We start from the raw sequence: 57,671 nt of genomic DNA, 5'->3' as shown, positions 1-57,671 counted from the left end.
GGACGGCGACACTTCCGACCGCGCTTGGCGCGGCATCACGCCATTCTCGCTGGTGACCGGCGAAGGCGGAAATTTCGACGGTAAAGGCGAATCCAGAATCGATATCCGCGCTGTGCATGACGGGACCTGGGCGTATTTCCTCTTCACATGGGAAGACCCGACGCGCTCGCTGAAACATCTGCCGCTGGTCAAGGAGGCCGATGGATGGCACCTGCTCCGCGCCGGTTATGACATCGGCGACGAGCATGACTACAACGAGGACAAATTCTCGGTGCTGCTGACCACGTCCGATGGCACGCTGGCGGGAGACCGCACCTTTCACGCCGGACCGCATCCGATCCCGAACGCGCCGGCCACCATGACCGGCCGCGGGCTGCATTTCACAGAATCCGGCTATGTCGACGTCTGGCAGTGGAAGGCGACCAGCGGCGGCCCGACCGGCGGGATGGACGACGCCCATATCGGACCGCCGGTGGATCCGACGCCGATGCAGGCGGCCAACATCATTCCCTACAGAGGCGGCTTCGCCCCGGACCCCGGCACGGTCAACTACCGGGACAATTTCACGGTCGACGCCGACAACAGCAGCGGCATCACCAAGAGCCGCCTGATCGCGCCGCTCCGCCTGCCCAGGGTGGTTGCGGAAACGACAGCAGCGATGGGCCATATCGACCTCGACCCCAACCACGGCGAGAGCGAAGGCGCACGCTGGTTCATGACCGAAGCGGAAACCGTTCCCTATTCCGCAGATGCCGACGCCCGGCTTCCGATCGGCACGGTGATCCCCGGCGTCATCGTGGACGGCGAGTTCTCCGGCGACCGCGCCGACGTCAGATGCGCCGCGCGCTGGGCTTCCGGTCACTGGGCGCTCGAAGTCGCGCGTCGGATCGATACCGGCAGCGAATATGACGTACCGATCCGCAGTGGCGTCTTCATGCGGGTCGCAGCCTTCGATCACAGCCAGATCCGGCACACGCGGCATGTCCGCCCCATTCGTCTCGAGGTGGAATGATGCGAAAGATCTGCAAGGTTACCGTCAACGACGAGCCGTTTCTCGCCAACTGCGGCGACCTGTTGCTCGACTGGGCGTTGATGAACGGCGTCGACCTGCCGCACGACTGTCGCTCCGGCGTCTGTGGCACCTGCCGCGTGCGCCTCGTTGACGGCGAAGTATTCGGCGGCCATCTGCCGGGCGACGACATGATCCACGCCTGCCAGGCGCGGATCATCTCCGATATCGGGATCACCACCGAGGCCGCGCCCGACCAGGTCACCCTGCCGGCGCGCGTGGCAAAAATCGTTCGCCTCGCACCAGACGTCGCCGGCGTCGACGTGGAACTGGCGAAGCCGCTGGATTTCCTTCCCGGCCAATATTGCAAGCTGCAGTTTCGCGGATTTCCGGCAAGGTCTTACAGCCCGACCTATCCGCTGGAAGGCCCCCCGAATGACCGCGTGCTGCACTTTCATGTCCGCAGGCTGACGGGTGGCAAGGTATCCTCGGCACTGGGCCGCGAGATCCAAACCGGACACCGCGTCAGGCTGACGGGCCCGTTCGGCAGTGCCTTTTTCCGGGAAGGCCATGCCGGCCGCGTTGTTCTCGTCGCCAGCGGCACCGGCTTCGCTCCGATGTGGTCTGTCGCCACCGCCGCGATCCTGGAGCGCCCGCAACGCGAATTGGTCTTTGTGGTCGCGGCGCGGAACATCCGGTCGCTCTACATGCACGCTGCACTGTGCCGGCTGGCGCTGTTTCCCAACGTCACCCTCATTCCTGTGGTGTCGGAACCGCAGGACATCTCGCGCGCCGTTCGCAGCGGCAGGCCGACCGATCACTTGCCAAGGCTGACACCGGATGACGTGGTCTATACCGCCGGCGCGCCTGCCATGACCGAAAGCGTGGCTGGCATCGCGAGAGAGGCCGGCGCCCGATGCTACGCCGACCCCTTTGTGCCTGACGGAGAAGCCCCCGAACAGGCCTCCTTGATGACGCGCTTCGGCGGCTGGTTCAGCGAAACCCGAAGCAATCCGATCCCGTTGCAGCCGGCGCAGGAGGAACGCGTCGAACGCAAGCTGGCTGGAACGGCCAGAGTGCACCGCTAGAGCATGATCCGGAAAATTGGCCACCGGCTTTCCCTCGGGACAAACGCGAAGCGTTTGCCCCGAGATCATGCTCGGATCAAATAGACAGATTTTCCTGATCGGAGATCGCCGCAAGATAGCGCCGAACGGACATCTCGAAGGCCGCCTTGCCGTCCGAGCTGATATTGCGGCCCCACCACGCGCCATAGATGCGATCGAACGTAAGCGGCGCGACCGCGCGCGCAATTCTCGTCACTGCCGTTGCGTTCATGGGAATGTAGTTCGGGTAGCTGTACATGAAGCTGAGGTGCCGGCGGTCGGATGCCACCATCGCAACATCGCCCGTCAGCAATGCGCCCCGGCCGCTGGCGCCTGCGCCCCAATGCAGGATGGTGGCACCGGAAAAATGGCCGCCGGTCCGCACCAGAAGGATGTCGTCCGACAGCCTGTGGCTATCGCCGCTCCACGGCACGATGGCGGGATAGGCGCGCGTAACGAAAGCGCGATCGTCGCCATGCAGATAGACCGGCACGCCGCCGAACGCCTCGCTCCAGTCGGCGACCGCGCCATAAAAATGCGGATGCGACACCGCAATCGCCTTCAGCCCGCCGAGCGAGCGGACATATTCGATCGCTTCCGGAGTCACCAGCGGCACGCAATCCCACATCACGCAGCCATCGCCCGTAGGTACCAGCAGCGCGCGTTGCCCGATCGCAAAGCCCGGCTCAAGGCCAATGCCGGCAAGGCCGAGATCGTCGCGCCACATCAGTCTATGTCGCTTCGCCAGTTCCTCGCTTGTGAGCCAGGTCTGGCCCTTCCAGTTCACGTATTGCCGCTCGTCCTCGCAGATCAAACACGCCGCCGGCGGCGTGGCGCTGTCGGGAAACTGGGCACCGCATTGTTCGCAGGTCCAGAGGGGCATTGGCTTCACTCGTCATATCTCGGGAGACTGTTCGTAAACCAACATGGGAAAAGTCGTTAGAGTTTTAATCACCGGTTTCCTGAAATGTTAGAGGGATCGCCGTACAGATAGTTGGAAAATTATACTCACGGGGACGCATTATGGCTGCAACAGACCAGACTTTCCTGCAGGCGATCGATTTTTCGGGTCGTATGGTTCGGGCTGCCAACTTCGCGCTCGACCAGTGGTGGATGTTCCTGCTGGCCGGCGCCGCGCTGTGGCTGGTCCTGAAAATCCGCTCGCAGCATGCGTTGATCGGCCAGCTCGACGAGCGCGCGGATGCCGCCTACGGCGACGTCGACGCGCTGCTGATCGAACGCCATACCTTGATCGGCAATCTGGTCGAAGTCGTCCGCGCCTTTGCGACGAAAGAACATGACGTGATCCGGGATGTGCTCGACGCCCGTATCGACGCGCTGGAAGCGCTCGGCAGCGGCGGTGGCGGCGTGATCCGCAGCGAGACCCAGATCGCCAACGTGCTGCAAAATCTCTTTACCGTTAGCGAAAAGTATCCGGAGCTTGCCAGCGCCGCGCATTACGGCACCTTGCGCAATGACCTGATCCGAATCGAAGATCGCATCACCGCAGCGCGCAAGTTCTACAATCTGGCGGTCGAGGAATTGAATTCGGTCTGCCGCGCCTTCCCGGCCAATTTCATCGCGATGATCACCAAAAACCCTCCGCGCGAAAAATTCACGCTCGGTGAACGCCGCGCCGAATTCGCGGAGCCGGTCAAGGTCTCTCTCTGAGCCAGGGAGCATTGTGCGATGGCGGTTCACGGCTACATCACGCACGCCGCGCATAACCGGCGTTGGACTGCCTGGCTGGTGCTGGGTTATATCCTGGCGTTCGAGCTGATCGGCGCCTTTGCGGCAACGATGGTCCTGCTCAAGTGGGACCATGAGCATACCATCATCTCCAACCCGCTCGGATATGCGGTCCGCTACGCGGTGCCGATCGCGATCGTGGCCGGACTGATATTCTGGCGTATGTACCGCGGTCACGCCAAGGCCGTGACGCGCGAACTCGGTGTGCGGATCGTGACGCGCCAGGACGAGCCTCGCTTCGTCCAGATCGCCGAGGAGCAATGCACCGCGCTCGGCGTCCGTCTCCCCCGCTTCGGAATTATCGAAACCAGCGAGCCCAACGCGGTGACCGTGGGCGAAGGGCCGAACCGGGGCCTGATCGCGGTCACGCGTGGCCTTCTCGAACGGCTCGACGACGACGAGCTTGCGGCGGTGCTGGCCCATGAAGCCTCGCATATCCGCCTCGGCGATACCAAGCTGTTGGCCGCCAACCACGCGCTGATGCGCACCGCCGTGATCATGCAGATGAACAATCCGCTGCGGTTCGAAAGCTGGCGGCAGATGCTCGTTCCGCTGATCTTTCCGCCCTTCATGCTGGTGATGCTGGCGAGCAGCGCGGTGACGGCGATGTCGATGCAGCTCGCTCGCGTGGCGCGGCGCGGCCTGAAACTGGGCCGCGACTACATCGCCGACGGCGAAGCCATCCGCGTCACGCATTTCCCCGAAGCCCTGATCAGCGCGATCGCGAAGATCGGCGGCCGCGGCGCCTTCGAGGGCAGCTATCGCGTCGAGGCCATGCTGTTCGACGGGATTGCCGATCATGCGGAGGGCAGCCATCCGACCGCCAGGGACCGTATCGATGCCATCGCCGAGCTCGGCGGCGAACTGATGAATCCGGCGCGGCAGCGCCGCGACACCCGCACCCTTGCGGCACCGGCGTTCGGCCGGCGCGGGCGTATGGCCGCGATGACCTATCCGGGTATGTTGGCCGCGATCGCCTATCCGCGCGATGCCCAGGGCAAGCCGCTGGAGCAACCGCAGCGGCCGGCGCAAAACCTGTTGCTGATGTATTTCAACGACCGCGAGGCCTTCCGGCGATGGCACGATGCCGCCATCGCCTGGACCGAATGGGAGTTGCGCGAGCGCCGCAACATCCTCGGCCTGACGTCCAAGTTGATGATCCCGCTCGCTTTGACATGGGCGGCCTTGCTGTTCATCTACTGGCCCAAGGACGGAAACCTGTCGAAGCTGATGAACGTGTTCAACCCGGCGCAGGTGGTGGAGCTCGGCCGCGCGATGAATTCCGGTCCAGCTTGCTATGGGCCATCCTACCCGGACGGATGTAAGGGCGCCAACGGTGCAACGATGGTGCAGTTAGATTCACCGAAGCAGGTCGGTGCGCCGGCGGCGAACGTCGTCGCGCCGGCTGAGCGCAAAGCGCCTGCGAGCGGCACCTTCAACAACAGTTCGGCAGCACAAGGCTACGATCCGGATTGGCAATCGCCGAATATCCTCCAGGTCCTGCTGATCGCCTTCGGTATCATGCTCTTCAGGAAGCCCGACCTGCTCCGCAAGATCCTTGGCTCTTTCGAAACGCCCACGACCGATCTCAGCGAATTCCGCAGGTTTGATGCCGATGAGGCCAACAAATCCGCGACACCCTCGCAACCGACGTGGAACGCGGCGGAGCCGGTGCGTCACGCGCCACCGCCGGGACCGGCCAGCTTCGGACGCCGGAAATGAAGAAAGCCTAGCAAGCTCCGTGATCGCACGTCACCGCTTCCCCTCGATGGCAATCTCGACGAGATAAGGGCGATTGCTCGCAACCGCGCTGGCCACCACCGAAGCGATGTCGTCGGCCTTTTCGACCCTGATGCCTTCAACCCCCATGCCGGCCGCCAAGGGCACGAAATCAAGATCGGGTCCTGTCAGATCCATCTGCTGATAGGGATGCTGCGTTCCGGCCTCGAAATTCTTCCGCCAGACGTCGACATTGTGCTTGAGGATGCGATACTCCCGGTTCGACAGAACGACGAATACGATTCCCAACTTGTGGTGAGCCGCACTCCACAGCGCCTGGATACTGTACATCGCCGATCCGTCGCCAGAGACGGCAACGACCGGACGATCGGGCATCGCCACCTTGACACCGATCGCACCGGCAAATCCCTGACCGATGCCGCCGCCGCGCCCGCCGAAATAATCGCCGAAGCCGCGATAGTCGAACGTCCGCGCCAGATCGAGACTGGCCGTAATGCTTTCATCCACGATGACCGCGTCGTCAGGCAAGCCGCGCCGGAGTTCGGCCATCACCCGCGCCATCGAACTCGGTTCACGGTTCCAGCTCTTTTCCAGCCGCGACCGGTGCGCCTCCTTTTCGCGGACACTCAACTCAGCCAACGCCTGATTGCGGCTTTGCGCGGCAAGACGGAATTCGGGGGATTGCCGCGCGCGAATCGCTGCCGCCAACCCGGCAATGCTGGCCGCCATGTCGCCGACCAGCCCTGCGTCGAGCCGATGATTGAACGCCAGCCGTTCGGACGATTCCTCGATCTGCACGACGACAGCCTTGTCGGGGAAATGGCTACCTGACGCATACCAGATGTCTTCGAAGAACGGGCCGCCCAACAACAGCACGAGATCGGCATCCCCGAGGACTTTACGTACCTGGGCGGCATCGCCTGGAAGCGATTGGCGATAATTCGGATGGCTGGTCGGAAACGATGCATGGGCCCGCAAGCCCTCGAACCACACCGACGCGCCAATCGCCTCCGTCAGCGCGACGAGGCCCGCGTGCGCTCCGGCGCGTGCGACATCATCGCCGGCAATGATCGCGGGCCTTGCTGACTTCAAGAGAAGTGCTGCGACCTCCGCGAGCCCCTTGGGATCCAGATGCGCGGAACGCCACAATTTGTCTGATACGACGGGTTCGACTGCGGTTTCCTGCTCCATCACGTCGATCGGGAGCGACACGAAGACTGGCCCGCTGGGGGCATCGGTTGCGACCTTGAACGCGCGGCGCAAAATCGGAGCGAGTTCGTCCGCCCGCTCCGCCTGCACGCTCCATTTGGTAACGGGTGCGGCCATGGCAACGAGATCATGCCCCAGCAGCGGGTTCGCAAGCCGCATCCGCGTATCCTGCTGTCCCGCGGTGACAATGAGGGGCGAATTGGCCTTCAACGCGCCGTACAGCGAACCCATCGCATTGCCCAGTCCAGGCGCGACGTGAACGTTGGCAAAGGCGGTGCGGCCGGTGGCCTGCGCGTAAAAGCTCGCCGCGCCGACCGCGACGCCTTCATGCAAGGCCATGACATAGTCGATCTGCGGATAGGCGGCCAAACTATCCAGCAGCGGTGTCTCTGTCGTTCCGGGATTTCCGAAGATATGGCGTACGCCGTTTGAGGCCAGGGATTCCATCAGCACACGCCGTCCGCGCATTTTCTTCTCCGTTGCAAGCCAACGCTTTTTTGGCACGATAGCGCCCGGGCAACGGCATCTCAAGGGCGCTTTCGTGCAGGCGGCTTGCAGCAATGCGACGGCATGCTTCATCCGCGGAGACGATGACCGACCGGCGCAAACGCCGCGCGCCGACGCGGTCGAAATCAATTCCCGCGGAAAATATCGGCCTTCGATCTTGCAATATGCATCCCGCTCCGAGAGATGATAATTTCACCAGGAGCTTCAGTCCTTAACCAGAGCGGGAAATCGAAAGCTTGATCGCCGCACCGGAATGCAGGTTTTCACGAAAGCCGCGCATGCAGGGAGCCTCTCGGCCGGACAGCAATATTTCGAGGCATGCACACACGTCGGCTTCCGGACCTTGAGGAGGTCGAGGCGATGATCTCTTCCCAGCGCGTGCCAAGTGTGAATAGTGAGACTACCGGCCGCGGCAGTGCCTTGTTGCTTGAATTTTCACGATAATTCCACTAGGTTCAGCCATCATGCTGCATCGCGATCACACCGTTATCCTGAACCTTGTCGACAAGCTTTACGCGGCAGCTCTCAACGATCGGGAGTGGGCCGATTTTCTGTCGTCCGCCGCGGAGGCCGTGGGGGCCGACCACGCCTTTGTCTGCCAGCTCGACCTCCACCAGCGTGCGCTGAGCTATGTCGGACTGCAGCAGGGCAATCGCACCGCGGTCCCGGTGCGGCGCTACGGCACCCTGCTGAACGATGATCCCCGCCGGACGATCTTCGATTCCCGGCCCAACGAGGCATCGCATTGCCGGATGGGGTTGTCTCAGGCCCGGCTCCACGGCTCGCGGACGTATCGCAACTACCTGCGGCCGCTCAACATCGAATACACGATGGTGGCCTGCCTGCCCGTCCGGGACGGCTTCTCGCACGATCTGGGTTTCACGCGAACCCGCGCCCGTACCGCCTTCAGGCGCGACGACTGCGATCTGTTGAATGAGCTGATTCCGCATCTGCGGCGCGCGTTTGAGATCAGCCGTGTCTTGGCGGAGCGTGCGACGCCGATCCCGCCCCGGCAGGTCGATTGCGATCATCTCAAGCTTCAGACCTGTCTCGCGCTCTCACCCAGGCAGGCCCGCCTTGCGGCGCTGTTGTTCGACGGCAAGAGCGTGAAGGACGCGGCGCGTGAGCTTCGCATTACCGAGGGCAGCGCGCGGCAATACCTCAGGAAGGTGTTCGAGAAGACCGGAGTGAAACGGCAACTCGACCTGATCCGCGTGATCGAAGGCGCCTTGGCGCGCAATGGCTGAGTCACTGCAGCCACAGCCGCACGCCCAAGCATCGATCTCCCCGAGCCCGCCCCGAACCGGTGAAAGCATCCAGGCGTATCGCTGGAAGGTCATCGTCTCGACTTCGATCGCCAACGCCCTCGAGTGGTTCGACTTCATCGCCTACGGCTTCTTTGCCGTCGTCATGGCAAAACTGTTCTTCCCGGCCTCGAATGACGTCACCGCGCTGCTCGCTGTCTTTGCGGCGTTCGCCATCCCCTTCGCGGTCAGGCCGATCGGCGCGATCATTCTCGGCGCCTACGCCGACCGGCACGGCCGCAAGAAGACGCTCGTGCTCACGATCAGCCTGATGACTTTGGCCACCGCCATCATGGCCACCGTGCCGACCTACAACCAGATCGGAGCGTGGGCAGCCGTGATCATGATCGCCGCGCGAATGCTTCAGGCCTTCTCGGTCAGCGGCGAATACGGCGCGGCCGTGGCGTTCCTGGTTGAACAGGATGACGGGCGGCAGGGATTTCTGGCAAGCTGGCATTATTCCAGCCAATCGATGACGGCTGTCCTGGCGACGGGCTTTGCAACCGTGCTGAACGCGACGCTGACACCCGAGCAGGTCGTGTCCTGGGGTTGGCGCATCCCGTTCTTTTTCGGCCTGCTGATCGCACCTGTTGGTCTTTACGTGCGAAGCCAGCTCCGCGAAACGGACCGGTTCATGGCTGCGCAGCCCAGCAAGGCGCCGGTGCTCGAAGTCATCGCAGGTTACCGGTCGCACCTCGCGCTCGCCACCGGCGTGATCGCTGTATCCGCCGTCACCGTCTACATGGTGCTGTTCATGCCGACATTTGCGATCAAACAGCTCGGGCTGCCGCCGTCTGTCGCCTTCCTCGGCAGCCTTCTGGCCGGGACAATCCACGTGGTGCTGATCCCGGTCATCGGACTCTTGTCCGACCGTTATGACCGCATCTCGCTCTCACTTGTCGCTTCGCTGGCGGTGCTGATTCTCGCCTACCCGTTGTTTGCTTTTCTGGTGTCAGCGCCGTCCGTTCCGGCGCTGTTGGCCGTCCAGGGCACCCTCGGCGTGCTCAACGCCATCAATCTGGGTTGCCTCGGTGCACTGGTTGCGGGGATGTTTCCCACAAGGCTGCGCACCTCCGGCCTGTCGTTCGCAAACGCGCTTACGCAAATGGCGATTGGCGGCACCACGCCAATCATCAGCCTGTGGCTGATCGAAGCCACCGGCCATCCGACGGCGCCTGCGTTCTATCTCATGTTCGGCGCAACGCTGAGCGTAGCGGCCCTGACTGTGCTTTCGCGAAAGCGCCGGCTGGCGACCGCCGACGCCTGAGGCATCGCGGCAGCACATGAAAAAGCCCGCCAAAGGCGGGCCGTTTCATTTGACGTGACATCAAGGGTTTGGTTGCGGGGATAGGATTTGAACCTATGACCTTCAGGTTATGAGTTTTATAAAAGCGGTTTACGCCACTCCGCGAACGCGCCGCATTTCCCACTCAACGCCACGACAACTCGTTGAGCTAGCTTGATTTATTCTCGCGGCCGCCCCTACCTTATTTGCGAAGCGATACGCCACGACCTTCGTCGCGCCGCTTCCACGACGCTTCCACGAAACGTCATCTGACCCGGAGACTAGGGTCGGAACGTAAAGCGAACAGGTACGGGTATGGCGAAAATCAAGATCACCAAAAGGACCGTCGAGGCTCTGAAGGTCACGTCCAAAGACTACATTGCTTTTGATACCGACCTTCCCGGATTTGGCGTGCGCGTCATGCCAAGCGGCAAGCGATTCTTCCTGGTGCAATACCGACGTCATGGCCGGACGCGCCGGGTGATGATCGGGCAATTCGGTATCGTGACCGCGGAGTTGGCGCGACGCGAAGCAACGGTCAAGCTTGGCAGTGTACGCGGCGCCGATGGCGATCCGGCGGCGTTGCGCGACGCTGATCGACAATCAACAACGATGAAGGAACTAGGAGAGCGCTTTCTTACACACTACGTCCCCGTTCGCTGCAAGCCGTCGACACAGGCAGAATATCGACGGTCGGTCGAGCTATTCCTCGATCCGTTTTTTGCCAAGCAGCGCGTTCGCTCCGTGACGACGGCCGATGTTGCAGAATTGCACGGCGCCATGTCTCATATCCCCTATCAGGCAAACCGCACCCTTGGTGTTCTGTCGAAGATGATGAATCTTGCCGAGACGTGGGGGATACGGGACAAGCATACCAATCCCTGCGAAGATATCGAACGCTATCCAGAACGTAAGCGCGAGAGGTTCCTGTCTCCGAACGAACTGCAGCGCCTTGGACAGGCCCTAACAAGCGCAGAGGTCAACGAGACTGAGACGATACATGCTGTTGTTGCCTTCCGGGTCCTGCTGCTGACGGGATGCCGCCTGTCCGAAATTCAGACGCTTGAATGGCGCCACGTGGATCTGCCTGCGAAGGAATTGCGCCTACCGGATAGCAAGACCGGCGCGAAAACCGTCCATCTCGGTGACGCCGCAGTGGCGGTACTGGACGCGCTCCCCCGGGTGACGGGCAACCCGTACGTTATCGTGGGAAGGAAAGAAAAAACGCACCTGACCGACCTTCAGCATCCGTGGCGCCGCATCCGGAAGGCCGCAGGATTGGAAGACGTGCGCATTCACGATCTTCGCCATACGTTCGCCTCCGGCGGGTTGCTGGTCGGTGAAGGCTTAGCGATGATCGGCAAGTTGCTCGGGCATACTCAGGTGCAGACGACTGCTAGGTACGCCCATCTAGCGTCTGATCCGGCCAAACAAGCGGCGACCAAGATTTCGGACCGCCTGGCTTTAGCCCTGCTAGGCGCAGTTGGTAAGCCGAGTGCTGGGAAAGGTAAGCAATCAGAGACATCGATCGATAGTAATGCCGGCGACGCTGCAGCGGCCTGATGGCAAATCATCGGAGAGACCAGAAATGGCGAAATTTGCACGCTCAGTCAGTCTAATCCATCATGCACAATATGGCACCTAGCTCGGCCCCTCGGCATTGCTGCCCGGGCGAAACAAATTGAACACCCGTGATCGCAGCCAGCGATGCCCGGCGTCATGATCGAGCCGCTCGTGCCAGACCTGTGCGATCTCAATTCGGGGAAGTTGCAACGGAGGCTTGAACGTCTGCAGCGGGAGCTTGCGGACGAGATAGGATGCCAACCTTTTCGGCATTGTGCAGATTGCATCGGACTGGCTGACGACAAAGGCGCTACTGACGAAGCTGGGTACGCGCACCTGAACGCTTTCCGGTGGGAGCCGCTCAAGTAGCGCTTTCTCAAGCTGCTCGTGCGCTGCATGCCCGGTAGCAGAGGCGGTCACCAAGATGTGGCGCTCGTGCAGAAACGTGTCCATTCGTGTCAGGCGATCGAACCGTGGATGTTCCATTCGAACCACACTGATGTAGGGGTCGGTATATAATTTTTGTCGTCGCAATTTGCCTATTTCTCGAGGGAATGCGCCGAGCGCGACATCCGCGTCGCCGCTTTCGAGCTTGGCTGAGACAAGGCGGGAGTCGAGCGGCACCGCTCTAAGTCGAAGCCGCCGACCTGATATCTCAAGGTCGCGCATCAGTGGCGGCACGAGATGGATCATACCCACTTCGCCGACCAGCACCCTGAACTCTCGCTCGGAGGACGCCGGATCGAACGAGGATCTCGATGTCTTGATGTCGTCGGAAACCGCGAGGAGGCTTCGTAACGGCTGTACGAGGCCCAGCGCACGTGGCGTCGGCTCCATAGTTAGCCCGACGCGCACGAAAAGCGGATCGTCGAAATACGAGCGCAGCCGCGCAAGCATCTTGCTCACCGTCGGCTGATTCAAATCAAGAATCTCGGCCGCTCTTGTCAGGCTGCGAACCTCGAGCAAGAGCCGCAGCGCCTTGAGATGACGCAGACCGATATCGTTCTTCACAGTTGAGATCTCGGCCACACTACTTTGCGAACGCTCCAATTTGAGGCACAGGGGTCTTCTGTTGTCAACGCCGACGGCTTCGTTCCCTTATGTAATCGGTTAGGCCGATCTGCTTGACGGAGCGGAAGCGGGCTCGACCTGTCGGACGCGGGCCTATCGTTGGACGGCTTGAGCGCTTGGACGAAAATTCCTTTCGGCAACACGCCGAAAGGCGTGCGCTGAATAAAGTTTGGCGCGTCGAAAGGCGTCGCACGAGAACGCGCAGCCACCCGCTAAGTGTCGTTCTCAAGAGCAATATTCCCATTCCGAATTGTCGGTATCCATTTATCGCACTTGAGGGGCAGATCCCGCCCGTGCCACGAGAAATTGCCGCTGTGGGTCCGTCGGCTCTTTTCGAGAACAAGTGCGGTCGTCGCAAGTCTCAGGTCGGCTTGATCGTACGAGACGACTTCGCTGAGTTTGTTCCGGAGCACATCCCGGATGCGACCTAATTCAGGTGGCAAGCCCGACAAGAAGACGAGACAAGCAGCGCAGGGGAGGATGGAATGCGTGCCGGCGTGGAGGCGACTCGTGGTGGAGCAGGCAGGATAGGAATTGTTGCAATTTGCCTGGCCGCGGCGACCATCGAAGGATTCGATATTCAGACGGCCGGTGTTGTCGCACCTAAGCTGGCGCCGATACTGCGACTCACTGCTCATCAGATGGGCCTCTTCTTTGCTTCCGCAACTTTCGGCATGATTGCGGGAGCTGTCCTCGGTGGTGTCGTCGCCGACCGCTTCGGTCGTCGCTTCGGGCTCGTACTATCCTTGGCGGCGTTCGGAGTGTTTACGTATGCGACCGCATACGCGCCGGATTTTGAAATTCTCTTCATCACCCGCTTCTTTACCGGGCTGGGGCTGGGCGGGGCGCTACCAAGCCTTGTCGCTATCGCTGCCGAGGCAGTTGAGGCTCGGAGGCGGGGACTGGCTGTAGGCATCGTATATTCCGGCTTGCCGCTTGGCGGAGCGCTCGCCAGCGCCGCGGCGATGGGTTTGGAGAATTGGCAGTCGCTTTTTTATCTTGGAGCCGTTCTTCCCCTGGTGTTGATACCGCCAGTGATCTGGTACTTACCGTCCTCGCCGCCGAGTCGGGTTGCGCACAGTAAAAGCAATGACGTGAAGGCGGGCCGCGGTATACTGGATCGGGAAAACAGAGCAGCTACGCTGCTGCTATGGCTTGCCTTCTTCCTCTCGGTACTCGTGCTCTATCTCCTCTTGAATTGGCAACCGGTCCTGCTTGTGTCCAAAGGTTTCACAGGAAGCAGTGCAAGCGCGGTCCAGGCCACATTTAACCTCTCGGGCGCAGCCGCAAGCATTTTCGCCGGCCTGGTCTCCGACACCCGTCAACGTCGTCTTGCCGTCGTCGTCAGCACCGCCTTGCTGCTGTGCACGCTTTTGTACTTCGCCGTCTTGCCACCGTATCTGCCGCTGGCTGTACTTGCCGGCGCTGGTCTGGGGGCAGGTGTCGTTTCCTCCCAATCCATTCTGTATGGACTCGCACCGCAGGTCTATCAGGCTCATGTTCGCGGAACGGGCGTCGGCTTTGCGGTCGGTATGGGTCGTTTTGGGTCGGTTGTAGGCCCTCTTCTCGCGGGCGTTCTGATCGCGAACGGGAACACGGTGACAGAAGTCCTCATGGGAATTATGCCGATTGCTTTCGCCGGCGGACTGGCCACATTTTTTCTAGTGACGGTTCTAGAAAGAAGGAGGTCGATGTCGAACGCCAACGGCACGGATGTGGATTCGCATGCAGAGGATAAGACCCGTCCGACCGACACGGCGGCGACGGTCAATGCGGCCGGCAACGCGTAACGTAGATGCGTTCGGCAGCTGGCAGCCGGTCTTTCGGGGCTTGGAGTAGCTGCGCCGCCGACCGGCATAGCGGTTGTATCTACCACCGCTCATGGCAAGGCGCGTTCTCTATCGTCATCTTGATTAGCATGTCCATGACCGGTTGCTCGCTCCACGCCTGCGTTACGCGGCTGCGGTGGGTGACGCCATCGGGCGTTTGCGCGAACACCACCCTGCCGGCACGCGGCGGCGTGTCCATGCTCTCGCGATGGGAGATGCCCTTTCGCGTGCCATCGCCCGTGAGCTCGTGATCGCGCCGCTTGGCGGAACGGGTACCGAGCACCCGGCACCGGACGATATTGCTTCGTGGTTGGCTAAATGCCGCGCATGAGTGCCCGCGGATCTAGTCGTCAAAGAGCCGCGATCCGCGTCGCGCATCAGATCAACTTGGAAATAGCCTTTGCTATTCCAGCCGCGAGTTCGTTTGGCGCTTCCAGTGGCGCCAGATTGTCGACGTTAGGCAACAGGCCAATCAGCACAACCGCCTCTAAAACGCGGCAATTCGCTGTAGGGCCGCGGCAAGCTCTTGCGGCTTCGACGCAAACGGCGAGTGACCGGCTTCCAGCTCGATCACCTGCTTAACCGGAGAGGATGCAATCATCTTGTCCTGGAACGCTGAGGTAACTGCGCGATCGAGCGTGCATTTCACGTAAAAGCGCGGGACGCGCCCGTAGTTCGCTTCGCTCAGCTTGATGGGCGTGCCGAGCGGCTTCATCGGCTGTGGCTTCAGGCGGGCAAAGAGGTATTCCACGTCTTGCGGTGAACAATCGTTGCAAAGTGAATTGACGAACCCCTCGCGACTAATTGTACTCAGACCGTCGCCAGCCGGTATGCGGTGTTTTGAGGCGGTCGAGTCTGGGTCCTGCGCCACGACGGCGATTCGAGACTCGCCATCCTTCAGCATGAAGGCACACACATAGGTTAGCGATGCAATCTTGTCCGGAATCCGCTCGGCAGCCTGGCTGATGAAGATCCCACCGAGGCTATGACCGACAAGCATGACGCGGCCAGGAACGGAATTGGCGGCGCTCACGACGGCATCGACGTAAGCGTCCAGATTTATATCCGCACTGGGCGAACCATTTGTGCCATAGCCTGGCATGTCTGGCGTTACCGACTTGAAGCCATTGGCTTCAAGCAATGGAACGACCTTGTGCCAGCACTCCGAATCGTACCCAGCGCCGTGAATGAGTATGATTGGTATTTTGTTCGCCGCCCCGGCAGAAGATTGGGTCAGAGAACTCGCGAGCAGCCCGAGGCTTGTCCCGATGAACGAACGTCTGTCTTCCATTATTCTTATCCTAGCGGACACGTTCATGGGTATTGAAGAACAATCGGTTCGCTACGGATAGCTCTCGTCTGGAATTGTTCATATTCCGGTTCAGAATGCAGGGTGGAACTGTTAGCCCGGCCCAGTGACAATACGGATTTGGAATTCGATAAATTCCAAATCGCGACTTCGAGGCCGCAAGTTTCTCGGCTCTACTGAATCGCATCACCGATCTTCAGACCGAATCCGGTTAGCAGGCCTGAAACGGCAAAACTTGGTGTTGAGATGTCCATATGCTATCGGTCGGCCGACGCAATGTCTTAAAGGGTGCAGGCCTCGCGCTAATCGGGTCGACTTGCGTAGGGGAACACCTTTTGCAGGCGATGCCGCGGACCTCGACAGCGGCGTATTTGGCGCAGCTTCAAAGCGATGACAATGCCAAATGGGGGCCTGTCGTGAAGGCGTCCGCGTTCGAGGCGCAAGACTAGCATGGGCTGCATGGGCTTTCTTGCGGAATTGGCTTGGCTTGGTCAGACCAAGCTGCCTCCATCCCTATGGGCGTGCCTCGATGAACAACTCGGTACGCAAATAGAATCCAGCATTCGTGTTAGCGATACAACCGACTTGTCACTCAAGTCTCGATGCGAACCCGTGGCTCGCGAAAATCAAGGCGAGCCGGATTCGGCTGTAGAGCCAAGTCGCTCAAATGGAAACTCCTCCTGGTCTTCCGGGCGATGGTTTCGACGCCTCGACATGCGAGGTTGGCCGTTCGGCCCTGACCGAGGAAGTTAAGGCTACAGAAGCCGCAGATTCCGAGGGACAGGTCGTACTTCGACGCGACCGGAGCCTGCGTGGACAAGCCTGTGGCGATCACGTGATTCCCAAGGCGCTCGTGTCAAGAACTACCGAGCCACAGAGCGCGACGGCATCGTCTGGATGTGGACGGGCGCCTGCAGGACGATCCGTTATCGTCACGTCGCCAGCGTTTGGCTCCCGCTAAAACGCCGTCTTTCCTACGATCGTTTAACTAACAACGACCTCGACCAGGCTCGGGCTTGCTGACTGCATCGCGCGCTCCAAAGCTGAACGGAGATCGGTACCATTCTCGACCCGGATGCCTTCGCATCCGAGCCCGAGGGCGAGAGCGACAAAATCGATGTCCGGCAAATCGACGCCGACCAGCGATTGCGTTCCGAGCCGCTTTCCCAGGCCTCTCAGGGCGGCGTAAGTTCCATTCCGGACAAGGACGATCGTCATGGGGAGCTTACATTGGGCGGCCGTCCAAAGCGCCTGAATGGCATACATGCTTGATCCATCGCCGATCAAAGCGATTGTCCGCCGATCTCGTTGTGCCAACGCGACCCCAACTGCTGCCGGTAGGCCAAATCCAAGTCCGCCGCTCGCCGTGGCGTAGAAGCTCTCACTTTGGCAGATCGGAAGATGCCGTTGCATCGCAGATCGACTGCTTGGAGCCTCTTCCACGATGATGCTATTGGCAGGGCGGGTCTCCGCCACTGTCTGCATCAAGTAATCCACGCTGATGGCGGTGGATGCCTGAATCCTTGGAGGTGCTACTCTCGAATGTCGCGAACGACGATCCGGGGTCTGCACAAGATTCAACAGATCGGCGATGCTAAGATCGAGACTGCCGACGAGCGCAGTCCCACCCGGTGCCCAAGCCGCCAGTTCCGGATCGTCAACGATCTGATAGAGACTTGTTTCCGGCGCCAGAAAGGGGCCGCCCGTCTCGACGTGATACGAAAAGGCAGGGGCGCCCAAGACAAGAACAACGTCGTGCTTCGACAGATCCGCTGCGATGACGCTTCGCTCCGCAGCAAGAAATCCAGCGAATTGCGGATGGTCCTCCGGAAAGCTGCACCTGCTTGACTTCGGGCTCGCCCAAACTGAGGCATTGATCCGCTCGGCCAGATGCACGACCAAATCCCACGCTCGACAACGATCAATCGCTGGCCCGACAACAAAGGCAGGATTTCGGCTGTCGTCCAAGGCTTTGGCAATCGACGCCAACAGCTTCGGGTCCGGACGAATACTAAAGCTAAGAAGACGTGGCGAAACGTACTCGCCGGGCTGATCCCAATCGTCTGCCGGTATGGAGACAAAGGTCGGGCCGCATGGCGGCTGCATGGCGGTGTAATAAGCGCGAGCGATGGCAGCGGGAACGTCTTGCGAGCGCGCCGGTTCAATCGACCACTTGACGTACGGTTTGGGGAATTCTGCGGCCGATTCAGCAAACAGAAATGGATCCGTTGGAAGCATGCTACGCGTTTGTTGACCGGCCGTAATCACGAGCGGCGTCCGGTTCCTATAGGCGGTGTATATGCTACCCAAGGCGTGGCCGACGCCCGCAGCGGAGTGCAGGTTTACAAACGCGGCCTTGTGTGTTGCTTGCGCATAGCCATCGGCCATCGCAACCACGACGGATTCTTGAAGTCCGAGAATGTATCGGAAGTCGGCGGGCCAGTTTTTATAGAGGGGGAGCTCCGTCGACCCCGGATTGCCGAATACGGTCGTCATGTCGAACGCGCGGAGCAACTGAATCACACTATCTCGGACCGTGACCGACGTTGACGCGCCATGCGCGGTTGCGGTCCGAATGATATCCATCTGTTCGTTCATGGTTCTTGGCCTTCGTGGGACGGCTGGGCGACTTCGCGCGCTGGGGTCACAGTAACCAACCAGGCGCAGACGAAATGGTGTGATAGTCTTGGAACTCGACGACCCCTTCGAATCCCAAGTTCCGGCCTATGCCGCTGTGCTTGAAACCACCGAATGGTCCGCGGTTGTCTTGCGCTGTCGGGCCATGAGCATTCAAATATGTATATCCGGCCTCCAGCCGTCGGGCCACGCGCATTGCTCGTTGGTTATCGGACGACCAAACCGACGAACAAAGCCCGAAATTGGTTGCGTTGGCCAAATCGATTGCCTCCTCGTCGTCAGCGAAGGACATGATGGGGATAACCGGACCGAACTGTTCCTCCGTGACGACTCTCATCCGCTGATCGGGATTCAAGACGAACGTGGGACGAACGAAATATCCCTGCTCAAACTCCTCGGCATTATGAATGTTTCCACATTCGCGGACGTCGCAGCCGGACGCTTTCGCCTCGGAAATCAGACTTCTCACGATATTGAATTGTTCTCGATTGTTCAGCGGTCCCATGGACACTTCGGGTAGAAGTCCATCGCCGACCACCTGTCGTTCCGCGATCTTGGTGAGGCCGGCCACTACGTCGTCGTAGCGGGATTCGTGAACATATAGCCGCTTCAAAGCCATGCAGATCTGTCCGGACGACAGGAATATCCCGGAAAACATTCGCTGGAACGCGGCCTCGTCCAAGCATGCATCGTTCAAAACGAGGCCCGCGTCGTTACCGCCGAGTTCAAGAGTAACTGGCGTCAAGTTTTCCGCGGCTTTCACCATGACGCGTCGGCCCACACCAATGCTGCCCGTGAAGTTGATCTTACGGACTAACGGGTGAGTAAGGAGTGGATCGCCAATGACTGCCGACGATCCGGTCACCATGTTGATTACGCCGGGGGGCAGCATTTCCGCCATCCGCCTGATGGTGAGTGCTGGCGTCAAGCAAGATTCCCTCGACGGCTTGATCACGACGGTATTCCCGGCCAGGAGGGCCTGGGGCAGCTTCGCGCCAAGGATCGATAGCGGCCAGTTCCAGGGAACAATCAATGCTGCGACACCGCGCGGCTGGCGATAGACAACGGTATCGAATGGCGGCCCCGGAAGTTGCTTCTCTTTCGACAGCTCTTGCGCGTATGAGGCGGTCAGCACAAATCGTTCGCCTAGTCGGCTCAATTCGAGCGCTGCTTCCCTGAGAATTTTTCCATGTTCGCGCGTGAACAGCCGCGTTCGCGCTTCCAGATCTTCGGCATCCGATTGCAACGCTTGGGCTATCCTAAGCAAGTAATCCGCTCTCTCGGCGTAGGTGAGTGCCGCCCAGCGAGGAAACGCCTTATGAGCTGCCGAACAGGCGCGGTCGACGTCGTGAGGCGTGGCACCTGCGGCATGACCGACCAGTTCGTCGGGACGCGCCGGATTGAAAACTGGAAACGTGTCGGCGCTCGACGCAGCGCACCAATCGCCATCGATGAGGAGATGCGTCGTCAGTTCGGGGGAACCGTGGCGAGGAGCTCCCTCGTTCTCAACGTTGGCGTTGCGCTGCGTGAGATCTTTTCGAATATCGACTGTCGACACTGCCTCTACTCCAATGTAATTCGAGCTTTCTTGATCACGGCTTCCCAGCGATACTTCTCATCCGCGATAAATGCTTCGAACTGGTCGGTCGGCCCGAGCGGGAACTGAGCCCCCATTGCAACGAGGGTCGCTCGCATTTCCGATGTCTCGATCGCTGCCCTGGTGGTGACGTTGAGCCAATCCATGACTGGTTTTGGCGTTCCTGCCGGAGCGAACAGACCGAACCATGCACTGCTTCTAAACCCGGGATATCCTTCCTCGGACATCGTCGGCAATTCGGGCAGTATCGCCAGTCTCTCTGGCGCGGTCACCGCGAGTGCGCGAACCGTTCCGTCTTTTATGAACGGTAGTTCGAGGGCCACGGTATCGAACATGAGATCGATTTGACCTGCTATTAGATCTTGCACCGCCGGCGCCGCTCCGCGATATGGCACGTGCGTCATGTCGATGCCGGCGAGCTGCTTGATCTGCTCGCCGCTTAGATGCCCCGCACTTCCCACTCCCTGCGAGCCATAGTTCAAGCGGCCCGGATTCGCCTTGGCGAACGCCACGAGCTCATTCACCGACCGAACTTGAAGTGCGGGCCTGACGACGAGGACATTCGGAATGGTTGCGATGTGAATGATCGGACGCAGCTCCTTGTCGATATGCCTGAATTCGCTTTTCAGCAGGGGCAGGACGGCAATCACACCGTGGAAACCCATCAACAAAGTGTATCCGTCCGGCTGCGCGTTGGCGACGGACTGCGCACCCAGCAATCCCCCGCCTCCCGGCTTGTTTTCGACGACGACGGGCTGCTTGGAGGCTTGTGTCAGCGCGTTCGCAACGGTCCTGGCGACGATATCCGCTACGCCGCCAGCAGCGAGTGGCACGATGATTTTGATCGGTCGGGATGGATATTGCTGCGCCTTCGCCGGTTGAATTGGCGCGACCGTGATGAGTGCCAAAACACAAGCAAGGACTCTAACCGAGCGAATTTGCACGCCCATCTCCTCCCTCTTGTTTCATTTCGACCACCACATCACGGTGACGGTGCTGCCGCAATTTCCAGCTTGGCATTCTCTCCATTCCGTTTCCGTAGTGGCCCACGACACGACAATGCACGACCAGTGCGCCCAGAAATGTCGCCCGCCGACGGCGATAGGGGAACGAAAGGGCAAAACCGACCGCATAGGTACGTGTGCACGTTTCCTCCCCTGTTCGGTTCGCCCCCTGCGTCTCGCTGATTGGCGACAAGCACGTCAGTCGAAAAGCCGAGCACGCGTTGACATTGATAGAAAATGGACCTAGGTCCGTATAATGGACCAGAAGGCCGGAGGGAAGCAAGATGCGTTTATTTTCGCACCGCAATCGGGCCGTGCACCTGGGTCAGTTGCCAATGGAACGGCTGGGTCGGAGCGCCTGCCCCGAGGATACATCCGTCGTGACCGACGGCTGTCTTAGGGTCGAGTTTGACGACGTGCATCTCGGGCGCTCGATCAGCGATTTCATGTGCGCGCTTGATGCCGTTCGAGAAGGTGCACCGCCCACAGAGCGAGCGGAGATTCCGTCGGATCCTCTTGAACGGTCGAACCATCTGAAGGCGGCGGGCTATTTTCTGGACGCAACCCTTGTCGGTGTCACTTCGCTCGACGCTGACCATTTTCTGGGTCGGCGCCACCAGCATCCCGGCCTTTCGAACATGTCATTCGATGCATCAAAGGAGAAGCTGCGCCTCCGCTTCAACCCCTTGGCGGTGATCCGCCAGATGGAGCAAGCGATCAGTCTTGCGAACCGTCCGATTGATTCACACAAATTTGCGATCGTGTTCGTGAATGACTATCCTCGTGACCCGGATCCAAACGAACCAGGCAGCGACTGGATTAGGGATGTTCAGCCTTGGCGCGCGGCAATGCGCGCCGCCGAGACCGCGGTTGTCGTTGCGAACTATCTGCGCATTCTCGGGTTCGATGCGCGTAGCCACACAGCCACCACGACCGATGTCAATTTGCATCGCTTGGCGGTATCGGCCGGCTTGGCGCTCCCCGGTGGACGAGGCATCACCAATCCATTCATCGGCGACCGTTTCGAGGTTGCGGTCGTTACTACGTCGATGGAACTCGCGCCCGATCTCCCGTTGCGTCGTCAGACACTGGCGGATCGTTGGCGAGCGAAGGGGCCCGAGTGGTGGATCGGCGCCGCTTCTCCAAAGACACCGAGAACCGTCGTGGACATGACCGGCCGCCCGTACCGTGACAGCCGCTATCCTACCGAGAAGCTCAAGCGCGTTGAGAAGACGACCACCTTCATCGATGAGGAGCGAATTCCCCGCGTTCCGAAGTCCAGCGAAATGTTCTTGCGCGCCGCCTTCGGCGATCTGGGCAAGCCGGCGCTCGAGGCGTCGAAGGACGGCTATTCCGTAAGCAAGGCTCCGCTTGCCGCAGCGTTGCGGCTTGCGCTCAACGTCTATTCTCTGTTGCAGAGAGGGGCGCCGGCGCCCAAACGCGCGGATGGCTATGGCGACCCCAACGTCAATGCGGCCATGATGAAGGCCACGATGCACTTCCTTGGAGCGGATCTGGCGGGTCTATCTGAGGCCCCCCCTTGGGTCTGGTACTCGCACCGCCAGGACGGAAGCCCCATGGAGGTTGCGCATCCGAACGCCGTGTCAGTGATGATCGACCAGGGATTCGATACGATGGACGGCGCCAGTGGCGATGACTGGATCTCGTCCGCCCAATCAATGCGCACGTATATGCGCGCCGCGCTTGTCTGCGGAATAGCCGGTCAGCATCTGCGATATCTTGGCTTTGACGCCACCGCGCATTCCGCCGCGGACAGCGACGTGATCCATACCCCGCTTGTATTGCTTGCCGGTCTTGGGGAGGTTAGCAGGATCGGAGAGACCATCCTCAATCCCTTCCTCGGGCCGCGGCTCAAGACCGGGATCTTGACCACCGACTTTCCCATGATTGCCGACAAGCCGATCGACTTCGGATTGCAGAACTTCTGCGGTTCCTGCAACAAGTGCGCGAGAGAATGCCCTTCCGGCGCGATTTCGGCGGGCAAGAAGGTGATGTTCAACGGCTATGAAATTTGGAAGGCCGACACGGCAAAGTGCACGCAATACCGCACCACCAACTTGGGAGGAGCGATGTGCGGGCGGTGCATGAAGACTTGTCCATGGAATCTCGAAGGTCTCGTTGTCGAACGACCGTTTCGCTGGGCGGCGATGAACGTTCCTTGGGCCGCGCGGTGGATTGCCATCCTTGACGACAAGCTGAAACGAGGAACGATCAATCCGACCAAGAAATGGTGGTGGGACGTCGCCAAGGACGAGAATGGGCGGATCACTCCGGCCAAGCAGACCAACGCCCGTGGGCTCAACACCCACATCAGCGTGCGCCGCGAGAACCAGACGTTGGCGATGTACCCCATCGACTTGGCGCCTCTGCCACTGCCGATGCCCAGCCCCTTGGACCGAGAAGCGGGAATTGTCGCGTACGAGACGGCGCTCACGCCCGAAGAATATCGACAAAAGCTGGCGGCCGGCGATACCGAGAACCTAGTCGCCAAGCCAAAGAAAGTGGGGGCAGTTCCACCCGTCCTAGTGGCCAAAATCGGAAGGCGTTGGAAAAGTTCTGCCGACGGCAAGATCGAACTATTCGAAATCGTGAGCCGAAATGGTTCTCCACTGCCACCCTTCACCGCTGGTGCGCATATCGATGTGACGGTGACACCGCAGTACATCCGTCAATTTTCGTTAGCTGGCGACCCTGCGGACCGCTCGAAATATCTGTTAGGCATCCTACGAGAAGACCAGGGCAGAGGGGGATCGCTCAAAATCCATCAAATGCTCACCCCCGGCATTCCGGTGGTGATATCCCAACCGCGCAATCATTTCCCAATCGCGGATGGCGACGGTCGACATCTGCTTCTGGCCGGAGGAATCGGTGTCACGCCGCTGATCGCCATGGCGCACGAGCTTTCGCGCTCGAACCGTCCCTTCGAACTTTACTATAAGTCGCGGACGCGGGCTCAAGCGGCGTTTATTTCCGAGCTTGAGAAAGCGACATGGCACAATCGGGTCCACTTCCACTTCAGCGACGAAAACAGGCTTGATGTGGCGACGGTGCTCGCCAATTATTCAAAAGGCGATCATCTTTACACCTGCGGGCCGGCGCCCTTCATGGACGCCGTGTTCGAAACGGCCGCAGATCTCGGTTGGCCCGAAGAATCCCTCCATCGGGAATATTTTTCTGCACCGAATGAGGGCGAATGGGAGAATTTCGAATTCGAGATTGAAGTCGCTTCAACTGGCGAGATCGTCAATGTTGCCGCAGACGAGAAGGCGACGGAAGCACTCAAGAAGTTCGGCATTACCGTCGACGTAAAGTGCTCTGACGGCCTTTGCGGTGTCTGCTCTACAAGATATCTGTCGGGCGAGGTGGAGCATCGCGACTACGTATTGAGCAAATCCCAGAAGGATGAACGCGTAATTCTGTGCTGCTCTCGGGCGAAGATTGCCGGAGGACGGATCAAGCTCGATCTTTAGCGCGGTGAACGGTGGCGGTCGCGGCCCGGGGAATTGCGCGGACAGGGGGACGCCGTTGCAACCTTTCACCGCCTGTGAAACATAGAGTGGCGTCGTATCTTGGTTCCGTATCACGGGATGCCACATGCAGAACTCACTCGCTAACGATGGTCCCACTGGGGCGCTGGCGCGCGGCTTGCGGTTGTTGGCGGCGCTTAACGACCTGGAAACGGCCACCATCTCGGGACTGGTCAAGGAGACGAACCTGCCCAAAGCGACCGTGATCCGGTTGCTGCAGGCCCTTCAGGCGGAAGGCTATGCCGCTCAGGATACGGAAACGCTCACCTATCGCGTGACGCCGAAGGTCGCGTCCTTGTCGCGTTCGCTGATCGGCAAGAATCAGACCGAGGGTTTGATTCAGGTGGCCCTCGACCTATTGGCGGACGAACTTAAATGGCCGGCTGAATATCTCGTGCAGGACGGGTTGTCGATGTTGATTCAGTCGAACAATCGCGAACGGGCGCCCATCAAGCTGAAGTTGTTCGAGCGGCGACGGTTTCCGATTCTGGAAAGCGCGGCAGGAGTGTCGTACCTATCGAGTTTGAGCGAGCTCGAGCGGGGCAAGTGGCTCAAAAGTCTTCTCAAGTCCCAGTCGCAAATCACGTTAGCGAAGCGCAGGATCGAGGAAGCCGCCCAGGCAGGCTACGCGACGCGTTCTCTTAACGAGTTGGGTCCAAACATGCGTGTTGCCGCGGTCCCCGTTCCGGGGGGAGGCGGCGCCATTTCCATGATCTATCTCGACGATGTCGTCGCCAAGAAGCACCTGGAGACCGTCCTCTTGCCGGTTGTCAGGAAGGCGGCGGTGAACGTAGCCGGGGCCCTGCAGGGCAAATATCCGTCATAGGCCGTTCATCTGCCGGGGCTGCACCGCTCCCGCCGTATGCAGCCTGCCACCCGACGCGCCAACCGTTCACAGGTCAGCACGTTGCCATCTTCCCGCTCGGTCCAGAACCGTCCGGGCTCGCGCAGCGGCGCGCTCCTGCCTGTTTCACCAGCCGATCATATTGAATCTCGCGGCGAGAGTTTCCGCGTGGGTGGCAAAAGTTCACTGGTCCGAAATACGGACCATGGTCCATTTTACGTTGACATCTGCTCTGGGAAGTGCGACTTGACGTCAAGACCATTCCGGGAGGCGTAGTTGCGTGCTCAGGTTGCCATAATCGGCGGCGGACCTTCGGGGTTGCTCCTGTCCCATATTCTCGACCTCAACGGGATCGGCAGCATCGTTCTCGAGCGCAAATCCAAGGCCTACGTGCTCGAGCGAATTCGCGCGGGCGTGCTGGAGGCCGGAACAGTGGAGCTATTGAGGCAATACGGTCTCGGAGCACGGATGGACCGGGAAGGTCACGTCCATGACGGGATTCGCATCAAGTGGCCTGGCTACGACACCTTTCTGATCGACGGACACCGCTTCACGGGCAAAACGATGATGGCGTACGGCCAGACGCAGATCACGGAAGATCTTTACTCCGCGCGCGAGACAGCCGGCGGTCACATCGTAGAGGAAGCCGAGGACGTTGCGTTGCACGACTTGAAGTCTGGGCGTCCCTACGTGACCTTTTTGAAGGAGGGCAAAACGCAACGTGTGGATTGCGACTTCATTGCGGGCTGCGATGGTTTCCACGGTGTTTCGAGACAATCCATCCCGGCGGATGCTCGCCGAGCCTACGAACGGGTCTACCCGTTCGGCTGGCTGGGAATCATGTCGGAAACGCCGCCGCTCGACGACATCATTTACGCTTATAGCGAGCGCGGCTTCGCTCTCGCATCTCAGCGCGGACCCAAGCTCAGCCGGTACTATGTACAGTGCCCCACCACCGATAGCCCCGAAGACTGGTCTGACGAGCGCTTTTGGCACGAACTGAAGGCTCGCTTCCCCGCGGATACCGCGGCTAAGATCGTCACGGGCCCGTCGATCGAGAAGTCGATTGCACCACTGCGCTCGTTTGTTTCCGAACCGATGCAGTATGGTGCGCTCTACCTTGCAGGAGACGCGGCGCATATCGTGCCGCCCACCGGCGCTAAAGGGCTGAACCTGGCGGTCTCCGATGTCTTCTACTTGTCGCGGGCCTTGCGCGCGTTTTACGCCGATCGACGATCCGATCTGCTGGAGGCCTATTCGGAAACGGCGCTGAGACGCGTATGGAACGCCGTCCGGTTGTCCTGGTGGCTCACTACGCTCTTGCATGTCTTTCCTGGAGAAGACCCTTTCCCGGCCAAGCTCCGCCGTAACGAGTTCGACTACCTGACGCGGTCGGAGCACGCACAGGCCACGCTTGCCGAGCAGTTCGTAGGGCTTCCGTTCTAGAAATCGGAGAAAAAAGATGGCCGACGAGCTATTAGCAATGATTGAACACGACAAGGCGACGGCGCGCTCGCTTCAGGGTACTTATCTTTTTGACGGCACCAGAGCTCGCAAGAACTACGCACTCAACAAGATGTGCATGTCATTGACGAAACCCGAAAACCGCACCGCGTTCGTCGCCGACGAGCAGGCCTATTGCCGCAAGTTTGGGCTGGATGATGAAACAACGAAATTGGTTGAATCGAGAGACTGGATCGGCATGGTGCGATCCGGCGGCAATATCTACTACGTGTTCAAACTAGCGGCCATCGATCATATTTCGATGCAGCATGTAGGAGCACAACAGAACGCGATGACGTTGGAACAATTTCGCGCCAAGCTCAATTCGCACAAGGATCTCGACAATGGCTGAAATCATTGGAGCGGTGACCACGTCACATGTGCCGTCGATCGGCATCGCGATAGATCAGGGACTGACCCAGGATGCATACTGGAAGCCGTTGTTCGATGGATATCTTCCGGCCAAGGAATTCGTCAGAAAGCTCGCGCCTGACGTGACGATCGTCGTTTACAACGATCATGGACTGGAAGTGTTTCTCGATCGTGTCCCCACCTTCGGCGTCGGAGCGGCTGCGGAATATCGCTCGGGTGATGAGGGTTGGGGACCGCGCCCCATTCCTTCGTTCGAGGGCGATCCCGACTTTTCGTGGCACTTGATCGAGCATCTGGTTGCGCAAGAATTCGATGTCACGATGTTTCAGGAGATGGGGGTCGATCACGGCTTTTCCGTACCGATGAGTATCGCGTTCGGAGGACCTGCAGGCGAAGTCGAGGCTTGGCCAACCAAAGTGATACCCGTTACGGTCAATACCATTCAATTCCCGCTGCCCCAGCCTGGCCGTTGCTTCAAGCTCGGTCAAGCGATACGAAAAGCGGTTGATGCTTATCCGAAGGACGCGCGCGTGCTGATCATGGGTACGGGCGGAATGTCGCACCAACTCCAAGGCGAACGCGCAGGCTTCATGAAGCCTCCTTTTGACCGCATGTTTCTTAAGAACTTTGTCGACGACCCGATAGCCTTAACCAACATCCCGCTTGGCGAGTACATGAGAGAGGCGGGTCATGAGGGCGCGGAGCTCATTATGTGGCTCGTGGCACGTGGTGCGCTAAATGCAAATGTTCGGGAAGTATACCAGCACTATCACGTCTCCGCTTCGCTGACTGCCGCCGGACTGGGTTGCTACGTCAACGCCTAACACCACCGATGGATTGCAGGGAGCACCGGTTTGAGATCTCGATCCTTCCCGCGGTGACGAATGCAAGTCCCGGATAGCGCGATATCAGCTCGACTTTTGCGCTACCGACGAGGGTAGGATGTGCAGCATGGTATCGATACGCAACGTGAGCATCGACAGGTTGGACATCGCGCAGCTTAGGGTTTTCAACGCTTTGTACGAGCATCGGAGCGTGATCAAGGTGAGTCGCGTCCTCGATCTACCCCAACCGACAGTTAGCCGATGGTTGGCCCGGATGCGCGCTTCATTCGGCGATCCATTGTTTGTCCGTACTCAAGACGGCATGGAGCCGACTCCCACCGCAGTAGCCTGTTCTGACGCGGTGAAGGAAATACTCAGTATCTATCGTACCCGGCTGTTGCATGCCGGCCGCTTCGACCCTGCAACCACGAACCGCAACTTCAAGATCGCCGGCTCGGAATTCGGGCACCTACTCGGACTGAGCACTCTTCACGATTGGGCACGCGACAAGGCCCCGTCTGCCGGCTTTACAGCGGTCCCACTTGGCCGCAACAATCTGACTGCCCAGCTTGAGCAGGGAGAAGTCGATTTGGCGCTTGGCGACTTTCCGGACCTTGGCGCAGGCGTAAAAGAGCAAACTCTATACGAAGAGAACTATGTCTGCGTGATGAGGAAAGGGCATTCTTTGTCACGCGGCAATCTCGGCCTCGACGAATTTCTCTGTGCAGAACACATTCTGGTACGCGCGCATGTGGTCGGCCCCGTCCAGCAGGATGTCGAACGGCACCTGACCGAGATACTGCCTCGAGCCAACGTGCGGCTAATTTCAGAAAGCATGGTCGCCGCCATGCTAATGATCTGTGATAGCGATCTGCTACTGACGGCGCCGGCGCGCATGGCAGATTATTTCAAAAGTCACTGTCGCCTTGCAGTCGTCGCCACGCCGATGGATCTGCCCAAATTTCAGGTCAAGCAATATTGGCACGAGCGCTTCCAGCTGGATCCGGGCAATGAATGGCTCAGGTTGGGAACAGCCGCTTTTGCTAATCCAGGGCGTAACTCCGCGAAAATGGTACACGCCAGCTTTGAGCGTGCCGCATCTCCGATACCGTTGGGCGAAAACGCCTGAAAGGGGACAAGCTGCAAAACCTAGACATCGCGCAATTGATCGCTTTCGATGCGATCTTCCGAACCCGGAGCGTAGTCAAGGCAGCCGGCATACTCGATGCGCCTCAATCGACCGTTAGTCGCTGGCTCGCCAAGTTGCGGGATCACTTCGACGACCCCTTATTCGTCAAGACACAACAAGGGATGTATCCGACCCCGGTCGCCTCAAAACATGCCCCGCCCATCGCGGAGATAGTTCGGATCTATCAAAACGAGCTCTGCGATGCGGGAAGCTTCGACCCCGCGACCACCGCACGTGAATTCAACATCGCAACGTCGGACGTCGGTTCCTTGTTGTTGCTGCCTGCTCTCCATCGGTACTCCAAGACGGCGGCGCCTTCTGCAAGATTCGCCGCGACGCTGCTGGGCAGCGAAGAACTGATGGTCTCCTTGGAATCCGGCCATGTCGACGTTGCCTTCGGAAGCTTAAAGGACTTGTGTGGCTGCGTTCGCAGCCAAACGTTGGCGGTCGATGCCTACGTTTGCGTCATGCCGTCAGGCCGCCGCGATCCGGCCAAACCTCTTACACTCCGAGCCTTCCGAGAAGCGAAGCATATCGTGATCTGTGCGAACGGACTGGAGTATACTCATCAGCACGTCGAACGCGAACTTCGCGAAATTTGCCGGCCTGAAAACGTTCGCCTTGTAACGGAGAGCTTTCTCATCGCTGGTCTTCTCGTAGAGCAAGACGATTTGATTTTGACGGCGCCATCTCGCGTGGCTTCTCTGCTTTCGCAGCGATTTGATCTGATTTCCGTCTCTCCTCCTATCGACCTTCCAACTTTCAAGGTCACACAATATTGGCACGAGCGTTTTCACAAGGAGCCGGGAAATCAGTGGTTGCGCAGAACAATTCGGAAGATCTTTGCAACACCGGCCAAGTGAGTGTTGCGCCGGTGGCCCCGAAGCGTAGCGTCGAGGGGCCACGTATCAGCTAGGCCAGTTCAGGTCTTCCTGAACGGCCGATCGAAGGTCGGGTGGGCGGAACCTCAATGAGAAGATTGCGACCATTCCTGCAACGGAAGCAGCAGTGCCGACCGCCCCTGCCATCGGAATTATCAGCCACCGCGAGTCTAGTTCTTTCCAACATCGTCTCTGGAACGGTTCGAGCCGAATTCTCGACCAGTAGAAAGCGCCGAAAGGACCGGCGGCGTATCCCAGGAAACCCGAGATCAGGATGCTCCCGCCCTGCGTCTTTCTTCGAGTGCTCCGACGTCGGCCAGAGCAGCGACCAGCCTACTGGCGTCCGCCGCTCGCATACCTGCAAGGTTGGCCCGACCGGAGGGCGCCATGTAGATGCCGTGCCTTACTCGCAAAGCCCCGATTTGGGGTGGCGTGAGCGCTATGTTTGAGAACAAGCCGCATTGGTTTGCCAAGAACTGCAATTGAGGCTCCAGCGTCGCCAGGGAAAGCCTGACCTCGATTATTCGTGCACACATCCTGACGAGCTCATCATGCCAGACCCGCTGTAGATCTTTGGATTCTAGTATGATGCGCGCGAGCGCAGCACCATGGTCCGGAGGCATCGACCAACTAACGCGGGCCAAGCTGGCCATATTGCTGTCTATGGTAGCAACCCGGGTCGAGTTGCGAGTGAGCGCGAACAGCGCACCAACGCGATCCCGGTAGAGGCCGAAATTCTTGTCGCAAGAGTATGCGACGAGCGCTTCATCTACAGCGTTTAGCACCAACCTCATTCCTGAGGCGTCCTCATCGAGGCTGCGCCCCAGGCCCTGATACGCAAAGTCAATGAATGGAAAAAGACCGTGTGCGGCCACGAGTTTAGCGACCTCCGACCATTGCTTTGGATCGAGGTCCGCACCGGTCGGATTGTGACAGCATGCGTGCAACAGAACGACGTCACCACGCTCCGCTCCCGCCAGCGAAGTCATCATTTCGTCGAACAAGACCGTCTGGGTCGACGTGTCGAAATAGCGGTACCAACAAACTGTGGCGCCGGCGGCCTGAAACACGGGAGCGTGGTTCGGCCAAGTCGGAGCGCCGAGCCAGACTCGCACTCCCGGTCGGGCCGAAGCCAATAGCTCGGCTCCAAGTCGAAGCGCTCCGCTGCCACCCGGTGTCTGCAGACCGGTGACACCACTGGCGCTGGCACCGAACACGAATGGCTGGAGCGCGGCTACAAACCCCATATCGCCCTCCGGGCCGAGATAGGCTTTGGTATCCTGCGTCTCGAGGAGGATTCGTTCAGCCGACTTCACCGCCTCCATGACGGGAGTCGATCCGGCTTCGTCGCGATAGACACCGACGCCGAGGTCCAACTTTCCGGCTCGCTTGTCGTCTTGATAGGCTTTGATTAGTGCGAGAAGACTATCGGGCGGTAAGGATTTGAGTGCATCAAACATGCGCTTCTCCGCCGACTATCGATCTAGTTTGGCTTCGTCGCTCGGGCTATACCGCTTGAGCAGCAGGGCGCAGACGAATCCGAGCGCTGCGACAATCGACAAATATATTCCGGGCGCCGCTCTGTCTCCGCTCGTGGCGACGATCCAAGAAGTGACAAGCGGCGTAAAGCCTCCGATCAGCGCTGCAGCTAGATTGTAGGAGATCGCAAGCCCGCTAAATCGAAGACGGGTCGGGAAAAGCCCTGCCGCCACCGCCCCGAACGTCCCCGTTACCAATGCGCAAACCAGCACCGCGACCGTGAACAGCAGGTACAGATTTACGATCTGACCGAGGATAGCCTGATAGAGAGGATAGCTCCCGACCATTAGCAGGAACGTGCCCACCTGGAGAATCCGTCGCCTCGGCAAGAAATCGCTGGCGAATCCGACAGCTACAATACCGAACGACAACAGACCGACCGCGTAACTGATCACCGAGGTAGCTGTCTTTACATCGTAACCGGCTACCCGGCTTAGATAAGGCGTCATCCCTACGTTGAGGATGGCAATAAAGGCCTGGTTTATACCCACAACACCAACACCGAGGAGGATGGGCACCCAGTGCGATTTGATCACCTCAAGGGCTGGCAAGCGGGCGGCCCGCTTCTCGCCGAGTGTCTTGAACAATTCGGATTCCTGCAACCTGCTCCGCAGCAGAAAGCCGATCACGCCAAGCACGCCGCCTACGGCGAAGCCTATACGCCAGCCGTAGGACTGCATATCGTCGGACGACAGATAGGAGTGCAGCATCGAGCTGACGAAGACAGCGATAAAGCTGCCGGTGTTGACGCAGAAGAACATGATGCCACAGGCGAGCCCAGCCCGCCGAGGAGCAGTTTCCACGACGTAGGTGATGGCGCCCGGAAGTTCTCCTCCTACGCAACACCCTTGGATAAAACGCAAGGCGATGAAAATAATGGTAGCCGATAGGCCGATGGATCCGTGAGTTGGCATCGCAGCCATGGCCATAGTAGCCGCGGTCATCGCGATCAATGAAAGCAGGAAGGCTCTCCGGCGACCGAACCTGTCCCCGATATGACTGATGAAAATCCCGCCGATGGGCCGCGACAGGTAACCGATCGCAAAGACGGCGAAGGTGTTGACCAATGAAACCGCCGGATCCTCAGCCGGAAAGAAGGCCTTCGCGATGTATTGAGCGAACACGCCGTATACGATGAAGTCGTAGAATTCCAATCCGCCGCCTATGCTTGCGAGCGAGATGGTTTTCCAATCCAATCGCGGAAAGAACCTGCGCGACTCGGCTTTGTTCGGTCCGATAGCCGTACCCTCTACCAATCCCTGCATTTAAACGCCCCCCACGCTGAAAAAATTGGAGCGTTCAGGCCACCGCGCTTTGCGAAAGATGCGCAGCGGCTTTCCGAACGGCTTCGGCTCGATCCAAGTAACGGCCCGAACTGGCCGTCCGTAGCTTGTCGACGACATCCTTGGGCGCGGTTCGCGGAGTGCCCGCGTTGAATGGTGGCGCCGGGTCGTATTCCAGGAGAAGTTGCACGCCCTGAGCGACATCCGCGCCGGCGATTATCCCTACGACCTCCAATGCCATATCGATCCCGGCGGTAACGCCTCCCGAGGTGAAGAGGGATCCGTCGACCGTCATGCGCTCGTGCGATGCGATGGCGCCGAACGAAGGCAGGAAATCAACCGCTTGCCAGTGAGTGCTCGCCCGGCGACCGGTGAGCAGTCCGGCGGCGCCGAGGACCAGAGATCCGGTGCATATTCCAAAAACGTAGCGCGCGCCAATCGCCTGTTTGCGCACGAATGAAACGAGCGGTTCATCCAAAATCGCGACGTCTACACCCGGGCCGCCTGGGACCACCAACAGGTCGTACTGAGGCGCGCGATCGAATGTCTGGGTCGGTGAAAACTTGAAGCCGCGCCCCGAGACTACGGGCTGCAACGTGTGAGCGACTAGCTCAACCTTCCAGTCCGGTACCGAACTGAGCACCTCAAGGGGACCAGTGAGGTCGAGCTGAGTGATCCCCGGGAACATGATCATACCTACGCTCAAGGCTTTTTCTGACATTTTTGCTACAATCGATATTGTGGGCGATGTTTAAGTCTACTATCGAGCGGTATGGCGAGAACGACAAAGCACCCACCTTTTGCGCCAATCCTGTCGCGACGGGTTGTCTTCCTCGCCTACGCTGACCACCAACCCCTCGACCTCGTCGGTCCGCTTCAGGTGTTCGCCCTCGCAAACCGCGAGGGTACGGTTCCGGGCTACGAAATCGTTATCGCCGCGGTGGAACGCGGCCGCGTGGAAGCATCGGCCGGTCCGAGCCTCATGGTGGATCACGGCCTCGAGGCGCTGGAGGGCGCCGACACTCTCGTCATACCGGGTGGGCCAGGAGTTGAGGCGGCAACGCGGGATGGCCGTCTCGTTGAAGCGCTTCGCCGCGCGGCCGGATCGATCCGTCGGGTCTGCACAGTTTGCACGGGTGCGTTTTTGCTAGCGGAGACAGGGGTTCTGGCGGGAAGGAAGGCCACCACTCATTGGCGAAGCTGCGCGCACCTCGCCGCCAGGTATCCCGATATCAAAGTTTTGAACGATCCGATTTTCGTCCGCGACGGCGCAATCTGGACTTCGGCCGGGGTAACCGCCGGCATCGATATGGCGCTGGCCCTCGTCGAGGAAGACTACGGACAGGCATTGGCCGCGCAGATTGCGCGCAACCTGGTCGTCTACCTGCGCAGGCCCGGTGGCCAGGCGCAGTTCAGCGAACCATTGGCTTTGCAACAGCAGTCAAGTCCCGGCGACTATGGGAGATTGATGGAGTTGGTGGGTTCGTCATTGAACCGTCCATGGACAATCGATGAGCTGGCAAAGACATCGGGGCAGTCCTCGCGAACCTTTCAGCGGCGCTTCACCGAAACGGTCGGACAATCGCCTGCCGGGGCCATCGAGCTGCTCCGGGTTTCTCGCGCCCGCATGATGCTGGAAACGACTAGCGCTCCGCCGGCAGTCGTGGCATCGCGATGTGGTTTCGGATCGCAAGAGCAGATGCGACGGGCGTTCCACCGTCAACTAGGTGTTACTCCCGGGTGGATACGAGAGCATTTCGGCAAGGCCCGGTAATCAGTAGTTGCGCAGAACAATTCGGAAGATCTTCGCGACACGGGTTAAGTGAGTGTTGCGCCGGCGGAAACCCCGAAGCGTGCCTTCGAAGGGCGTGTACCAGTCAGGCCAGCTCGGGTCTTCCTGAACGGCCTAGTCAGGAGTTTGGACACCACTCCTGTCCGTCTCTTGATGTTTTCGTCGTCGGTGGACGTCCGGCTGGTTGGGAGGTCAACCATAACGTCCGTTTCATGCGGAATTATCTCCGCGGTGACATCTAAAGGCAGTTCAGTTCTATCGATCCGACCGACGCTCGCCCGCTCGCTCGCGAACATCGATTAATTGACGCCCGCCGCCAAGGGCGATCGGCTGCGGCCCGATCGGAATGAGATGGCGGCGTCTGTGCTGCACGCACCTGCGTTGCAGCAGAGCGCCCCGCTGAGGCCATTTCTTGTCCCAAAGATCGCAACCTGGGCACAGGTCTCGTTCCTCCGGCCATCCGGTTCGCGAGGCCGGCTTCCCCCAAGTACGCTCCTTTTCATCCCTTGCTTTTCCAGCAGCAGGTCTATAAAATCTAACGAACGTTCAATAAGTTTTTAAGGGAGGTCTTAGCTTGCGCGCCCGCATTAATCAAAAACGAGGCCTTGGATTTCGATTCTCCAGATCCGCCACAAGACCTCCCGAGAGGTTTTGCTCCACCAGCGGGGATTGAGTCGATGTACACCGGCAAGCATGTCAACACACGCCCGCTGCAACCGGCCTTCATCATGGCGAGCACCGGCGAGACTGTGACCTATCGCGAACTGGACGCACGCTCCAATCGCCTGGCGCACCTGTTGCGCGATCGAGGACTGAAGCGGCTTGATCACTTTTCGATCTTTATGGAGAACAATAGCAGGTATCTCGAAGCCTGCGGCGCCGGCGAACGCGCGGGCCTCTATTTCACCTGCGTCAACTCCTATCTCACCCCCAGCGAGCTTGCCTATATCCTCGACAACAGCGAGTCGCGCGTCCTGATCACATCGAGAGCAAAGCTCGACGTCGCGCGCGAGGCGATCGAGGCCTGTCCGAAAATCGAGCTCTGCATCGTCGCCGACGGTGACGGTAGCAGCGACCGTATCGTGGGCCTCGAAGCCGTGACGAAGCGTCTACCGAAGACGCCGATTGTGGATGAGAGCCTCGGCACAGCGATGCTCTATTCGTCCGGCACGACGGGGAGGCCGAAAGGAATCCTACGGCCGCTGGCGGAGCAGCCGCCGGCCCAGAACCTGCCGGTCTTCGATTTTCTATACAAGATCTGGAAATATCACGAAGGCATGACCTTTCTCTCACCCGCTCCGCTCTATCACTCGGCTCCGCAAGCCGCCGTAAATCTCACTATCCGTGCCGGCGGCACTGCGATCATCATGGAAAATTTCGACCCCGAGAGCTATCTGCGGCTGGTCGAGCAATGGGGCGTCACGCATACGCAACTCGTGCCGACCATGTTCTCGCGTATGCTGAAGCTGCCGGACGAGGAACGCAAGCGATACGACCTCTCATCCCTGGAGATCGCCGTGCATGGCGCGGCGCCCTGCCCCGCCGAGGTCAAGGACGACATGATCAAATGGTGGGGGCCGATAATCCACGAGTATTACGGCGCCACCGAAGGCCTCGGCTTCACCGCGTGCAACAGCGAGGAATGGCTGGCACACCGGGGCACTGTCGGGCGCGTTCTGTTTGGCGATCTGCATATACTCGACGAAAATATGCAACGCTGCCCGAAAGGTTCGCCGGGCACCGTTTGGTTCAAGACCGGCTCGCCGTTCGAGTATTTCAACGACCCCGAGAAGACCAGGGAGGCGTGCTCGCTGGACGGGAGCATGAGCACCGTCGGCGACATCGGCTACGTCGACGACGACAATTTCCTCTACCTCACTGATCGTGCGACCTTCATGATCATCTCGGGCGGCGTTAACATCTACCCGCAGGAATGCGAGAATCTGTTGATCACCCATCCCAAGGTTGCCGATGCCGCCGTCTTCGGCGTGCCTAATGCGGACCTCGGCGAAGAGGTGAAAGCGGTGGTGCAGCCGATGCCAGGCGTCGAGCCCAGCGCAGAGCTGACAGATGAGCTGATCGCCTTCTGTGTGAAGTCGCTGTCACGCCAGAAAGTGCCGCGCTCGATCGATTTCGAGGTAGAACTGCCGCGGCTGCCGACGGGCAAGCTATATAAACGCATACTGCGCGACCGCTACTGGGGTAATAGCACCGCACGAATCGTGTAGGCCGCCGAATGGCGCCCTGCGAGAGCCACAGTCGAAGTCGGACGAAGGCAATCATCGCCCGTCACCACAGCAACACGGCCTCGGTAGTCGGCAACGCCTCGTTGGAGAGGCTCAGCCAGGGCGAACCATCTTGGCGTTGCCGAGCAACACATCTGCATAATCCTCTGCAGCGCCGCTAATGTTCACCTGCTCGAAGTAATTGTACCAACCAGATGCGGTGATCTGACGCTCGAACTCGCGCTGAAACTCGACGCTCGGCACACGATAGACGCAAAAGAAGTCGTACGACGCACGGCGATCGGTCTCGCGAGAGTTCTTGCCGTAAGCGATTACATCGACTCCAGCAGATTTCAATCCGTTCGCGGCTTCGATGACCTTGTTGACCAAATCGGTCCGCTCGGTTTCGGAGCATTTGCTCCAGGCGGGAGCATAGTTGTAGAGTTCGATGAAGATCTGCTGCATGATGTCACCTCACAAGAATGTTGAGCCGGGCCAGCTCCTAGAGTTTTCCCATGGCCAAGCGGCGCGCTCTCACGCCCTCCAGTTGTTCGACCGGCATCAGATGCTTCAGCGCTTCTGTCGTTTTGGCCAATGTTGCGGGATCGGCCAGCTCAGGTCGACCGGTTCCGAAAGGAGGTTGCGGCGCATACTCAAAGCACAACTCGGCCACGCGGCCGACGGCCTCTCCCGCGATGTGACCGACCATGGCAAGACCGAAATCAACTCCCGCAGTCATGCCTCCGCCGGTCGCACGATTCCGGTCGATCACATACCTGGCGTCGGTCGGGATGGCGCCGAACAAGCTCAGATGCTCCCGGGTGTACCAATAGGAGCCTGCCTTATAGCCTTTCAGGAGTCCCGCCGCGCCCAGCAACAGAGAGCCGTTGCAAACGCTCGTGATCCACTTTGCACCACTTCCGAGATCGGCTATGACGTCGAGCGTCCGATCGTCCTGCAACAGCTTGAAGAGAGAGACGGTGTTGCCGGGAACGAACAGGATGTCCGGATCCTTCCAGCAGCTCCCAAAATCCTCGGTCGCCTGGACGCTGACGCCGGCATCGGAATCGATGGTACCCTTGCTATGCCAGACGACCTGGGAGGAGAATCCGGGAAGCATCATGAAGGCCTGCATCGGGCCGGCCAAGTCGATGAATGTGAAGCCAGGAAAAGCAACCGCAAGTACCTTCATAGGTGACCTCGCTTGTCTGAGTGCTGTGAAATTGTGAGAGCCCGCCGGAGGCAGATCCCGGTCTCCAAATGCGCGCTACATCATCCTCGAAACAGCCTTCGCGATCGCCGCCGCCAATTCGTTCGGCGCTTCCAATGGCGACAGATGACCGACGCCCGGCAGGATGATGAATTCCGTTCCGGCGATGCGGCTCGCCAGTTCGCGCCGCAACAAAGGCTCGTTCTCCACCTTGTCCGCGTCCCCGAGGATGACCGTCGTGGGAACGTTGATCTTTCCGACAAGGTCTGTGACGTCGAGCGTCATGCCTGCTTGCGTCCAGGCACTCTTGGCTGCCGGCGCCCCTCCGATGCTGTCGTCGACGACCTGCTGTCGGAGTTTTGGAGAAAGCTGTCTTGCCGTCAAAATCGAGAGCGCGGCCTCGACGCCTGTGGCGGTCTGATAGCTGGCCAGAATCGCGTCCCTTTGCTCCTTTGGAACTCCGAGCGGAGTGGGAGGAGCAGGCGCGACCAATACCAGTCCGTTTAGACCCTTCGGTCTACGTGAACCCAAAATCTGAGCAATCTTTCCACCCATCGACTGGCCAACGAGGATGTATTGCGAAAGTCCCAAGGACTGGATGATGGCGGCCACGTCATCAGCCTGCGTGCGAAGATCGTAATCGGTTGCCGTTTTGTCGGATTCCCCCCAGCCACGGAGGTCCGGAGCAACGCAACGGTGGCGCTCGGACAATGGCTTGGCGACCAGATCCCAGGTTCGTCCCGTTCCACCCCAGTAGTGGATGAAGACCAGCGCGGGCTCTTTGCTTCCGATGTCGCGGACGCTGAAACCGAGCCCGTTGACGGTTAGATTCCGACGAAGGAATGACATGTTCTGTTCTGGCATCGCGCTTTCTCACCGCCGTTGTGCAAGGGCACCGTAGTGGAAACGCCAGATGGCAGAAACGACATATAAGCGACAAATTCAGCCATCAAAGAATTGACGCCGCGGGCGGCCTTGCCCAAGATGGAGGCGCAAGAGAAGGCAAATGCGATGACTCTGGGTTCTTCTAGGACTGTCGGGCTGGTGGTTTTTCCAGGCTTCGAACTGCTCGATCTCAGCGGCCCTCTGTGCGCGTTGAATTTGTCAACGCGGATTAAGCGCGCTTCCTACCTGACCGCAGTTTATACGGCCCGCGGTGGCCTCGTCGCGAGTTGTTCCGGCGTACCTATCGACACGCTGAAGGCCACACCTGACGAAAACCACCTCGATACGCTGCTCGTCGTGGGCGGTCCTGCCGAGTGCCCTCTCGAGGGTGACGCCGAAACCGTCGAACTCATCAAGGATCTCGCGCCACTGGCTAGGCGCGTCGCCAGTGTCTGCACTGGAGCTTTTCTGCTGGCCGCGGCGGGACTGCTGGATGGTCGCGTGGCGACGACGCACTGGAGATACGCAGCCGAGTTGCAGAGGCGTTTCCCCAAAGTGCGTGTCAGCGCAGATCAGATCTTCGCTAGGGACGGCAATATCTGGACATCCGCGGGGATAACGTCCGGCATCGATTTGACGTTGGCCCTGATTGAAGACGATTTCGGGATTGATGCGTCAAAGGCGGTCGCACGTGAAATGGTCGTCTATCATCGCAGATCGGGCGGCCAGTCGCAATTTTCGACGATGCTCGAACTTGAGCCTCCCTCCGATCGGGTCAGAGACGCGCTGAAGTTCGCACGCGAGCATCTCCACGAACCGCTTTCCGTTGAAAGGATGGCCGGCGCTGCGCGGATCAGCTCCCGTCAATTCGCCCGTTTGTTTCTCAAGGAGACAGGCGACACGCCTGCGCGGGCCGTCGAGCGCTTGCGGGCCGAGGTGGCCCTTCCACGTGTGCAGGAGGGGATCGAGCCGATCGAAGTCATCGCGCGCAACGTCGGGTTCGGCGATAAGGAGCGGATGCGCCGAGCCTTCTTGCGCCTGTACGGCCATCCGCCGCGCGCATTGCGGCGAGCGACTGACATGCGACGGCTGGCAGGCCAAGGAAGCAATTGACCTCATTTCCTTTCCAACGCTGCCCTGCGACCGTCTCCCCGGATCAAACCTGCGCTTCCTGCTGTTGCCAGTATGATTTTCGAACGTCTCGCCGAAGTATCTTGCCGAACGACGACATCGGCATCTGGTCCCGGAAATCGATCTTCTTCGGAACCTTGAAGCTCGACAGAAAATTCTTGCAGTGGGCGATGAGTTCAGCCTCGTCGAGGGAATGGCCTGGCTTCAGCGTGACGGCAGCCACGACGATCTCACCCCATTTGGGATCCGGAGCGCCGACCACGGCAGCCATTTCGACCGCTGGGTGCCGATAAATCACCTCTTCGATGTCATTCGGAAATATGTTCTCGCCGCCGCTGATGATCATGTCCTTCTTGCGATCGACGATATAGAGATGGCCCTCCTCGTCGAAGCGGCCCATATCGCCCAGGGTGAAGAAGCTGCCCTTTCGCGCCTGGGCCGTCGCTTCCGGATTGTTGAAGTATTCCCGAATGATCGTGGCCCCGCCGATGTGGATTTCTCCGACCTCTCCGCTCGGAACGACGTTGCCGTCTTCGTCCCTCAATTCGACGAACATCCCGATCACCGGCTTGCCGACCGACCGGACCTTGCGTCTCTGGTCCTCGGGAGGCAGGTTTGTCACCAGGCCGACTTCGGTAGCGCCGTAGAACTCGTTGAGGCCGGCATTCGGAAGTCGTTTCAGGATCGCCTCCTTCGTGTGAGTCAGCAGGGGCGATCCGCCGCTCAAAAGAAGGTGCAGGGACCCGAGGTCGAACCGGTCGATCTCTTCGCTGCTGACCATCGCAGCCCACATGGTCGGCACCATGAAGGTCCACGTCGCACTCTCCCGGTCGATCGTTGCGAAGACGTTGGCCGGCGAAGTGTCGCTCGTTACGATGACGGTACCGCCGCGGAAAATCTGCAGCAGCGCGAACAGCGCGGGCGCCTCATGGAAGAGAGGCGCCGCTACCAGTTCCCGATCGTCAGCGGTGATGCCGTAGATCGTCGCGATCCGGCGCAGGCAGTCGGCGAATTCTCTATGCGGGTTGACGCACCCCTTCGGGAATCCGGTCGTGCCGGACGTGTAGCCCTGGAAATAGCACGCCGACAGATCGGCCGGCTCGGGAGGCGGCGCTTCGCTTGCCGATGCGATCAACGCTTCGTAAGAGTGAGTGGTGGAAGTCCCGTCGCCGTCAGTGACGATGTATCGGCTGGCGGCCGAGGGCAGCACTGTCCGGAGTGGATTGACCGTATCCGCAAGGGCAGCGTCGAAGACCAGCGCCCGCGCGCCGGCGTGGTTGACGACATATTCGATCTCGGTGGCGACGAACCGGAAGTTGAGGGGCACGACGGCGAGCCCCATCAGTGCCGCGGCCTGATAGACCTCGATATAGCGGCTGCTGTTCTGCATGAGCAGGGCGATCCGGTCGCCCGGCCTTAGTCCCAACCCTGCCAAAGCGTTGCTCAGACGGCAGACGCGGGACCATAGCTGCGCGTAAGTCTGATCGCCCAAAGAGGAGATGAGTGCGATCTTGTTGGGCGTGTAGGTGGCGTGCCAGTACAACGCATCGCCAATTCTGTTCGGCATGACGACCTCCCTGATGTTCTTTTCGAACGCTCGGAGCAACCGCGCGAAAAGCCGCGGGAAGCCCCGGCCCTGGCCGATCTAGTCGGGCAGGTTGTATCCGACCTCGGCGAGTCCGATGAGGTCACCTGCGGAGTCCTTTGCCTCGACCGCGATCAGAACCCAATTCTTTCCCGGTCCATGGTGATGCTTTCGCTTGACCGTCCCTGTGGCGGTCACGGTCTCGCCCACCTTGACCGGCTTCGTGAATTTCGCATCGACGAATCGAAGCGAACCACCGTGCTTTCCGATCACCCCCCACTCGCGCGTCACGACCGAAGCCAGCGTCGACATGGTCATCATTCCGTGACCAACCGTCTCGGGAACGCCGAATACTTTCGCGCGCGCAGCCCATTCCTCGTTGGTGTGAACGGGGTTCATGTCCAGCGAAGCCAGAGCATAGTGATCGATGGCGGACTGGGCATAGAGCTGGACGACCGGCTGAAACTGGTAACCTGCCTCGATATTCCTGAACAAAATCGACATCTGCCGGCTCCTTTCAAGCGTTGGCGAAACGGGCGACATCCGCACGCGTCTCGGGGAGGATCAGCGAGCACCACCAACGAGCCTTCAGGGCATTCTTCTCGTTCCGGAAGTCGAGAAGCATCTGAAGATAGGGCTTGCTGCGCTGGGTGAACTTGTCGGCCGTGGTGACGGTCGTGGTGACGATCTCGCCGTACCGGAACGGCTCGACGATCTCGATGCGCTGCTGGGGATTGCGGGCGCCGGGGGTCCGGATCCAGGTCCCGATTCCGCTCTCGCCCAAGCTGTAGAAGGCGATCGTTGTGACGAAGATCGGATGTTGAAGGAGTTCACCCGTGGGAGAGTTCTTTCCGGCATACTCCGGATCGACCATCAGGGGGTCGGTTTCACCGCACGCACGGTTGTAGTCCAGGATGTCTTCTTCCGTGATCCTGAACGTACGTTGCCCCGGACCGCTCTGGCCGACGGTAGCTTCGTCCCACGTCTCGTAGGCTTCCCACCCAACCATGAAATCCCGGGGGAAATGCCGCTGCTTCTCTGTTTCGATGTACCGGTCCAACCTGCTAGGAACGGGCATGGTTACGTTTCCTCATGCGTGAACTTTAATTTGTCGAACGTTCGTTAGATTTTTACCTAACGATCGGTAGAAAATCAAGGGTCAAGAACGGAATTCATTAGCGATGACATCGGAAACGGCGACAAAGCGGCAAAAGTCGAGAAACGCCAAGAAGATACAGGGCGACAGACCGCCGCTGACGAAGGGCGCTCAGGCCAAGGCGCGGATCATTTCCGAAGCGGAAACCCTGTTCAACAAGCAGGGTTTCGACGGCGCTTCGATGCGGGACATCGCCGCGGCTGCGGACATGCAGCCGGCCTCCGTCTACTACCACTTCGAATCGAAGGAAGAGCTCTTGTGGGCGGTTTGGGAAAAAGGCGGTATCGAACTGCTCAACAGGGTCAACGATGCGATTGCAGCTAAAACCGACCCCTGGCAACGCATGGAGACGGCCTGCATCGCGCATACGACCGGCTTGCTCGATTGGCGTCGGGCAAACCAGGCGCTCTTCGTGATGCCCCCGTGGCACTATCCGGAAAGTATCAAGGCAAGGGTCATCGCGCTGCGTGACCAATACGAGAAAATTTTCGCCGACCTCATCGACGACCTTCCGTTGCGGAAAGGAGTCGATCGGCGTTATCTTCGTCTCACCGTCATAGGAGCGCTTTCCTGGTCCCTCTTCTGGTTCAAGAAGGAACGGGATACGCCTTCCGCGATAGCAAAACAGATACTTTCGCTTCTCCGTGGCGGCATCGACGTTGCCGAATAGGTCACGACCGTCGATCCGCGCCGATGCCGCGCCACGGAAATGCTAGCCAGCCGCGAAAAGCGCCATCGCCTGTTGATTGAAGCCGTTGACGAGTGCGTGCTCGTTCGGGCCGGGGTTACCGCGGAATGCCTTGGCGGCTTCCACCACGATTTCGTCGGCGTCTGTGGCCAGGACAGTCAAGGTTTCGGCGATGAACTGATCCAGCGGCATCGCCTGCTCCGCCTCGCGGCTGTTCATGAGGTCGGTGCGCACCCAGGGCGGAGCGATCTCGAGCACGCGGATTCCGGAATCCTTCAGCAGAAACCGCTGCGACAAGGCGAAGGAATGAAGAGCCGCCTTCGTCGCGGAGTAGACCGCCGTGACCGCCATCGGCACGAACCCCAGCACGGAACTCGTGTATGCGATGATGGCGCCCTTCCTGCCCTTCAGGTGTTCAACCAAGGCAGACGTCAACCGGATCGGCCCGACCAGATTGGTGGTCACGGTATCGACCAGCAGCTTGTCGTCGATCCGGGATGCAGCCCGATCCGGCAGCATGATGCCGGCATTGTTGATCAGCACATTGAGATCCGGGTAATCCGCGATCAGCCGAGCCGCCACGGTGTCGATGCTGTTGGGGTCGGTGATATCAAGCTCGACCGCCTCCATACCGGGGTTGGCGGCGACGACCTCGTCGAGATTGGCGCGGCGGCGGCCGGAGATGATGACCTTGTTGCCGTTCGCGTGGAAGGCCTCGGCGAGCGCTCGGCCAATGCCTGATCCGCCGCCGGTGATGAAGATGGTGTTGCCAGTGAGTTTCATGATGGTCTCCATGTAGGCAGGCTGTCGGATCAGTTGGGGAAACGGTTGCCGAACATCGGTAAGCCGCTGACGGATTGGTCCTTGGTCGCCTCGTCCTGAAGCACGTCCCAGTGCTCGGCAAGCTTGCCGTCCTCCATGCGGACGACGTCGGCGGCGATCCAGGCCGCTGGCCGGCCGTTGCCGGAGAAGCGCCCATGCGCGATCACATAGTCGCCTTCCGCGAGGACAAGATGATTTTCGTATTTCAGGGAGTCGGGCAGTGTGCGGATCAGGTTGAACAGACCGTTGCGGCCGGGCGCGATGTGCGCGCTGTGCTGAATGTAGCGATCGGACCAGAAGCGCTCGGCGGAGGTGTAGTCCCGCTTGTTGAAGAGCGTATCGAAAGCTTCGAGGACGAGCGCCTTGTTTTGCGCGGGGGTCGTCTTGGACATGATGATTCTCCTGTTCGGTCGATCGGAAATCAAACGCTTTCCGGTTGCAGGGCCGGGTAGTCGGAATAGCCCGTTGGTCCGGAACCGTAGACGGTCGTCCAGTCGATCTCGGCCAGTGGCGCTCCGTTCTTGAGTCGCTCGACTAAGTCTGGATTGGCGATGAACGGGCGACCAAATGCCACGAGGTCCGCGAGACCTTCAGTGACCAGCCGATTGCCGCGCTCCGCATCCATTAGAGTATTGGCGATCAGTGTTCCGCGGAAGATCGGCCGAAAGTGTCGGAACATGCCGTCACCCATCAGGGGCTCAAGCGGCGTGCCAGTGAAGTCGGTCGTATTGCCCATGATGAGAAGATGCGAGAGGCCGTAGCCGCTCAATTCACGGATGGCAAACTCGGCCATCGGCAGGGTCTCGTCGTTCGCTGCGAACGGACCGGTTTCATGCATCGGACCGATCTTCACGCCAACTCTCGACGGCTCGACTTCGCCGAAAATGGCCTCGACCACCTCGAAGAGCAGGCGGGCCCGTCCCTCGATCTCGCCGCCATACTCGTCCGTACGGCGATTGGTCGCTTTGTTGAGAAACTGCGCCAGCAGATACAGATAGTTCGCCTGGATCTGCACGCCGTCGAAGCCGGCATCCATTGCGTTGCGCGCGGCGCGGGCATAATCGGCTACAGTCCGGCGGATTTCATCCTTCGTCATCGGGCGCGGCGTGACGGTGCGAACGCGGCCCGCCGCGACGACAGAAATCTGCTCGGGATCGACATCAGAGGCCGATAGCGGCCTTGCACCGCCGCGCAGGTCGGGATGCGAGATGGCACCTGTGTGCCAAAGCTGGGCGATGATGCGCCCGCTGGCGGCGTGGACTGCATCGGTCACGTGGCGCCAACCACGAACCTGGTCTTCGGTCCACAGGCCCGGTGTATCGGCCCACCCGAACCCCTCCGGGCTGATCGCAACCCCTTCGGTCACGATCAAGCCTGCTGTAGCGCGCTGGGCGTAATACTCGGCCTGCAGCGTAGTTGGCACCTGGTCGTCCGACCGAGCACGCATCCGGGTAAGCGGCGCCATCACTATCCGGTTGGACAGATCGAGATCACCCATCCGATAGGGCGTGAACAGAGGCTGGGTTGACATGAGCGGCTTCCCTCATCGCGTCGGTTACTTGAGGGCAAGATCGTCCGTGGAGGCTTCGGCTGGTAGCCACCGCTTTTCACTAACTTCTATGTACGAGATGCATCAATCGGAAGGCCGGTCCGACGCGAAATATGCAGCTGGCGGCCGCAGGCTCGGCCCGGAGGGTGGTTCCCGTTCGAAATTCGCGACCCAGATGATCGATGACAGCGTGAGCGGCCGCGCCGGTCGTCGGACCAATCGGAATAGGCCTGCATGGCAATCTCAGGTTATGGCGAGCAGCGCGCTTCACCAATTCCGCTGCTTGCGCCGGTGATTGCAATCACCTTGCCATCGAGCCCCGACATCCTTTGACCTCTTCGTTCGTGAAGTTAAGCGTACGAAAGCCAAAGGCGTGGCGCTTCGGCTGTCCCCGCAATCACTTGTCGCCGAATATCGGCAGCGCGCGACTGCTCCCGCCGGCATCCGCGGTTATTCGAACGATGTACCCGTAAGCTTCTCGGAGACATTCCAAAGCCTGGCGGCCATAGCAGGACTTCTCGCCTGCGGCATGATCAGTGCGCGCGCCGGTGCTCCTCGCAGCTCGCCGAACCCTCCGGGCCCGTAATAGGTGCCCTGCCCCGCCTCAAGGCTTGTCGCCGCGAACAGGATCGGTCGAGCTCCGTCCGCTGCGGAATGCGCTAAGAACGGCGCGGCAAAATCGGTTGCAAGAGAAAGAAGACCACCTGGGCCGCTCGCGAACAGGTTGGTCCGGGCAAATCCCGGATGGGCTGCGTTGCTGATCAGGTTCCAGCCTGCCGCATCGCTCCGCCGTTGAAATTCAAGCGCGAACATCAAACACGCGAGCTTCGATTGCCCATATGCCTTCCATGGCGAGTACAGCCGCTCACCCTGGAGATCATCGAAATCGATGAATCCGGTTCGGTGCGCCAGACTGCTGACGCTGACCACTCTCGATCCACTGGTGCGGCGTAGCAGGGGCATCAGCATGGCCGTGAGAGCGAAGTGGCCCAGATGGTTCGTTCCGAACTGCATCTCGAAGCCATCCGCCGTGACCTGCCGGCGAGGCAACGCCATGACTCCCGCATTGTTGATCAGGAGATCGAGCGACCGCCGGGCGCCCATCCGCTGCACGAAGTCGACGATCGACGCGAGGCTAGCCAGATCGAGACGTTCGTAGTTCACCTTGGCGCCGGTCACCTGGCGACCGATCTTCTCGATCGCCGACTGTCCTTTGCCATCGTCGCGACCGGTCAGAATGACGTCAGCACCAGCCTTGGCGAGCGCGAGCGCCATCTCAAACCCGAGACCGCCAGTGGCGCCGGTCACGACAATCGTCTTGCCGACCTGAGAAGGAACTTCGCCCTGTGTTGAACCAGCCATGAACCGACCTACTCAACGCCTCGCGGATTGTACGCCTACTTCCGGATCATCGGGATCTGCAGGTTGGTGGGACGGTTCTGCTCGGTATCGAAGCCGCGGCCGTCAATGTTGCGGGCGCCCCAGAACAGCAGATCGCCCCTAAGGTACGCGAGGTCGTACTCCATGAAATTCGTCCCTTGCTTCAGACCGAACGGGACGAAGTTCTTTCCGAATATGCTCTGAGGAGCATTGACAGCCCACGCGCTATATCCATCCGCCGCCACCTTGTTGAGGACGTCTACGAATCCCTGGGCAAGGGGAGTAACCTCGTAGCTCTCGTCCGCCACAAAGTCGACCTTCAGCGCGCCCGGAGCGATTGGATGCTGGCCCTGCCACAGCATATGCCCACCGATTTTGATGCGCGCGAGCGGTACAGCACCGTAGGGGTCAGCCGAATTGATGATCTCAAGCTCGAACCGATCAGACGGCAGATATTTGAAGGAGCGCTTGAGGTAGAATGGCTTGAGCGAGCCGTCCGCGTTCTTTGCCGCGCTCGGCCGCACCTCCGGGGCGATGCTCTCCCAGTTTCCGAGCATCGCCTGCTTGATCTTCGTGATGTCTGCTTCCATGCCACTCGCCTTTGGTTGGTTGTTTGACGATTGCGCCGCGGCGCCGTCGATTGCCGTCATCACCAGCAGGAAAAGCAGCGACGCCTTAATGCCATTTCGCATCTGAACACTTTCGTCTATGTCAAAAGCTGGAGGACGCAGTGCCTGGCTAGCAGGCCTGCGAGCGGTGCCTTCTTTGCTAATAAAGAGCACTGGCCGGCGTGAATAAGACTTTGTAGGCTGGCCCCATGCCTGCGAGACATGGGAGGTTCGTATGGAGCTTCGGCATCTCCGTTACTTCGTCGCCGTCGCCGATGCCGGCAGCTTGACCGTTGCCGCCGAGCGCAAGTTGAATACCTCCCAACCGTCTCTCAGTCGGCAAATCCGCGACCTCGAGCAGGAAGTCGGCGTTCAACTGATGCATCGCAGCTCTCACGGAATCGAGCTGACGCCGGCCGGCAAAGCCTTTCTCGACCACGCACGAATGGCGCTGGTTCAGGCGGAAGCGGCCAAAGAAGCGGCATTGCGCGCCGTCCAGCCTGCGAGGCCGACGTTCGCGATCGGTTTCATTTCGGGGGCCGAAATCAGTCTGTTGCCCACCGTGGATCGCGTCCTTCGCGACGAGTTTGCCGGGATCGACATCCGCTTATCGAGCGAATACTCCCCGGTTCTTGCAAAGGCCTTGATGAGGCGTAGGCTCGATGTAGCTTTCATGCGACCGGAAGAGTCCATGGAAGATTTGCGTTATGCGCGCGTGCGCACGGACCCGCTGGTCTTCGTCTTCCCCAGCGACCACCGCCTGGCATCGAAAACGAGCATCGAGCCAAAAGAGATCGCGAACGAGACTTTCTTCGTCCCGTCCAAGTCCGCACCTTCGGTGCGCCGCGCCGTTCTGGAATTCTTCAGACGTGCCGGTGTGGATATCAAACCCGAATACGAAGTCCATAACGTGGTCCACGCTATATCGATGATCACGTCAATGCGCGGGATGATGCTGTTGCCGGCCTATACGCAGCGTTATCTGCCCGAGTCCATGACAACGCGCCCGGTCAGTGGAGAAGTTCCGACGGTCGACTTGATCCTCGCCCACCACAAGGCAAACAAGTCCCCGATCCTGAGGTTACTTCTCTCGAAGATCGGTGAGCTTGCTGGGGCGCCAGCCTAGATGCCACGGGCTGCCTCTCGGCGTTATCGGAGGTCGCTGCGCTTCGATGAGCCCTTATGCAGCGGGGCCCGAATCACCTCGGACTTCGTTGGCGACGTTAAGCGGCGACCGACGTGTCAACGTAGCGAGGATAATCAATGTAGCCTCGCTCGTCGCCGCCATAGAAGGTCTCGCGATCGTACGGGTTCAGCGGGAGATTGCGGCGCTGCCGCTCGACCAGATCGGGGTTTGCGGACCGCACCGATCTGGATCGGTGCCGGTAAAGCTTGGACATGGTCAACCCCCGTTGTTTGGGCTCGGGCTGGCAAGCGCCATCAGTTTGGTTGGAATGGCGAGGTAGAGGCGAGAGAGGCCTCTCAACTGAAGCTGAGCCTGTCGAAGTCGATAGAGACGAGAAGCGGGTCGGGTACCTTCTGCATTGCGTCATCATAGGCATAGATGCGACGCTTCGTCGGCATCTTGATGCCTTGGAAGGTGCGATAGTCGGTGGTGTAGTTAGCGCCCGTGGCGCCACCGAGGATGTCAACGGTATAGTCGTGACGGCGCATCAATCCGTCGGGACCAAAATGCGTGACCTGCGTCCGCGAGTGGCTCTTGATGTAGTCAGGGATGGTCACCCTGAGGCGGCGCCAAATCTCCCCATTCTCCTGCCACGGCTCGATCTCTTCGCTGACAAAGCCCGGATAGGTGTAGAGGAAGGGCGAGGTGAGATAGGTCCAGAGCGCCTCGCTGGCGAAATAGGCCACATGGAATTTGTCCCAGGGCGTTTCGCGAACGTGCCCCTCGAAGGCCGTGTCGGGGTCGTTGCGCATCTCACAGACGTTGCCTTCGAGTGTTTCCAATGTCAGGCGGTCCGGTACGAACACACTGCGGTGTCTCGGCGTCGAGAACGGCGTGATCGAAAGGCGCTCCGCATGAGTGTCGATCTCAAGCGATTTGCTCTTGAGCAGATCCGGCTGCTGCTTGACCTGCCAAATGGCTCCGCCGACCGACACCTCGGCGTGCAGCTTCGAAAACGCGTCCCAACGGGCGAGACTGCCATGGGCTTCAACCGCGAAGGCGAGAAGGTCGTTCATCTTCGTTCTCCTGTCGAGGACCGGCTGGAAGCCCGTCGTCAATGGAGAACGGGTATGCGGCCTCAGGGGCGCCCTGTAGCCATCCGTTTCCGCTAAGATTTATGTACAGCCCGCATAAGCGATCCGCCGGCCTTGGATTTAGCCCGCTTCCGTGTCGGCTTCCTGTTGGCTACGAAACTCGGCAGCGAGGAAGTCGATCAGGGCGCGCGCCGCGGCGCGCGTGGCGCGGCCGGCGGGAAAATAGGCGTGCACCGGAATGTCCCGGGTCCGCCACTCAGCCAGCAGACGGATCAGCGAACCGTCCCGCAATTCGCGACGGCAGGCCCATTGTTGCGTCGAGGTGATTCCCATCCCGGCGGTTGCAGCCGTAACCGTCGCCTCATTGTCGTTGGTCGAGACATGGGGCGACAATTCGAGGGTTTCGGTCTTGCCATCGCGCTCGAACACCCAGGCATTGGGCACCAACGTCGCGGGACCGCCGATGATCCGGTGTTGTGACAAATCGGCGGGCGAAGTCGGCGTGCCCGCCTTCCCGAGATAGGAGGGCGAGGCGATGATCACCCGCGTCACCTTGGCGATAAGCCGAGCAGTTGCGCGAGAGTCAGTGAGACGGCCAATCCGAATTGCGACGTCGACGGCCTCTCGCACCAGATCCTGCCGCTTGTCATCGAGCAGTATCTGGATGTTCAGCTTGGGATGGCGCGCGGCGAACGGCGTCAGCCGGGGGATGACTTCTCGGATCGCCATGCTGCTCGGCATTCCGAGGCGAAGCGTGCCGCGCAACTCCCCGCCTTCGCGGATGCTCTGTTCGGCCTCATCGAGCGCGTCGAGGATCGGCTCCATCCGCGCGAGAAACTCGGCCCCAGCCTCGGTGGGAACGACCGCGCGCGTAGTGCGCGACAGGAGGCGGGTGCCGAGCGATTCCTCGAGCTCGGCAACGATGCGGGATGCCTGAGACTGCGAGAGATTACACTCGCGCGCCGCCGCCGAAAAACTGCCCAGGCGGGCGACGCGCGTATAAAGCTTCAGAGCGAAGATATCTTTCATGTCGGGCGCGCATTCATGACGAAAGAGGGCAGACTGACCGGCTCGGCCGTCGCATTGATGTGATCGATGCATACAAGATAGCTGGAAAGGCCGGCTACTGGCCAGTGCTGCAACAGGTGAAATCTCCTGCCTGACAACAAGGAGATTTGCGGTGTCCGACCGAAAGCTGTCCAAGCCCGGCGACGTCATTCGCGACGTGCATTCGGGGATCGAATTGACGTAGGCAATGAGGCCTTTCCGGTATTGCTCAGCGGCGACGCCGGACCGCTGAACGGGAACGTCGCCCCAACCTTGGTCTCCGATTCCGAAATACCGGGCGTTTCCGCCCGCATTTGCCGCTACCACGCTTCGCCAAACGGCCGCAGCTCGACGTTGAACGACCACGCGCTGCGATCCTGGTGAACGACGTGCCAGATCTCGTCAGCGATTGCCCGCGGCTTGATGAAGAAGTCGTCCGGCCGATCCGGCCAGCGTTTCCTTGTCCATTCGAGATCGATCACGGCGTCGACGACGACATAGGCGACGTGAACGCCTTGCGGCCCGAGATCCCGCGCCATCGCCTCGGCCAAGATGCGCTGCGCCGCCTTGGTCGGTGCGAAACCAGCGAAGCCTGGCTTGCCTCGCAATGCCGACGTATTGCCGGTGGCAACGATGGCGCCCTTCCCGGCATCAACCATCGCGGGGGAAAATCGCCTGGCAAGATACAACAGCCCCATCGTGTTGACCTGGAAGTTGCGGTTCAAGACCGCGGGATCGATCTCGCGGAACGTGCCGAATGCTCCGCCTACGGCATTGTGGATGACGACGCAGGGCTTTCCGAGATCGTGCTCGACAGCGGAAGCCACGAGTTCGATCTGCGCGGCATCAGACACATCGCATCGATATCCCTTGGCGTTCGGAAGCTCCTTCTCGAGCGCGGCAAGCCGCTCCTCGTTCCTCGCGAGAAGAGCCACGCGATAACCACCCTCGGCGAACCGCCTGGCGAGTGCGGAGCCCGTGCCGGGTCCGGTGCCGGATATCAGGCAAACTGGCATGGCCATGCAATCAACCCTCCAGATTCCAGCCGGCGGCCGTCAGGCCGCAGCCTTGGACAGCAGTTTCTCGACATAAGGCTTGAGGTTCGGCCGGAAGTGCTCGTGTTCAATCAACCGGTCGAAATGGGCGAACACCTGCGGGTACTCGTTCCGAACCCCGGCGTGGAGAATCTTGTCCAGCCCATGCTTTCTTAACTGTTCGACCCGCGCGTGCTCGTTCATGAACAGGGAAAGCTCGGCGGAGAAGCAGATGTCGGCCAGCGTGATCCCGTTCCCTACCAGTGTGTCGCGCCGCGGCGACAACGCCTGTTCGAGCCCCGATGCATAGATCTCGAATGCCTGTTTGGCGCGCGCATGAATGGCTTCATCGACCATCCCGTCCGATAGCGCAAGCAGATAGATCTGCGAGTCCCGCGCGAAGACGAGGCTGACATCCAGAAAGCTATCGATCCTCGATGCCTCATAGGCGTCAAGGCCGTAAAGCGGGAATGCCGCCTCGCCCAACCGGGCCACCGCGCGCATGATGCTGTTCGACTCGAAAATCCCAATCTGTCCATCACGGCCAAAGGCAGCGGGCACATTGCCGAACGGTTGCGCCTCCAGGAAGGCGTCGGTTTTGAAGAGCTTTGCGCCAGTCAGCCCGACCCGCCCGGTCCGGGCAAGGGATGCAAGCGACTGACGTTCTTCCTCGCCCAGCGGACGCGCGTCATAATCCCACAGCCAATCGCGCAATTCCTTGTTCGAAGCGCCCCTGACTTCGACGTCCACGCCGCAGAAGCGGGCGGCGATGGTCGCCTTCCACACGCGTGGGTTTGGCAGGTACGAGAATATTCGCAACTGAGCCATCTTGGAGTCCTCCGGGTACGCCAACCTCGTTAGGCGGCCAATCTGAGTATCTTTACGACGTCGGCGGGATCGCGAATCGGCTGCGGATCGGCGCGGGTGAAGATCGAGAGCATCGCGTTCTTGACGATCAGTTCGAAGCTATCCTCGGTAACGCCGACAACGGCGAGCCTGCGCGGCAGGTCGAGTTCCACGATAAAGGCGGCAAAGGCCTCACTGGCATCGCGACCCGGCGCGCCGAGCGCGAATGCGATGGTGCGGACAGTGTTGAGGTCGGAACCCGAGCCCGGCTCGAAATAACCCTGACACCACCAGTCTTCGCCGGAAAGGATGCGCGGCAGAAACCTCTTCTTCTGCGCCTCATCACCGAACGTATAGATGGCGGGGCCGACCATGGTGACGCTATAGGCCAGCGGCGGCATGGTGCCGGCGCGCGTCGTCTCCTGATCGAAAATGAAACGGCGGGTGATTGACCAGCCAGGGCCTCCATACTCCCTGGGCCAGAGCGGCGCGACCCAGCCCTTCTGGTTCAGGATGCGATGCCACAGCAGCATCTGCTCCTTGCTTAGGTCGGTGTCAGGATTGGCAACACGCATTTCCTGCGGATAATTCTCCGCGATGAAGGTGCGCACCTCGTCACGGAACGCAGCATCCTCAGGGGAAAGCGCGAGTTCCATCGGCGATGCTCCCTACCACTTCTCGCCGAAGGGACGGATTTCCAGCTCGAACGTCCAAGCGCTCTTCGGCTGCTGATAGAGCTGCCAGTACGATGTTGCGACCGACGACGGCGGCATCAAGAGGTCGGGATTGTCGAGCGCGTCGGGGCCGTGGGCCTCGATGTGGCGCTGTCGCACCCACTCGGTATCGACACCTGAGTCAATAATGAGGTGCGCGACATGGATGTTCTTCGGCCCCAACTCACGCGCCATCGCCTGCGCTACGGCGCGAAGACCGAACTTGGCGCTAGCGAATGCCGCGAAGCCGCTGCCGCCGCGCAGGGACGCGGTGGCTCCGGTGAAGAAGATGTTGCCGCCCCCGCGCGGCAGCATCAGCCGCGCGGCCTCGCGCCCCGCCAGGAAGCCGGAGTAGCACGCCATCTCCCAGACTTTCCGGAACACCCGGTCGGTGGTGTCGAGGATCGGGAAGTTGACGTTGGCACCGATATTGAAGATGCAGACCTCCATGGGCCCATGCTTGTCGGCGTCGTTAAGGAAGGAGATTATCTCTTCTTCCTTGCGCGCATCGAGCGAACGGGCATGGATCTCGCCGCCGGCGGCCTCGATCTCCTTGACCAGCGGGTCGAGCTTGGCGCCGTTACGGCGGCCAGCGAAGATGGTGAAGCCTTCGGAGGCGAACTTCTTGGCGATCTCGCCGCCGATAAAGTCGCCGGCGCCGATCACTGCGACCGTTCTGTTTCTCTTCTGCAAGGGGCTTCTCCGGCTTTGTGAGGTGTTGAAGCGATCTCGCCCGCATTTATCTGCGCAGCGACTCCGCCAGCTTGTGTTTCAGGAGCTTGCCCGTCGAGGTGGCCGGCAGCGCGTCCATCAGGATGATCTCGGACGGCCGCTTGTAGGAGGTGAGCAGCGGCGCGATGTGAGTCGTCAGGTCTTGCGTGGTGGCCGTGGAACCCTTCAACAGCTGCACGAAGGCCACGATCTCTTCATTGCCCTCGACTGGCCGGCCGACCACGGCACATTGCACCACGGCGGAATGGGTGCTCAGCACCGCCTCGATCTCGGCCGGATAGACGTTGAAGCCGGAACGGATGATCATCTCCTTGGTACGGCCAACGATGAACAACGCCTCGTCTTCGAATCGCGCGAGGTCGCCGCTGTTGAACCAGCCGTCAGGATCGATCGCTTTCGACGTGAGGTCTGGCGCGCGGTAATAGCCGAGCATCACGTTCGGCCCACGGACATGCAATTCGCCGATCTCGCCGTCCGCCACTACAGCGCCGTCACGCCCGACGATTCGGGCGTCGATGCCCGGTATCAGAACGCCGACCGAATTGTCGTTGCGCGGCGCCTCCGGTCGAACGCCGGAAATCCCGGGCGAACATTCGGTGATGCCAAACGCGTTGCCAAGCGGAAGACCGAGTTCCTTCTCAACCTTCGCCTTGAGTTCGAGGTCAAGCGGAGCGCCGGCGACGCTCATGAGGCGTAGCGCACCGCGCTCCAGTTTCGGCAAGCCCGCTATCTGCTTATATTCCAGAAGGCGCTGATAGGTGGCGGGCACGCCGTTCAGAAGCGTGATACCTTCTTCGGCCAGCGCCTTGGCAAGCGCGGCGGGGCTATATTTGGTGACCAGCCGGGTCACCGCACCGACCATCAGCGTCATGGTCAACAGCGAGATGCCGACGATATGTGAGATCGGCAGCACGCAATACTGCACGTCGTCCGCCGTCATGGTGCGCAAATTCGCCGTGGTCCTGGCCGAAAATAGCAGGTTCCGGTGCGTGAGCATGACGCCCTTTGGGGTTCCGGTCGTGCCGGAGGTGTAAATGAGGACGGCGACCTGGCGCGCGCCGTCAGCCTCGACCGGCTCGGGTAGCGTCTCCCGGTTCAGCGCGGACACACCAATGCCGCTGAACGGTCCAACTTCCTGGACCGGCGCGTCGTAGCGCACCGCGTGCGCGGCAGCCTCTTCCGAAACATCCGCCGTGAGGAGTATGCGTCGGGCGCCGCTGTGGTCCCTGATCTGGTCAAGTTCGCGCGGCGAAAGTCGAGGATTGGCAACAATCGCCCAGGCATCGAGCCGGCTTGCGGCCAACAGGAGGCAGGCGAGCGGAATCGAGTTCTCGCTGACCAGCATTATGCGATCGCCGGCGCGGATGCCGAGCGCACGCAGCGCATCCACCGTGCCGCTAACCGCGCGATCAAGCTCGTGATAGGTCAGGGTAGCGTTATCATCGATCAGCGCTGTCCGGTCGGGTGTGGCGGCCACGTACGGGTCCATCACCTCATGAATGCGGTGCGGCAACACATTCAAGATCTCCGCTGCAGCCTGCTGCCAACTCACCAATGACACCTCCCGTTGCAAGGCCCCATCGGGGCTCGGTTCGTTTGGGCGCAAAGACGCATTTAGGCGGTCTTGCGCTGCGCCGCGGCCAATTGCGCGGCGATTTCTTCTTCGACGTCGCGCAGGCTGTCCTTGCCGAAATAGATCTCGTTTCCGACGAAGAATGTCGGCGAGCCAAACGTGCCGCGCGCCACGGCGCTATTGGTGTTCTCGATCAGTTTCTTCTTGACGTCGTCCTGCTGGGCGCGAGCAATGATGCGATCGATGTCGAGCCCGGAAGACAGAAACGCATCGCGGAAGATCTGCGGATCGTCCATCTTCTTGGGCTCCACCCACATGTGATGATAGGCGGCGCGGAAATAGGGCTCGAACAGCCCCTCGAACTCGGCCGCAACAGCACCGCGCATCAGCGCAAGCGTGTTCACCGGGAAGAACGGGTTCATCGTAAACTTCGCGATGTTGTGGCGGCGCAGAAAACGCTCGATCTCAAGCGCATTGTATTCCGCCTTGTTCTTGATTCCGCGCAGCGACTCGGCGGGCGACATGTTGCCGGTCGCCTTGTAGACGCCGCCCAGCAGGACCGGCACGTATTCAAATTTGACGCCCGTTCGCTGCTCGATTGCAGGCAGCGCAAATTCGGCGAGGAAGGCGTTGGGACTGCCGAAATCAAAGTGAAACTCGACTTTGAGCGAAGCAGCCATGGGGCGCCCTTTCCTTCGACAAGCGGCGGTTATTTGCCGCCTATTGATTGTGCTGCAAGCGATAGAGTTCTATTTTAGAACTGTCAATACGATGTTTGGCATGCAATGACGTTTCTCATCGCATCCTATTGAAATATCATAAGTTCTGATTTAGCATTTACCCGTATAGTCGATCGCAGATCGCTGGAGACGTTGATGAAATGGGATGCCCTCGAAGAGGAGCCGTGCTCGTTGGCCCGCACCGTGGCGGTTATTGGTGACCGCTGGAGCCTGCTCATCCTGCGCGAATGCTTTCTTCGCATCCGCAGGTTCGATGAATTCCAGGCGTCGCTCGGCGTCACCCGACATTTGCTCGCCGACCGCCTGAAGAAACTGGTGCGCTTCGGAGTGCTGCGCCGGATCCCCTATCAGGAAGCGCCAAAGCGCTACGAATATATCCTGACGCAGAAGGGCCTCGACCTCTATCCGATCATCATGTCGATCGTGCACTGGGGCAACATCCATATGGTCGATTCGCGCGGACGGCCACTGCTGCACGAGCACAAGAACTGCGGGCACATGTTCGACCCCGTGATGGTCTGCTCGGAATGCGGCGAACCGCTTTTGGCAAAGGCTGTGCATGTGCACCCCGGACCCGGAACAGGACGATCTTCGGCTTCGCACGCGAAGTAGGCTCAAACCTCGACAAAGGCGGGATGGTCGCACGCAATTCCAGGCCGTTTTCCGGCACGATGTACTGCCAAGCAGAGGCCTCGTGAATTGCAGTGCGTACAGTGCGAGGCGTAGTCTACCAGATTTGGAGGATCCGTGAGGGTCGCTCTGGACCCGCATTGCCTGCACGAAGTTCGCTAGGCTTGATCCGTTCGGCATCCTCCTCGTGATGCCTAGATTAA

At 60.1% G+C, this 57,671-nt stretch carries 51 protein-coding genes (1 of these 51 running past the window's edge); 21 read left to right on the top strand and 30 right to left on the bottom strand.

The genetic code is table 11. From position 1 onward, the window contains the following. Window positions 1–1,012, top strand: the 3' portion of a protein-coding gene (locus BLS26_RS23855; RefSeq protein WP_092515060.1) for an ethylbenzene dehydrogenase-related protein. It extends 824 nt beyond the left edge of the window; only the last 1,012 of its 1,836 coding nucleotides appear in the window; its start codon lies beyond the left edge, outside the window; it ends in the stop codon at window positions 1,010–1,012. Further along, entirely contained in the window at window positions 1,009–2,097 is a 1,089-nt protein-coding gene (locus tag BLS26_RS23850) for a 2Fe-2S iron-sulfur cluster-binding protein (protein WP_244541671.1), read from the top strand. The genes BLS26_RS23855 and BLS26_RS23850 overlap by 4 nt, the downstream gene beginning before the upstream one ends. 76 nt (window positions 2,098–2,173) lie before the next feature. Here BLS26_RS23850 and BLS26_RS23845 read toward each other — a convergent pair whose 3' ends face one another. Continuing rightward, window positions 2,174–2,998 (bottom strand): MBL fold metallo-hydrolase, encoded by an 825-nt coding sequence (locus BLS26_RS23845; RefSeq protein WP_092515058.1) that lies wholly within the window; start codon window positions 2,996–2,998, stop codon window positions 2,174–2,176. Between the two features lie 140 nt (window positions 2,999–3,138). On the opposite strand from BLS26_RS23845, the gene BLS26_RS23840 reads away from it, so the two are divergent. Continuing rightward, window positions 3,139–3,786, top strand: a complete 648-nt coding sequence (locus BLS26_RS23840; protein WP_092515057.1) for a LemA family protein — start codon at window positions 3,139–3,141, stop codon at window positions 3,784–3,786. Between the two features lie 18 nt (window positions 3,787–3,804). Next, window positions 3,805–5,586, top strand: coding sequence for a M48 family metalloprotease (locus tag BLS26_RS23835; RefSeq protein ID WP_092515056.1), 1,782 nt, complete (start codon window positions 3,805–3,807; stop codon window positions 5,584–5,586). A gap of 30 nt (window positions 5,587–5,616) precedes the next feature. Here the strand turns inward: BLS26_RS23835 and BLS26_RS23830 are convergent, their stop codons facing one another. After that, window positions 5,617–7,281 carry a thiamine pyrophosphate-binding protein gene (locus BLS26_RS23830; RefSeq protein ID WP_092515055.1) on the bottom strand — a complete coding sequence of 555 codons (1,665 nt, stop codon included), beginning with the start codon at window positions 7,279–7,281 and terminating at the stop codon, window positions 5,617–5,619. A 503-nt stretch (window positions 7,282–7,784) separates the two neighbouring features. Here BLS26_RS23830 and BLS26_RS23825 point away from each other — a divergent pair. The 3 genes from BLS26_RS23825 (at window position 7,785) to BLS26_RS23815 (ending at window position 11,472) form a co-directional block, all read left to right on the top strand. Further along, window positions 7,785–8,567, top strand: coding sequence for a helix-turn-helix transcriptional regulator (locus BLS26_RS23825; RefSeq protein WP_092515054.1), 783 nt, complete (start codon window positions 7,785–7,787; stop codon window positions 8,565–8,567). Continuing rightward, window positions 8,560–9,891 carry an MFS transporter gene (locus BLS26_RS23820; RefSeq protein WP_197681274.1) on the top strand — a complete coding sequence of 444 codons (1,332 nt, stop codon included), beginning with the start codon at window positions 8,560–8,562 and terminating at the stop codon, window positions 9,889–9,891. Before BLS26_RS23825 ends, BLS26_RS23820 begins: the two co-directional genes overlap by 8 nt. 333 nt (window positions 9,892–10,224) lie before the next feature. Beyond that, window positions 10,225–11,472: a site-specific integrase gene (locus BLS26_RS23815; protein WP_092515053.1), complete on the top strand. Its 1,248-nt coding sequence runs from the start codon at window positions 10,225–10,227 to the stop codon at window positions 11,470–11,472. A 78-nt stretch (window positions 11,473–11,550) separates the two neighbouring features. Here BLS26_RS23815 and BLS26_RS23810 read toward each other — a convergent pair whose 3' ends face one another. Next, window positions 11,551–12,501: a LysR family transcriptional regulator gene (locus tag BLS26_RS23810; RefSeq protein ID WP_157676569.1), complete on the bottom strand. Its 951-nt coding sequence runs from the start codon at window positions 12,499–12,501 to the stop codon at window positions 11,551–11,553. A gap of 527 nt (window positions 12,502–13,028) precedes the next feature. Between BLS26_RS23810 and BLS26_RS23805 the strand changes: the two genes are divergently transcribed. Further along, the gene (locus BLS26_RS23805) at window positions 13,029–14,333 is read left to right on the top strand and encodes an MFS transporter (protein ID WP_092515051.1); all 1,305 of its coding nucleotides are present in this window, start codon (window positions 13,029–13,031) and stop codon (window positions 14,331–14,333) included. Window positions 14,334–14,859: 526 nt separating this feature from the next. Here BLS26_RS23805 and BLS26_RS23795 read toward each other — a convergent pair. The 4 genes from BLS26_RS23795 to BLS26_RS23770 all read right to left on the bottom strand — a co-directional run bounded on the left by BLS26_RS23795 (window position 14,860) and on the right by BLS26_RS23770 (window position 20,865). Beyond that, window positions 14,860–15,663, bottom strand: coding sequence for an alpha/beta fold hydrolase (locus BLS26_RS23795; RefSeq protein WP_157676568.1), 804 nt, complete (start codon window positions 15,661–15,663; stop codon window positions 14,860–14,862). Window positions 15,664–16,665: 1,002 nt separating this feature from the next. After that, complete coding sequence (mdlC, locus tag BLS26_RS23780) at window positions 16,666–18,279, bottom strand: benzoylformate decarboxylase (RefSeq protein ID WP_244541670.1); 1,614 nt, start codon at window positions 18,277–18,279, stop codon at window positions 16,666–16,668. A gap of 46 nt (window positions 18,280–18,325) precedes the next feature. After that, window positions 18,326–19,876: an aldehyde dehydrogenase family protein gene (locus BLS26_RS23775; protein ID WP_092515046.1), complete on the bottom strand. Its 1,551-nt coding sequence runs from the start codon at window positions 19,874–19,876 to the stop codon at window positions 18,326–18,328. 5 nt (window positions 19,877–19,881) lie between these two features. After that, the gene (locus BLS26_RS23770) at window positions 19,882–20,865 is read right to left on the bottom strand and encodes a tripartite tricarboxylate transporter substrate binding protein (RefSeq protein ID WP_092515045.1); all 984 of its coding nucleotides are present in this window, start codon (window positions 20,863–20,865) and stop codon (window positions 19,882–19,884) included. A gap of 338 nt (window positions 20,866–21,203) precedes the next feature. Here BLS26_RS23770 and BLS26_RS23765 point away from each other — a divergent pair, with 338 nt between their 5' ends. From BLS26_RS23765 to BLS26_RS23735, 7 genes are all read left to right on the top strand, one after another. Continuing rightward, window positions 21,204–24,410 (top strand): 4Fe-4S double cluster binding domain-containing protein, encoded by a 3,207-nt coding sequence (locus tag BLS26_RS23765; protein ID WP_092515044.1) that lies wholly within the window; start codon window positions 21,204–21,206, stop codon window positions 24,408–24,410. Window positions 24,411–24,534: 124 nt separating this feature from the next. After that, the gene (locus BLS26_RS23760) at window positions 24,535–25,293 is read left to right on the top strand and encodes an IclR family transcriptional regulator (RefSeq protein WP_092515043.1); all 759 of its coding nucleotides are present in this window, start codon (window positions 24,535–24,537) and stop codon (window positions 25,291–25,293) included. A 294-nt stretch (window positions 25,294–25,587) separates the two neighbouring features. Next, a complete protein-coding gene (gene pobA / locus BLS26_RS23755) occupies window positions 25,588–26,757 on the top strand; it encodes a 4-hydroxybenzoate 3-monooxygenase (RefSeq protein ID WP_092515042.1) in 1,170 nt (389 codons plus the stop codon). Window positions 26,758–26,773: 16 nt separating this feature from the next. Beyond that, a complete protein-coding gene (locus BLS26_RS23750; RefSeq protein WP_244541669.1) occupies window positions 26,774–27,166 on the top strand; it encodes a protocatechuate 3,4-dioxygenase in 393 nt (130 codons plus the stop codon). Then, window positions 27,159–28,010, top strand: a complete 852-nt coding sequence (locus BLS26_RS23745) for a class III extradiol dioxygenase family protein (protein WP_092515040.1) — start codon at window positions 27,159–27,161, stop codon at window positions 28,008–28,010. Before BLS26_RS23750 ends, BLS26_RS23745 begins: the two co-directional genes overlap by 8 nt. Window positions 28,011–28,137: 127 nt before the next feature. Continuing rightward, complete coding sequence (locus tag BLS26_RS23740) at window positions 28,138–29,139, top strand: LysR family transcriptional regulator (RefSeq protein WP_197681273.1); 1,002 nt, start codon at window positions 28,138–28,140, stop codon at window positions 29,137–29,139. A gap of 35 nt (window positions 29,140–29,174) precedes the next feature. Further along, window positions 29,175–30,062, top strand: a complete 888-nt coding sequence (locus tag BLS26_RS23735) for a LysR family transcriptional regulator (protein WP_092515038.1) — start codon at window positions 29,175–29,177, stop codon at window positions 30,060–30,062. Window positions 30,063–30,349: 287 nt separating this feature from the next. Here BLS26_RS23735 and BLS26_RS23730 read toward each other — a convergent pair whose 3' ends face one another. From BLS26_RS23730 to BLS26_RS23720, 3 genes are read right to left on the bottom strand one after another with little or no spacing between them, the layout of a single operon-like run. Continuing rightward, window positions 30,350–31,540 carry an amino acid aminotransferase gene (locus tag BLS26_RS23730; protein WP_092515037.1) on the bottom strand — a complete coding sequence of 397 codons (1,191 nt, stop codon included), beginning with the start codon at window positions 31,538–31,540 and terminating at the stop codon, window positions 30,350–30,352. Between the two features lie 15 nt (window positions 31,541–31,555). Further along, the gene (locus tag BLS26_RS23725; protein ID WP_092515036.1) at window positions 31,556–32,884 is read right to left on the bottom strand and encodes an MFS transporter; all 1,329 of its coding nucleotides are present in this window, start codon (window positions 32,882–32,884) and stop codon (window positions 31,556–31,558) included. 34 nt (window positions 32,885–32,918) lie between these two features. Then, complete coding sequence (locus tag BLS26_RS23720) at window positions 32,919–33,623, bottom strand: DJ-1/PfpI family protein (RefSeq protein WP_197681272.1); 705 nt, start codon at window positions 33,621–33,623, stop codon at window positions 32,919–32,921. 51 nt (window positions 33,624–33,674) lie between these two features. Between BLS26_RS23720 and BLS26_RS23715 the strand changes: the two genes are divergently transcribed. Both BLS26_RS23715 and BLS26_RS23705 read left to right on the top strand, forming a co-directional pair. Beyond that, a complete protein-coding gene (locus tag BLS26_RS23715; protein WP_092515035.1) occupies window positions 33,675–34,676 on the top strand; it encodes a GlxA family transcriptional regulator in 1,002 nt (333 codons plus the stop codon). 695 nt (window positions 34,677–35,371) lie between these two features. Next, a complete protein-coding gene (locus tag BLS26_RS23705; protein ID WP_092515033.1) occupies window positions 35,372–36,922 on the top strand; it encodes an AMP-binding protein in 1,551 nt (516 codons plus the stop codon). Between the two features lie 111 nt (window positions 36,923–37,033). Here the strand turns inward: BLS26_RS23705 and BLS26_RS23700 are convergent, their stop codons facing one another. The 3 genes from BLS26_RS23700 to BLS26_RS23690 all read right to left on the bottom strand — a co-directional run bounded on the left by BLS26_RS23700 (window position 37,034) and on the right by BLS26_RS23690 (window position 38,993). Further along, entirely contained in the window at window positions 37,034–37,384 is a 351-nt protein-coding gene (locus BLS26_RS23700; protein WP_092515032.1) for a DUF6616 family protein, read from the bottom strand. Window positions 37,385–37,421: 37 nt separating this feature from the next. Beyond that, window positions 37,422–38,111, bottom strand: a complete 690-nt coding sequence (locus BLS26_RS23695) for a DJ-1/PfpI family protein (RefSeq protein WP_092515031.1) — start codon at window positions 38,109–38,111, stop codon at window positions 37,422–37,424. A 75-nt stretch (window positions 38,112–38,186) separates the two neighbouring features. Next, complete coding sequence (locus tag BLS26_RS23690) at window positions 38,187–38,993, bottom strand: alpha/beta fold hydrolase (protein WP_244541668.1); 807 nt, start codon at window positions 38,991–38,993, stop codon at window positions 38,187–38,189. Between the two features lie 120 nt (window positions 38,994–39,113). Between BLS26_RS23690 and BLS26_RS23685 the strand changes: the two genes are divergently transcribed. Further along, window positions 39,114–40,127, top strand: coding sequence for a GlxA family transcriptional regulator (locus BLS26_RS23685; RefSeq protein ID WP_244542028.1), 1,014 nt, complete (start codon window positions 39,114–39,116; stop codon window positions 40,125–40,127). Window positions 40,128–40,170: 43 nt separating this feature from the next. Here the strand turns inward: BLS26_RS23685 and BLS26_RS23680 are convergent, their stop codons facing one another. From BLS26_RS23680 to BLS26_RS23670, 3 genes are all read right to left on the bottom strand, one after another. Beyond that, a complete protein-coding gene (locus BLS26_RS23680) occupies window positions 40,171–41,712 on the bottom strand; it encodes a class I adenylate-forming enzyme family protein (protein WP_157676567.1) in 1,542 nt (513 codons plus the stop codon). A gap of 78 nt (window positions 41,713–41,790) precedes the next feature. Then, window positions 41,791–42,234, bottom strand: a complete 444-nt coding sequence (locus BLS26_RS23675) for a MaoC family dehydratase (RefSeq protein ID WP_157676566.1) — start codon at window positions 42,232–42,234, stop codon at window positions 41,791–41,793. Between the two features lie 13 nt (window positions 42,235–42,247). After that, window positions 42,248–42,808, bottom strand: a complete 561-nt coding sequence (locus BLS26_RS23670) for a MaoC family dehydratase N-terminal domain-containing protein (protein ID WP_092515028.1) — start codon at window positions 42,806–42,808, stop codon at window positions 42,248–42,250. A 103-nt stretch (window positions 42,809–42,911) separates the two neighbouring features. Here BLS26_RS23670 and BLS26_RS23665 point away from each other — a divergent pair, with 103 nt between their 5' ends. After that, window positions 42,912–43,556: a TetR/AcrR family transcriptional regulator gene (locus BLS26_RS23665; RefSeq protein WP_092515027.1), complete on the top strand. Its 645-nt coding sequence runs from the start codon at window positions 42,912–42,914 to the stop codon at window positions 43,554–43,556. A gap of 42 nt (window positions 43,557–43,598) precedes the next feature. Here the strand turns inward: BLS26_RS23665 and BLS26_RS23660 are convergent, their stop codons facing one another. From BLS26_RS23660 to BLS26_RS23640, 5 genes are all read right to left on the bottom strand, one after another. Further along, on the bottom strand, window positions 43,599–44,357 hold the full coding sequence (locus BLS26_RS23660; protein WP_092518461.1) for an SDR family oxidoreductase: 759 nt from the start codon (window positions 44,355–44,357) through the stop codon (window positions 43,599–43,601). Between the two features lie 29 nt (window positions 44,358–44,386). Then, window positions 44,387–44,788, bottom strand: coding sequence for a nuclear transport factor 2 family protein (locus BLS26_RS23655; protein WP_092515026.1), 402 nt, complete (start codon window positions 44,786–44,788; stop codon window positions 44,387–44,389). Window positions 44,789–44,817: 29 nt separating this feature from the next. Further along, on the bottom strand, window positions 44,818–45,927 hold the full coding sequence (locus BLS26_RS23650) for an alkene reductase (protein ID WP_092515025.1): 1,110 nt from the start codon (window positions 45,925–45,927) through the stop codon (window positions 44,818–44,820). 468 nt (window positions 45,928–46,395) lie between these two features. After that, window positions 46,396–47,307, bottom strand: coding sequence for an SDR family oxidoreductase (locus BLS26_RS23645; RefSeq protein ID WP_092515024.1), 912 nt, complete (start codon window positions 47,305–47,307; stop codon window positions 46,396–46,398). Window positions 47,308–47,342: 35 nt separating this feature from the next. Beyond that, the gene (locus tag BLS26_RS23640; RefSeq protein WP_244541667.1) at window positions 47,343–48,017 is read right to left on the bottom strand and encodes a hypothetical protein; all 675 of its coding nucleotides are present in this window, start codon (window positions 48,015–48,017) and stop codon (window positions 47,343–47,345) included. A 151-nt stretch (window positions 48,018–48,168) separates the two neighbouring features. On the opposite strand from BLS26_RS23640, the gene BLS26_RS23635 reads away from it, so the two are divergent. Further along, complete coding sequence (locus BLS26_RS23635) at window positions 48,169–49,059, top strand: LysR substrate-binding domain-containing protein (protein ID WP_092515023.1); 891 nt, start codon at window positions 48,169–48,171, stop codon at window positions 49,057–49,059. A gap of 97 nt (window positions 49,060–49,156) precedes the next feature. Here the strand turns inward: BLS26_RS23635 and BLS26_RS35930 are convergent, their stop codons facing one another. The 9 genes from BLS26_RS35930 to BLS26_RS23595 all read right to left on the bottom strand — a co-directional run bounded on the left by BLS26_RS35930 (window position 49,157) and on the right by BLS26_RS23595 (window position 56,778). Further along, window positions 49,157–49,333 (bottom strand): hypothetical protein, encoded by a 177-nt coding sequence (locus tag BLS26_RS35930; RefSeq protein ID WP_371360659.1) that lies wholly within the window; start codon window positions 49,331–49,333, stop codon window positions 49,157–49,159. Window positions 49,334–49,415: 82 nt separating this feature from the next. Continuing rightward, complete coding sequence (locus BLS26_RS23630) at window positions 49,416–50,135, bottom strand: hypothetical protein (RefSeq protein ID WP_092515022.1); 720 nt, start codon at window positions 50,133–50,135, stop codon at window positions 49,416–49,418. A 138-nt stretch (window positions 50,136–50,273) separates the two neighbouring features. Beyond that, a complete protein-coding gene (locus BLS26_RS36910; RefSeq protein ID WP_244541666.1) occupies window positions 50,274–51,566 on the bottom strand; it encodes a LysR family transcriptional regulator in 1,293 nt (430 codons plus the stop codon). Then, on the bottom strand, window positions 51,521–52,222 hold the full coding sequence (locus BLS26_RS23620) for an SDR family NAD(P)-dependent oxidoreductase (RefSeq protein WP_092515020.1): 702 nt from the start codon (window positions 52,220–52,222) through the stop codon (window positions 51,521–51,523). The genes BLS26_RS36910 and BLS26_RS23620 overlap by 46 nt, the downstream gene beginning before the upstream one ends. 33 nt (window positions 52,223–52,255) lie before the next feature. Beyond that, window positions 52,256–53,062, bottom strand: coding sequence for a glutathione S-transferase family protein (locus BLS26_RS23615; RefSeq protein ID WP_092518457.1), 807 nt, complete (start codon window positions 53,060–53,062; stop codon window positions 52,256–52,258). Window positions 53,063–53,091: 29 nt separating this feature from the next. After that, window positions 53,092–53,736, bottom strand: coding sequence for an acyl-CoA dehydrogenase family protein (locus BLS26_RS23610; RefSeq protein ID WP_244541665.1), 645 nt, complete (start codon window positions 53,734–53,736; stop codon window positions 53,092–53,094). Between the two features lie 12 nt (window positions 53,737–53,748). Continuing rightward, window positions 53,749–54,486, bottom strand: a complete 738-nt coding sequence (locus tag BLS26_RS23605) for an SDR family oxidoreductase (protein ID WP_092515018.1) — start codon at window positions 54,484–54,486, stop codon at window positions 53,749–53,751. A 46-nt stretch (window positions 54,487–54,532) separates the two neighbouring features. Continuing rightward, entirely contained in the window at window positions 54,533–56,077 is a 1,545-nt protein-coding gene (locus BLS26_RS23600; protein ID WP_371360658.1) for a class I adenylate-forming enzyme family protein, read from the bottom strand. Window positions 56,078–56,139: 62 nt separating this feature from the next. Continuing rightward, window positions 56,140–56,778: a 2-hydroxychromene-2-carboxylate isomerase gene (locus BLS26_RS23595; protein WP_092515014.1), complete on the bottom strand. Its 639-nt coding sequence runs from the start codon at window positions 56,776–56,778 to the stop codon at window positions 56,140–56,142. 195 nt (window positions 56,779–56,973) lie between these two features. Here BLS26_RS23595 and BLS26_RS23590 point away from each other — a divergent pair, with 195 nt between their 5' ends. Next, the gene (locus BLS26_RS23590; protein WP_092515012.1) at window positions 56,974–57,450 is read left to right on the top strand and encodes a helix-turn-helix domain-containing protein; all 477 of its coding nucleotides are present in this window, start codon (window positions 56,974–56,976) and stop codon (window positions 57,448–57,450) included. Window positions 57,451–57,671 lie beyond the last annotated feature (221 nt).

This window comes from Afipia sp. GAS231 (assembly GCF_900103365.1).
Taxonomy (GTDB): Bacteria; Pseudomonadota; Alphaproteobacteria; order Rhizobiales; family Xanthobacteraceae; genus Bradyrhizobium.
Note: the sequence above shows the minus strand (reverse complement) of the source record. Positions and strands in the feature narration are given on the sequence as shown.

Excerpts from the sequence above, each read along its gene's own strand:
- BLS26_RS23770 (WP_092515045.1), bottom strand. The coding sequence starts at position 20,865 with ATGGGCGTGCAAATTCGCTCGGTTAGAGTCCTTGCTTGTGTTTTGGCA.
- BLS26_RS23610 (WP_244541665.1), bottom strand. The coding sequence starts at position 53,736 with ATGGAACTCGCGCTTTCCCCTGAGGATGCTGCGTTCCGTGACGAGGTG.
- BLS26_RS23795 (WP_157676568.1), bottom strand. The coding sequence starts at position 15,663 with ATGGAAGACAGACGTTCGTTCATCGGGACAAGCCTCGGGCTGCTCGCG.
- BLS26_RS23850 (WP_244541671.1), top strand. The coding sequence starts at position 1,009 with ATGATGCGAAAGATCTGCAAGGTTACCGTCAACGACGAGCCGTTTCTC.
- BLS26_RS23715 (WP_092515035.1), top strand. The coding sequence starts at position 33,675 with ATGGCGAGAACGACAAAGCACCCACCTTTTGCGCCAATCCTGTCGCGA.
- BLS26_RS23825 (WP_092515054.1), top strand. The coding sequence starts at position 7,785 with ATGCTGCATCGCGATCACACCGTTATCCTGAACCTTGTCGACAAGCTT.
- BLS26_RS23830 (WP_092515055.1), bottom strand. The coding sequence starts at position 7,281 with ATGCGCGGACGGCGTGTGCTGATGGAATCCCTGGCCTCAAACGGCGTA.
- BLS26_RS23700 (WP_092515032.1), bottom strand. The coding sequence starts at position 37,384 with ATGCAGCAGATCTTCATCGAACTCTACAACTATGCTCCCGCCTGGAGC.
- BLS26_RS23615 (WP_092518457.1), bottom strand. The coding sequence starts at position 53,062 with ATGGCTCAGTTGCGAATATTCTCGTACCTGCCAAACCCACGCGTGTGG.
- BLS26_RS23815 (WP_092515053.1), top strand. The coding sequence starts at position 10,225 with ATGGCGAAAATCAAGATCACCAAAAGGACCGTCGAGGCTCTGAAGGTC.
- BLS26_RS23840 (WP_092515057.1), top strand. The coding sequence starts at position 3,139 with ATGGCTGCAACAGACCAGACTTTCCTGCAGGCGATCGATTTTTCGGGT.
- BLS26_RS23705 (WP_092515033.1), top strand. The coding sequence starts at position 35,372 with ATGTACACCGGCAAGCATGTCAACACACGCCCGCTGCAACCGGCCTTC.
- BLS26_RS23820 (WP_197681274.1), top strand. The coding sequence starts at position 8,560 with ATGGCTGAGTCACTGCAGCCACAGCCGCACGCCCAAGCATCGATCTCC.
- BLS26_RS23690 (WP_244541668.1), bottom strand. The coding sequence starts at position 38,993 with ATGCCAGAACAGAACATGTCATTCCTTCGTCGGAATCTAACCGTCAAC.
- BLS26_RS23665 (WP_092515027.1), top strand. The coding sequence starts at position 42,912 with ATGACATCGGAAACGGCGACAAAGCGGCAAAAGTCGAGAAACGCCAAG.
- BLS26_RS23750 (WP_244541669.1), top strand. The coding sequence starts at position 26,774 with ATGGCCGACGAGCTATTAGCAATGATTGAACACGACAAGGCGACGGCG.
- BLS26_RS23645 (WP_092515024.1), bottom strand. The coding sequence starts at position 47,307 with ATGGCTGGTTCAACACAGGGCGAAGTTCCTTCTCAGGTCGGCAAGACG.
- BLS26_RS23630 (WP_092515022.1), bottom strand. The coding sequence starts at position 50,135 with ATGAACGACCTTCTCGCCTTCGCGGTTGAAGCCCATGGCAGTCTCGCC.
- BLS26_RS23760 (WP_092515043.1), top strand. The coding sequence starts at position 24,535 with ATGCAGAACTCACTCGCTAACGATGGTCCCACTGGGGCGCTGGCGCGC.
- BLS26_RS23655 (WP_092515026.1), bottom strand. The coding sequence starts at position 44,788 with ATGTCCAAGACGACCCCCGCGCAAAACAAGGCGCTCGTCCTCGAAGCT.
- BLS26_RS23670 (WP_092515028.1), bottom strand. The coding sequence starts at position 42,808 with ATGCCCGTTCCTAGCAGGTTGGACCGGTACATCGAAACAGAGAAGCAG.
- BLS26_RS23835 (WP_092515056.1), top strand. The coding sequence starts at position 3,805 with ATGGCGGTTCACGGCTACATCACGCACGCCGCGCATAACCGGCGTTGG.
- BLS26_RS23675 (WP_157676566.1), bottom strand. The coding sequence starts at position 42,234 with ATGTCGATTTTGTTCAGGAATATCGAGGCAGGTTACCAGTTTCAGCCG.
- BLS26_RS35930 (WP_371360659.1), bottom strand. The coding sequence starts at position 49,333 with ATGTCCAAGCTTTACCGGCACCGATCCAGATCGGTGCGGTCCGCAAAC.
- BLS26_RS23635 (WP_092515023.1), top strand. The coding sequence starts at position 48,169 with ATGGAGCTTCGGCATCTCCGTTACTTCGTCGCCGTCGCCGATGCCGGC.
- BLS26_RS23620 (WP_092515020.1), bottom strand. The coding sequence starts at position 52,222 with ATGGCCATGCCAGTTTGCCTGATATCCGGCACCGGACCCGGCACGGGC.
- BLS26_RS23845 (WP_092515058.1), bottom strand. The coding sequence starts at position 2,998 with ATGCCCCTCTGGACCTGCGAACAATGCGGTGCCCAGTTTCCCGACAGC.
- BLS26_RS23740 (WP_197681273.1), top strand. The coding sequence starts at position 28,138 with ATGGTATCGATACGCAACGTGAGCATCGACAGGTTGGACATCGCGCAG.
- BLS26_RS23745 (WP_092515040.1), top strand. The coding sequence starts at position 27,159 with ATGGCTGAAATCATTGGAGCGGTGACCACGTCACATGTGCCGTCGATC.
- BLS26_RS23695 (WP_092515031.1), bottom strand. The coding sequence starts at position 38,111 with ATGAAGGTACTTGCGGTTGCTTTTCCTGGCTTCACATTCATCGACTTG.
- BLS26_RS23720 (WP_197681272.1), bottom strand. The coding sequence starts at position 33,623 with ATGTCAGAAAAAGCCTTGAGCGTAGGTATGATCATGTTCCCGGGGATC.
- BLS26_RS23680 (WP_157676567.1), bottom strand. The coding sequence starts at position 41,712 with ATGCCGAACAGAATTGGCGATGCGTTGTACTGGCACGCCACCTACACG.
- BLS26_RS23650 (WP_092515025.1), bottom strand. The coding sequence starts at position 45,927 with ATGTCAACCCAGCCTCTGTTCACGCCCTATCGGATGGGTGATCTCGAT.
- BLS26_RS23725 (WP_092515036.1), bottom strand. The coding sequence starts at position 32,884 with ATGCAGGGATTGGTAGAGGGTACGGCTATCGGACCGAACAAAGCCGAG.
- BLS26_RS23590 (WP_092515012.1), top strand. The coding sequence starts at position 56,974 with ATGAAATGGGATGCCCTCGAAGAGGAGCCGTGCTCGTTGGCCCGCACC.
- BLS26_RS23660 (WP_092518461.1), bottom strand. The coding sequence starts at position 44,357 with ATGAAACTCACTGGCAACACCATCTTCATCACCGGCGGCGGATCAGGC.
- BLS26_RS23765 (WP_092515044.1), top strand. The coding sequence starts at position 21,204 with ATGCGTTTATTTTCGCACCGCAATCGGGCCGTGCACCTGGGTCAGTTG.
- mdlC (WP_244541670.1), bottom strand. The coding sequence starts at position 18,279 with ATGAACGAACAGATGGATATCATTCGGACCGCAACCGCGCATGGCGCG.
- BLS26_RS23730 (WP_092515037.1), bottom strand. The coding sequence starts at position 31,540 with ATGTTTGATGCACTCAAATCCTTACCGCCCGATAGTCTTCTCGCACTA.
- BLS26_RS23685 (WP_244542028.1), top strand. The coding sequence starts at position 39,114 with ATGGAGGCGCAAGAGAAGGCAAATGCGATGACTCTGGGTTCTTCTAGG.
- BLS26_RS23640 (WP_244541667.1), bottom strand. The coding sequence starts at position 48,017 with ATGCGAAATGGCATTAAGGCGTCGCTGCTTTTCCTGCTGGTGATGACG.
- BLS26_RS23805 (WP_092515051.1), top strand. The coding sequence starts at position 13,029 with ATGCGTGCCGGCGTGGAGGCGACTCGTGGTGGAGCAGGCAGGATAGGA.
- BLS26_RS23595 (WP_092515014.1), bottom strand. The coding sequence starts at position 56,778 with ATGGCTGCTTCGCTCAAAGTCGAGTTTCACTTTGATTTCGGCAGTCCC.